Source organism: Chryseobacterium sp. SNU WT5 (assembly GCF_007362475.1).
Taxonomy (GTDB): Bacteria; Bacteroidota; Bacteroidia; order Flavobacteriales; family Weeksellaceae; genus Kaistella.
Genome location: NZ_CP041687.1, coordinates 1,729,265 through 1,786,935 on the forward strand (window position 1 = coordinate 1,729,265; position 57,671 = coordinate 1,786,935).

At 33.5% G+C, this 57,671-nt stretch carries 52 protein-coding genes and 1 other RNA gene (2 of these 53 running past the window's edge); 48 read left to right on the forward strand and 5 right to left on the reverse strand.

Features of this window, described 5'->3' with window-relative positions; translation table 11 throughout:
* A protein-coding gene (locus tag FNJ88_RS08290; RefSeq protein ID WP_143852732.1) for a hypothetical protein crosses the window boundary here: on the reverse strand, positions 1 to 686 show its 5' portion. 10 nt of this gene lie to the left of the window's left edge; only the first 686 of its 696 coding nucleotides appear in the window; it begins with the start codon at positions 684 to 686; its stop codon lies off the left edge, out of view.
* 190 nt (positions 687 to 876) lie between these two features.
* Between FNJ88_RS08290 and FNJ88_RS08295 the strand changes: the two genes are divergently transcribed.
* The 27 genes from FNJ88_RS08295 to FNJ88_RS08415 all read left to right on the forward strand — a co-directional run bounded on the left by FNJ88_RS08295 (position 877) and on the right by FNJ88_RS08415 (position 32,049).
* A complete protein-coding gene (locus FNJ88_RS08295; RefSeq protein ID WP_143852733.1) occupies positions 877 to 2,802 on the forward strand; it encodes a putative porin in 1,926 nt (641 codons plus the stop codon).
* 9 nt (positions 2,803 to 2,811) lie between these two features.
* On the forward strand, positions 2,812 to 4,395 hold the full coding sequence (gene bshC, locus FNJ88_RS08300) for a bacillithiol biosynthesis cysteine-adding enzyme BshC (protein WP_143852734.1): 1,584 nt from the start codon (positions 2,812 to 2,814) through the stop codon (positions 4,393 to 4,395).
* Between the two features lie 38 nt (positions 4,396 to 4,433).
* Positions 4,434 to 6,371 carry a LysM peptidoglycan-binding domain-containing protein gene (locus FNJ88_RS08305; RefSeq protein ID WP_143852735.1) on the forward strand — a complete coding sequence of 646 codons (1,938 nt, stop codon included), beginning with the start codon at positions 4,434 to 4,436 and terminating at the stop codon, positions 6,369 to 6,371.
* Between the two features lie 51 nt (positions 6,372 to 6,422).
* Complete coding sequence (fabD, locus tag FNJ88_RS08310) at positions 6,423 to 7,298, forward strand: ACP S-malonyltransferase (RefSeq protein WP_143852736.1); 876 nt, start codon at positions 6,423 to 6,425, stop codon at positions 7,296 to 7,298.
* 11 nt (positions 7,299 to 7,309) lie between these two features.
* Positions 7,310 to 8,206 carry a GYDIA family GHMP kinase gene (locus FNJ88_RS08315; protein ID WP_143852737.1) on the forward strand — a complete coding sequence of 299 codons (897 nt, stop codon included), beginning with the start codon at positions 7,310 to 7,312 and terminating at the stop codon, positions 8,204 to 8,206.
* Positions 8,207 to 8,334: 128 nt separating this feature from the next.
* Positions 8,335 to 9,939, forward strand: coding sequence for a phosphoenolpyruvate carboxykinase (ATP) (gene pckA, locus FNJ88_RS08320; RefSeq protein ID WP_143852738.1), 1,605 nt, complete (start codon positions 8,335 to 8,337; stop codon positions 9,937 to 9,939).
* Between the two features lie 723 nt (positions 9,940 to 10,662).
* The gene (locus FNJ88_RS08325) at positions 10,663 to 11,052 is read left to right on the forward strand and encodes a hypothetical protein (protein WP_143852739.1); all 390 of its coding nucleotides are present in this window, start codon (positions 10,663 to 10,665) and stop codon (positions 11,050 to 11,052) included.
* A 13-nt stretch (positions 11,053 to 11,065) separates the two neighbouring features.
* Positions 11,066 to 12,457, forward strand: a complete 1,392-nt coding sequence (locus tag FNJ88_RS08330; RefSeq protein ID WP_143852740.1) for an AMP-binding protein — start codon at positions 11,066 to 11,068, stop codon at positions 12,455 to 12,457.
* Complete coding sequence (locus tag FNJ88_RS08335) at positions 12,432 to 13,055, forward strand: 4'-phosphopantetheinyl transferase family protein (protein WP_143852741.1); 624 nt, start codon at positions 12,432 to 12,434, stop codon at positions 13,053 to 13,055. The genes FNJ88_RS08330 and FNJ88_RS08335 overlap by 26 nt, the downstream gene beginning before the upstream one ends.
* Entirely contained in the window at positions 13,052 to 13,189 is a 138-nt protein-coding gene (locus FNJ88_RS14310) for a hypothetical protein (protein WP_185145792.1), read from the forward strand. Before FNJ88_RS08335 ends, FNJ88_RS14310 begins: the two co-directional genes overlap by 4 nt.
* A gap of 22 nt (positions 13,190 to 13,211) precedes the next feature.
* Positions 13,212 to 13,487 carry a hypothetical protein gene (locus FNJ88_RS08340; protein ID WP_143852742.1) on the forward strand — a complete coding sequence of 92 codons (276 nt, stop codon included), beginning with the start codon at positions 13,212 to 13,214 and terminating at the stop codon, positions 13,485 to 13,487.
* A gap of 4 nt (positions 13,488 to 13,491) precedes the next feature.
* Positions 13,492 to 14,625 carry a beta-ketoacyl synthase N-terminal-like domain-containing protein gene (locus FNJ88_RS08345; RefSeq protein ID WP_143852743.1) on the forward strand — a complete coding sequence of 378 codons (1,134 nt, stop codon included), beginning with the start codon at positions 13,492 to 13,494 and terminating at the stop codon, positions 14,623 to 14,625.
* 2 nt (positions 14,626 to 14,627) lie between these two features.
* A complete protein-coding gene (locus FNJ88_RS08350; protein WP_143852744.1) occupies positions 14,628 to 15,380 on the forward strand; it encodes an SDR family NAD(P)-dependent oxidoreductase in 753 nt (250 codons plus the stop codon).
* Between the two features lie 22 nt (positions 15,381 to 15,402).
* A complete protein-coding gene (locus tag FNJ88_RS08355; protein WP_143852745.1) occupies positions 15,403 to 16,614 on the forward strand; it encodes a beta-ketoacyl-[acyl-carrier-protein] synthase family protein in 1,212 nt (403 codons plus the stop codon).
* A 44-nt stretch (positions 16,615 to 16,658) separates the two neighbouring features.
* Entirely contained in the window at positions 16,659 to 16,931 is a 273-nt protein-coding gene (locus tag FNJ88_RS08360; protein ID WP_143852746.1) for a hypothetical protein, read from the forward strand.
* 1,914 nt (positions 16,932 to 18,845) lie between these two features.
* Positions 18,846 to 18,974, forward strand: coding sequence for a hypothetical protein (locus FNJ88_RS14510; RefSeq protein ID WP_262711450.1), 129 nt, complete (start codon positions 18,846 to 18,848; stop codon positions 18,972 to 18,974).
* 58 nt (positions 18,975 to 19,032) lie between these two features.
* Positions 19,033 to 20,205 carry a hypothetical protein gene (locus FNJ88_RS08365; protein WP_143852747.1) on the forward strand — a complete coding sequence of 391 codons (1,173 nt, stop codon included), beginning with the start codon at positions 19,033 to 19,035 and terminating at the stop codon, positions 20,203 to 20,205.
* On the forward strand, positions 20,202 to 20,984 hold the full coding sequence (locus FNJ88_RS08370; protein WP_143852748.1) for an alpha/beta fold hydrolase: 783 nt from the start codon (positions 20,202 to 20,204) through the stop codon (positions 20,982 to 20,984). The genes FNJ88_RS08365 and FNJ88_RS08370 overlap by 4 nt, the downstream gene beginning before the upstream one ends.
* Positions 20,956 to 22,071 carry a hypothetical protein gene (locus tag FNJ88_RS08375; RefSeq protein ID WP_143852749.1) on the forward strand — a complete coding sequence of 372 codons (1,116 nt, stop codon included), beginning with the start codon at positions 20,956 to 20,958 and terminating at the stop codon, positions 22,069 to 22,071. Before FNJ88_RS08370 ends, FNJ88_RS08375 begins: the two co-directional genes overlap by 29 nt.
* A 10-nt stretch (positions 22,072 to 22,081) precedes the next feature.
* Positions 22,082 to 22,807: a type II CAAX prenyl endopeptidase Rce1 family protein gene (locus FNJ88_RS08380; protein ID WP_185145793.1), complete on the forward strand. Its 726-nt coding sequence runs from the start codon at positions 22,082 to 22,084 to the stop codon at positions 22,805 to 22,807.
* Positions 22,808 to 23,256: 449 nt separating this feature from the next.
* Positions 23,257 to 23,646, forward strand: coding sequence for a hypothetical protein (locus tag FNJ88_RS08385; RefSeq protein ID WP_143852751.1), 390 nt, complete (start codon positions 23,257 to 23,259; stop codon positions 23,644 to 23,646).
* Positions 23,647 to 23,682: 36 nt separating this feature from the next.
* Positions 23,683 to 25,845, forward strand: coding sequence for a carboxypeptidase-like regulatory domain-containing protein (locus tag FNJ88_RS08390; protein ID WP_143852752.1), 2,163 nt, complete (start codon positions 23,683 to 23,685; stop codon positions 25,843 to 25,845).
* The gene (locus FNJ88_RS08395) at positions 25,826 to 26,239 is read left to right on the forward strand and encodes a DUF2141 domain-containing protein (RefSeq protein WP_143852753.1); all 414 of its coding nucleotides are present in this window, start codon (positions 25,826 to 25,828) and stop codon (positions 26,237 to 26,239) included. Before FNJ88_RS08390 ends, FNJ88_RS08395 begins: the two co-directional genes overlap by 20 nt.
* 4 nt (positions 26,240 to 26,243) lie before the next feature.
* On the forward strand, positions 26,244 to 26,927 hold the full coding sequence (locus FNJ88_RS08400; RefSeq protein WP_143852754.1) for a hypothetical protein: 684 nt from the start codon (positions 26,244 to 26,246) through the stop codon (positions 26,925 to 26,927).
* Positions 26,928 to 27,169: 242 nt separating this feature from the next.
* Positions 27,170 to 30,157: a lantibiotic dehydratase gene (locus FNJ88_RS08405; protein ID WP_143852755.1), complete on the forward strand. Its 2,988-nt coding sequence runs from the start codon at positions 27,170 to 27,172 to the stop codon at positions 30,155 to 30,157.
* A 1-nt stretch (position 30,158) separates the two neighbouring features.
* Entirely contained in the window at positions 30,159 to 31,325 is a 1,167-nt protein-coding gene (locus FNJ88_RS08410) for a sensor histidine kinase (protein ID WP_143852756.1), read from the forward strand.
* A gap of 1 nt (position 31,326) precedes the next feature.
* Positions 31,327 to 32,049, forward strand: coding sequence for a LytR/AlgR family response regulator transcription factor (locus FNJ88_RS08415; RefSeq protein ID WP_143852757.1), 723 nt, complete (start codon positions 31,327 to 31,329; stop codon positions 32,047 to 32,049).
* Here FNJ88_RS08415 and FNJ88_RS08420 read toward each other — a convergent pair.
* The 3 genes from FNJ88_RS08420 to FNJ88_RS14515 form a co-directional block, all read right to left on the reverse strand.
* Entirely contained in the window at positions 32,046 to 32,384 is a 339-nt protein-coding gene (locus tag FNJ88_RS08420; protein ID WP_143852758.1) for a hypothetical protein, read from the reverse strand. The two genes, FNJ88_RS08415 and FNJ88_RS08420, sit on opposite strands and share 4 nt — an antisense overlap.
* Before the next feature lie 6 nt (positions 32,385 to 32,390).
* A complete protein-coding gene (locus FNJ88_RS14315; protein ID WP_185145794.1) occupies positions 32,391 to 32,528 on the reverse strand; it encodes a hypothetical protein in 138 nt (45 codons plus the stop codon).
* A gap of 99 nt (positions 32,529 to 32,627) precedes the next feature.
* Positions 32,628 to 32,762: a hypothetical protein gene (locus tag FNJ88_RS14515; protein ID WP_262711451.1), complete on the reverse strand. Its 135-nt coding sequence runs from the start codon at positions 32,760 to 32,762 to the stop codon at positions 32,628 to 32,630.
* Between the two features lie 424 nt (positions 32,763 to 33,186).
* Between FNJ88_RS14515 and FNJ88_RS08425 the strand changes: the two genes are divergently transcribed.
* The 21 genes from FNJ88_RS08425 to FNJ88_RS08525 all read left to right on the forward strand — a co-directional run bounded on the left by FNJ88_RS08425 (position 33,187) and on the right by FNJ88_RS08525 (position 57,235).
* Complete coding sequence (locus tag FNJ88_RS08425) at positions 33,187 to 33,996, forward strand: M48 family metallopeptidase (protein WP_143852759.1); 810 nt, start codon at positions 33,187 to 33,189, stop codon at positions 33,994 to 33,996.
* Between the two features lie 810 nt (positions 33,997 to 34,806).
* Entirely contained in the window at positions 34,807 to 35,496 is a 690-nt protein-coding gene (locus tag FNJ88_RS08430; protein WP_143852760.1) for a hypothetical protein, read from the forward strand.
* Between the two features lie 288 nt (positions 35,497 to 35,784).
* Complete coding sequence (locus tag FNJ88_RS08435) at positions 35,785 to 36,105, forward strand: hypothetical protein (RefSeq protein ID WP_143852761.1); 321 nt, start codon at positions 35,785 to 35,787, stop codon at positions 36,103 to 36,105.
* A gap of 499 nt (positions 36,106 to 36,604) precedes the next feature.
* A complete protein-coding gene (locus FNJ88_RS08440; protein WP_143852762.1) occupies positions 36,605 to 37,846 on the forward strand; it encodes a tyrosine-type recombinase/integrase in 1,242 nt (413 codons plus the stop codon).
* A 2-nt stretch (positions 37,847 to 37,848) separates the two neighbouring features.
* On the forward strand, positions 37,849 to 38,583 hold the full coding sequence (locus FNJ88_RS08445; RefSeq protein ID WP_143852763.1) for a hypothetical protein: 735 nt from the start codon (positions 37,849 to 37,851) through the stop codon (positions 38,581 to 38,583).
* A gap of 83 nt (positions 38,584 to 38,666) precedes the next feature.
* Positions 38,667 to 38,942 carry a helix-turn-helix domain-containing protein gene (locus tag FNJ88_RS08450; protein ID WP_076387289.1) on the forward strand — a complete coding sequence of 92 codons (276 nt, stop codon included), beginning with the start codon at positions 38,667 to 38,669 and terminating at the stop codon, positions 38,940 to 38,942.
* 95 nt (positions 38,943 to 39,037) lie between these two features.
* On the forward strand, positions 39,038 to 40,399 hold the full coding sequence (locus FNJ88_RS08455) for a DUF3987 domain-containing protein (RefSeq protein WP_143852764.1): 1,362 nt from the start codon (positions 39,038 to 39,040) through the stop codon (positions 40,397 to 40,399).
* Positions 40,400 to 40,620: 221 nt separating this feature from the next.
* Complete coding sequence (locus tag FNJ88_RS08460; protein WP_143852765.1) at positions 40,621 to 41,526, forward strand: DUF6371 domain-containing protein; 906 nt, start codon at positions 40,621 to 40,623, stop codon at positions 41,524 to 41,526.
* A gap of 144 nt (positions 41,527 to 41,670) precedes the next feature.
* Positions 41,671 to 41,967: a plasmid mobilization protein gene (locus FNJ88_RS08465; RefSeq protein ID WP_143852766.1), complete on the forward strand. Its 297-nt coding sequence runs from the start codon at positions 41,671 to 41,673 to the stop codon at positions 41,965 to 41,967.
* A gap of 1 nt (position 41,968) precedes the next feature.
* Entirely contained in the window at positions 41,969 to 42,916 is a 948-nt protein-coding gene (locus tag FNJ88_RS08470) for a relaxase/mobilization nuclease domain-containing protein (protein WP_143852767.1), read from the forward strand.
* A 1-nt stretch (position 42,917) separates the two neighbouring features.
* Positions 42,918 to 43,403, forward strand: coding sequence for a hypothetical protein (locus FNJ88_RS08475; RefSeq protein ID WP_143852768.1), 486 nt, complete (start codon positions 42,918 to 42,920; stop codon positions 43,401 to 43,403).
* Between the two features lie 166 nt (positions 43,404 to 43,569).
* Positions 43,570 to 43,860, forward strand: a complete 291-nt coding sequence (locus tag FNJ88_RS08480) for a DUF6660 family protein (protein ID WP_143852769.1) — start codon at positions 43,570 to 43,572, stop codon at positions 43,858 to 43,860.
* A gap of 140 nt (positions 43,861 to 44,000) precedes the next feature.
* Positions 44,001 to 48,365 carry a CusA/CzcA family heavy metal efflux RND transporter gene (locus tag FNJ88_RS08485; RefSeq protein WP_143852770.1) on the forward strand — a complete coding sequence of 1,455 codons (4,365 nt, stop codon included), beginning with the start codon at positions 44,001 to 44,003 and terminating at the stop codon, positions 48,363 to 48,365.
* A 6-nt stretch (positions 48,366 to 48,371) separates the two neighbouring features.
* Positions 48,372 to 49,646: an efflux RND transporter periplasmic adaptor subunit gene (locus FNJ88_RS08490; protein ID WP_143852771.1), complete on the forward strand. Its 1,275-nt coding sequence runs from the start codon at positions 48,372 to 48,374 to the stop codon at positions 49,644 to 49,646.
* 21 nt (positions 49,647 to 49,667) lie between these two features.
* The gene (locus FNJ88_RS08495) at positions 49,668 to 51,734 is read left to right on the forward strand and encodes a heavy metal translocating P-type ATPase (protein WP_143852772.1); all 2,067 of its coding nucleotides are present in this window, start codon (positions 49,668 to 49,670) and stop codon (positions 51,732 to 51,734) included.
* 417 nt (positions 51,735 to 52,151) lie between these two features.
* Positions 52,152 to 53,480, forward strand: a complete 1,329-nt coding sequence (locus FNJ88_RS08500) for a tyrosine-type recombinase/integrase (protein WP_143852773.1) — start codon at positions 52,152 to 52,154, stop codon at positions 53,478 to 53,480.
* A gap of 56 nt (positions 53,481 to 53,536) precedes the next feature.
* Positions 53,537 to 54,328 (forward strand): hypothetical protein, encoded by a 792-nt coding sequence (locus tag FNJ88_RS08505; protein ID WP_143852774.1) that lies wholly within the window; start codon positions 53,537 to 53,539, stop codon positions 54,326 to 54,328.
* Positions 54,329 to 54,425: 97 nt separating this feature from the next.
* A complete protein-coding gene (locus FNJ88_RS08510) occupies positions 54,426 to 54,704 on the forward strand; it encodes a helix-turn-helix domain-containing protein (protein ID WP_143852775.1) in 279 nt (92 codons plus the stop codon).
* Between the two features lie 11 nt (positions 54,705 to 54,715).
* Positions 54,716 to 55,120 carry a hypothetical protein gene (locus FNJ88_RS08515; RefSeq protein ID WP_143852776.1) on the forward strand — a complete coding sequence of 135 codons (405 nt, stop codon included), beginning with the start codon at positions 54,716 to 54,718 and terminating at the stop codon, positions 55,118 to 55,120.
* 92 nt (positions 55,121 to 55,212) lie between these two features.
* On the forward strand, positions 55,213 to 56,562 hold the full coding sequence (locus FNJ88_RS08520) for a hypothetical protein (protein WP_143852777.1): 1,350 nt from the start codon (positions 55,213 to 55,215) through the stop codon (positions 56,560 to 56,562).
* Positions 56,563 to 56,647: 85 nt separating this feature from the next.
* Complete coding sequence (locus tag FNJ88_RS08525) at positions 56,648 to 57,235, forward strand: hypothetical protein (protein WP_143852778.1); 588 nt, start codon at positions 56,648 to 56,650, stop codon at positions 57,233 to 57,235.
* A 260-nt stretch (positions 57,236 to 57,495) separates the two neighbouring features.
* Here the strand turns inward: FNJ88_RS08525 and ssrA are convergent.
* Positions 57,496 to 57,671, reverse strand: a transfer-messenger RNA (tmRNA) gene (gene ssrA / locus FNJ88_RS08530); it runs 223 nt beyond the window's last position.

Consider the following 57,671-nt stretch of genomic DNA (forward strand, 5'->3'; position numbering starts at 1 on the left):
TTGATGTAGGTTACTAATTTTATTAAATCAGATTCTTTACTGAAATTAATTTTATTCTTTTTTATAAAAGTTTCGGAATCTTTATAACGGGCAGACGAAGGCTTGCTAGCTAACCAAGCATTAAACTCTTTTGCATTCTTAGGGAATTTGGTATAGGTTTCCCCATCAAAAATCAAAATGGTATCCTTGGCTCTTTCAAAATATGGATTTTTTTGTTTTAAATAGGAATTTGTCGTATTATTATTATACTCTACAATTTGAATATTTTCTTTCTTATAAAGAGAGAATGTCCCGTTTTCTTTAAGCAACTCAACGAGATATCCATTTCTGTTTTTTCCGTCTAAACTATAATTTTTTAAAACATATCTTTTATTACTCTCAACAAAAGTGATATTCATTTCACCTACCTTCTGAATATAATTTAAAGCATTATTGATTTTAAACTCCATCTCGTCCTCATATATATTATATCTTACTAAAGGAGCTGTTTGATTATATCCATCGATTTTCACTGCGGAAAATCGTCGATCACTATACGGCAAACCGTCTATACCATCGTAAGATTTAAACTGTGTGTTTTTTACGTTGAAAATATCCCCATTAGAATTATTGAAAACCTGCACATCTGTCATTACCTGGGAAGAGCAAATCATTGGAAAGAGTAGTATTATTAAAGTCTTTTTCATTTTGATATAATTTATATTGTAACAAATATAACCAATTCCCGATTATGTTACTAGTAGTAGTTGTTTATAAGCTGGAAGGTTAAACCTTTTTCAGAGATTATTCAATAATCATTATTATTCATGTACTTAATCAAGCGATAGATTTTTTATTAATTCCGATTTCTTTACATTTGTACCCCAATACTAAAGAATGAAATATCTTTTTATCTCTATTTTTTTCTGTTTTTCTTTTCATGCTCAAACTCTTAATAAAACAGACTCCAACAGACTGATCTCTCAGGATACTGTGGTGGTAGATTCCGGTAAGCAAGACTCTTTGAAAATTTTCAAACCAACCATTAACGATTATACTTATAGAACTCAATTTTCAGAAAAGAAAGTTTTTGAAAATGAACTTAGTAGTGACAAGACCTACATTTTCTCGCAGTACAACGATCAGGATAATTTTGGAAAGGTTCAGTTTGCTAATATCGGTTCAGGGTTTCAACCTTTAGTTTATAAAGTGAATACCGAACAGAATCTATCGCTTTTACCGAGTAACAAAACTTATTTTATTAAAGAAATTGATCAGATACGTTATTACGACGTAAAAACACCCACGACTACTTTTGTATATCATAATGCTGTTAAAAATGGCGCAGTTCTTCATACGACTTATACCCAAAATATAGGTAAAGATTTTAATTTTGCTGTAGAATATACGGGACTGAGATCACAAGGGAATTATCTTAATTCTTTAGCATCCAATAACAATACGCAGTTTTCCGGACACTATTTGTCAAAAAATGGAAAATACGAAGCTTTCGCTCATTTTACTCATCAGAATGTAAACAATCAAGAGAATGGTGGTATTGCAGATGTTAATTTATTTCTCAATGGAAGCTCTAACTTTAATAATCGTGAGAATTTACAGGTGAACCTAAATAATTCTAATTCTCAATTTAGCTACAGACGCTATTATTTCAGTCAAGAATTTAAACCTTTTGCTTCAGAGCGATTTCCTTTTAAAATTAGACATACTATTTTCCATCAGGGTAATAAATTTTATTATCAACAATCGTCCTTGGAATCCTATTATAATACAAATCCTACCGATTTGATTGACTATTCAAATTCATCAAAAAAATATTCTAAGAACTTAAGTAACACGGTTAGTATTCTATTTGATAAAAAAAACTTTAAACTTGATGCAGGTATTCGTTATCAAAATATAAAATTAGGGATAGGGCAAGAACTCCCTTCTTATTTAAATATTCCACAGGAATTATCAGAGAATCGCCTTGGAGCTGTTGGGAATATCGTAGTGAAGCTCTGGGATAAAGTAGAACTTAATTCAAATCTGGAGCTTTCTAGTGGAAAACAGTTTGGTAGTTATTTGCGGTCACAGAATCTTTTGAAGTTCGAACCTATTCCAGGTTATTTTGTGAATGCTAAAGTTAATTTTCAAACTTCTTCACCAAGTTTTAATTTATTGATCAATCCGTCCGTCTACCGCAGATTTAATTATTATTTAGAGAATCCCAAAAATGAAGCGATTACAGAAATAGGTGGAGATGTTAATTTGAAGTGGTTTAAAAGTAACGTATTCGCTAACTTTTACCGAATCGATAATTTTACATACTTAAATGAAATGTCGCAGCCGCAGCAGAGTTCCACGTCAATGAATATTTCGCAGATTGGGGGTGAAGCTACCTTTTCGTACGGAAAGTTTCATATTAACCCAAAAGTATTGTTTCAAAGTGCATTGGGAAATAATGATTTAATTCCTATGCCTAATTTTGTTGGTAGAGCAAATCTATATTGGCAGTCGAAAGCTTTTAAAGAGGCTGCTGAAATACAAACAGGTATAAAAGTACATTATTTTTCTAAGTTTGCCTCGCGAGAATATTTCCCCGTTGTGAACGAGTTTATATTGCCGAGTCAGAACTCTTATTCTATTGGCGGACAGCCAATTGCTGATGTTTATTTTAATTTGAAAGTAAAAAGAATGACCATCTTTATTGAGGGTCAACATCTTAATACTACCTTTATGAAGAATAATTCATTTACTGCACCTAATTATCCTCTCTACGATTTTAGATTAAATCTTGGGATAGTATGGTATCTTTTTAGCTAAATATTACGCTTGAAAAAACTTACTCACATACCGTTTTTAGAACTTGAAAGCATTCCGCAGCTGATCAAAGATTTCCTCACGCAGAAAATTGTTGGTTTTGAAGATAAAGTTTTTAATTTTGAAAATGTAGAAAGACAGATAATACTAAAAGAACAATCTTTCAGTTCTTCATATAGAAGTGTCCTGCTGCAAGTTTTAAAAGACCAATACGAAGGTTGCCAATTAACTGCTTCCCAAAATCAAAATATACAGTATTTATCTAAAGATGCTTTTACCATAACTACAGGACACCAACTCAATCTTTTTACGGGACCTTCCTTTTTTGTTTATAAAATTTTGCAAACCATTAAATTTGCTGCAGTTTTAAATGAGAAATATTCCACTAAAAAATTTGTACCTATATTTTGGATGGCATCAGAAGATCATGATTTTGAAGAAATCAATCATTTCAAAACAGAGTCCAACTATTACGAAACAAAAGCGAAATCTGGTGGTGCAGTAGGAAGAATAAAGATAGAAGACGATTTCTTTCTTCAACAGTTTGAAGAAGAATTTGAAAACTCTGTTTTCGGGACCGAGTTGATTTTACTTTTAAAAAGAGCATATAGGAAAGGAAACACGCTTGCTCAAGCCACAAGAATTATTGTTCAGGAGCTTTTTTCTGAATATGGACTGTTAGTTATTGATGGTGATGACGACAGATTGAAAGCCGAAATGAAAACCCCTTTCAAAGAAGAACTTTTACAACAGAATTTATACAACACTACCAAGGAAACAGTTTCTTTTCTATCCCATGAATATGGAAAAGTACAGGTGAATCCCCGCGAGATTAATTTATTTTACCTCTCAGAAACCCGGGATAGAATTGCTTTCGAAAATGGTAAATATGTGATTGTTGATAAAGACCTGCATTTTTCTAAAGAGGAAATCTTAGAAGAATTGGAAAGTCATCCGGAAAGATTTAGTCCTAATGCTTTAATGCGACCTGTTTTCCAAGAAACTATCTTACCAAACATCGCTTACATTGGTGGAAATGCAGAAATCATGTATTGGCTGGAATTGAAAGATTATTTCAAACATTTAAACCTTCCATTCCCACTTTTGATTCCTCGTAATTCGATGTTGATGATCCCTCAGAAAACGATTTCAAAAGCCGAGAAATTGGATTTGCGAATTACTGATCTGTTTAAAAACTTCTCCACATTATCAAAGAAAATCTTATTAAAGGATAACAGGATTTTAAATTTATTAGATGAACAGGAAATTATTTTAACCAAGCATTTTGCGCAATTAAAGAATCAGGCGGAATCGACAGACAAAACGTTTGGTAATTTAGTGCAAGCTGAGCAAACTCGTCAGCTGAAATCTTTTGAAAGAATGAAGAAAAGATTATTACGGGCAGAAAAAATTAAACAACACGAAAAGTTAGAGCGGTTAGAAAATATTTTTCTCTCCGTACATCCCGGAAAGATCTGGCAAGAAAGAACATATAACTTCTCTGTGTTCTATTCGGATCTTGGAAAGGAGTGGTTGGATACTTGTTATGAGGGAATGGAAATTGACAATTCAGAATTAATAATTTTTACTGTTTAATTTTAAAGCAGTATTTTTGTAAATATTTACTCTAAAAGATGATCAAAAAGTTTTTTATTATAGCTGGTCTAACAGCATTTGCGGGTTTATCTGCCCAAAAAACCCACACCGTGGTAAAGGGAGATAATCCTTACAATATTGCTAAACGATATGGCATGACCGTGGATGATTTGGTGAAATTAAATCCGAGTACAAAAAGCGGTACGATCAACATTGGTGAAGTATTGATTGTAAATAAATCGGCCAAAACCTCGTCTGCCACTACGTCTAAAGTTGAGTCTTATTCTGGATCAATTTCAAGTAAATTAGGAAAGATCGCACTTAAACCTAAACAAACTATTTACGGAATTACCAAGCAATATCGAATTTCAGAAAGTGATTTGCGCCAGTTAAATCCAGAAATCGATTCCAATATGAAAATTGGTGACCTTGTAGTTTTACCTTTATCCAAAATCGAAAAATATGGAGATGCAGATCAAGGAGCGGTTCAAAATGTTCAACCTGAAACCCAACCGGTAAAAAGTGTAACGGTTACCCCATCATCTTCAACAAAGAAAGCTAATGAGAATTCATATACCATTGAAGCGAAAGATAACTATTATAAACTTTCTAGAAAATTCAATATTAGTCAAAAAGAGCTTTTTGCGTTAAATCGTGGATTAGAAGACAAAGGTTTGCAACCAGGTGACATAATTATTGTTAAAGGCGCGAATGTTTCAGAAAAGAACGCGGCAACAAATGCGGTGGTCTCAACGGAAAAAGCATCAGTTCAAACATATACATCTACTTCTTTTGCAGATGATTATGTTACTTATACCGTTCAGGAAGGTGATACGGTTTTTGGTCTTTTAAATAAATTTGGAATTACACTTGATAATTTATTAACGCTAAATCCTAATCTTTCAGAAGGTTTGAAATCAGGGATGATTTTGAAAATAAAAAAATTAGATGCAGCTTACGTAAAAAAATCGGGTAATGCACTTAATGTTGTATTGATGTTGCCTTTCGGGTTTGATAGTAATGACTCAAAATACCGAAATCTATCACTGGATTTTCTTGCGGGTGCCAAACTGGCAATAGAGCGTAACGTGAAAAGTGGTCAAAGTCTTGATATTAAAGTAATCGATGCTGGAAACGAGAAAAGTTTTAAAAATTCTTTAACGCAAATAAATCAGAATAATACCGATTTAATTATTGGTCCATTCTTCAAATCGAGTGTTTTAGAGGCGTTGGAATATGTAAAAACCAGCAAAATTCCAATTGTAGCACCTTTTGCTAATTCTGATGACTTGTTGGTTCACTCAAATTTAATTATCGTAGAAACGAATGAATTAATTTATGCAGACCGTATCGTAAAAGAAGTCAAAGACGTGTTTTCTGATCAAAAGATTTATATCGTAGCAGATAATGACCAGTCGATGTCGAAATATCTGAAGAGTAATCTTGAGAAAACGTTAAAAAATCCAAACATAATTGTCGTAAAATCAGCTGCTGAGATTCAGTTAGATCAAAATATGATGACCGGGCAGCCAGCTCCTGTAATTGCGATTTTAGCAAATAACAACGATGATATTGGTGAGGCATTCGCCAATAAATTGATTGCAGCATCCAAGGAAGCTTCAGGTATTAAGGCTTTCAGCATGTATTATTCTCCAGTTTTTGATAAAAAAAGTGATGAATTGAGCCAAAGTAATTTGGTTTACATAATGGATAGAAAGATTGATACTGAAGGTGATTTTGAGAGAGAGATTTTGGCTGCATACAAAGCCAAATATTGTAAATCGCCTTCGAAATATGCAGTGATAGGTTTCGATGTCGTAAACGATATGTTGAGCCGTGAAAATAAAAAAGGAGAGATTTTCAAACAAATGAATAAAGTACAGACCCAATTGGGTACTAAATTTGAGTTCGAAAGAACAAAATCTGGTGCTTATGTTAACAAAGGTTACAGAGTGGTGCGTTTGCTTCCCCAATAATTAATACTATTTAAAATAAAATTAGGACTCCTAATTATTCATAAAAAACATATGAAAGCACTTGTATTTCCTGGACAAGGTTCACAATTCGTCGGAATGGGGAAAGAATTATATGATTCCCGAAAAGATGTTAAGGATTTGATGGAATCTGCCAATCACATTCTCGGTTTTGATATTCTGACAACGATGTTCGAAGGGACCGCAGAAGACCTAAAAAAAACAGAAGTAACACAACCCGCAATTTTTATTTGTTCTATGGCGGCTCTGAAGGGAGTCACGGGTATTTCACCTGATATGGTTGCAGGGCATTCACTGGGTGAATTTTCTGCTTTAGTTGCCAACGGCGTCTTAAGCTTTGAAGATGGTTTGCGACTGGTTTCTACCCGCGCAAAAGCGATGCAGGAAGCTTGTGATGCTAATCCAAGTTCTATGGCAGCAATTTTAGGGTTAGCTGATGATGTAGTTGAAAGAATTTGTGAAGAGACGCCTGGAGTAGTAGTTCCAGCAAATTATAACTGCCCAGGGCAATTGGTGATTTCTGGAGAAACCGCTGCAGTAGAAGCCGCCTGTGTGAATTTAAAGGAAGCAGGTGCAAAGAGAGCGTTATTGTTACCCGTGAACGGCGCATTTCATTCACCTTTGATGATGCCTGCACAGGAAAAATTAGCCGAAGCAATTCATAATACCAAGTTTTATAAACCAACCATGCAGGTTTATCAAAATATCAGCACTACATCGGTAGAAGATCCAGAGGAGATTAAATTGAATCTGATCGCGCAGCTTACTGGACCGGTACGATGGACGCAATCCATACAAAATATGATTAAAAAAGGTGCCACTTCTTTCGTAGAGGTCGGTCCTGGAAAAACCTTACAAGGATTAATCAAAAAAATTAATAGTGGAGTAGAAGTTTCATCAGCTTTATAATAACTTAGAGTATGATTTTTTCCCACGGAAAATTATTGCTCACGTCTGAATATGTCGTCCTTGACGGCGCTTTAGCTCTTGCCGTACCTACAAAATGGGGGCAAGAGTTTTTTATTGAAGAAATTTCAGATCACAGGTCTACTGTTTATTGGACTGCTTTACATCAGGGAAAACCATGGTTAAATGCTGAAATTGACTATCATCGACAAATAATTTCAAACACCAATATTCCAGATGCTGCAGAGTTTATTCTCAAAGTTCTTTTAAAAGTACAACAGTTATCCTTTACGCAACTACGGGCAGATTCTTCTTACAAGATCATTACTAATTTACAATTTCCTGCAGATTTCGGTTTAGGAAGCAGTTCAACACTGATGAATAATTTAGCACAATGGGCAGAAATTGATGCTTTTGAACTTAACGAATCTTGTTTGGGAGGCAGCGGTTATGATATTGCTGTTGCCCAGAAAAAGAATGCCATTCTTTATCAATCTCAGCCAAAACGGACCATTACAGAAACTCAGTTTAATCCCTTATTCAAAGATGAATTAATTTTCATTCATTTGAATCAGAAGCAGAATAGCCGTGATGGGATTAATCTATACCGATCTCGCGATAAATCAGATGCGCTCATTGAAGAGTTTTCTATCATTACCAGAAAAGTTTTAGAAGCAAATAGTTTAGAAGAATTTTCGGAATTAATGACTCTTCACGAAAAAAAATTAAGTGACTTCCTAGGTATCGAAACAGTAAAAGAAAAATTTTTCGAAAACTGCCCGGTTTTTGTAAAAAGCTTGGGTGCCTGGGGTGGAGATTTTGTGCTTAGCAGTAGATTTTTAGGTTTTGAAGCCTATTTTCGGGAACGAGGTTTTTCTACTATTTTTAGTTACGATGAGTTAATCTATTGATATCCAATAAATTGTTAATTTAAAGTTTTCTTGCAGATTGTGACGAATATCAGTAATTTTAAATCCTCGTTAGTACATATTAAGCAGTAAATTTGCTTTTTAATTAAAATCAGAAATATAAAGACATTATGAAGAACATTAAAATCATTCAGCAACTCCACGATTTAGGAATAACAGGTTATGAAGAAGTATCGTATAACCCGACCTACGAAGAAATGTATATCGCAGAAATGTCCTCTAAAAATGTAGGTTTTGAAAAAGGGGCGGTAACTGAATCAGGAGCTGTAGCAGTGAAAACCGGAGTCTTTACCGGACGTTCACCAAAAGACCGTTTTATTGTAAAAGATGATGTCAGCAAAGATACGATCCATTGGGATGGGAAGGTTAATGTACCTACAACTCCTGAAGTTTTTGAAAGTTGCAAGAATTTGGTTTTAAAGCAACTATCTTCATCAAAGAAAATATATGTAGTAGATGCATTCTGCGGAACCAATCCTGATACAAGATTAAAAGTCCGATTTATCATGGAAGTCGCCTGGCAGGCGCATTTTGTAACCAACATGTTTATTCGTCCTTCTAACTATGAATTAGAAAATTATGGTGAACCGGATTTCATCGTAATGAATGGTTCAAAAGCTACAAATCCAAACTGGAAGGAACAAGGTCTTAATTCTGATAATTTTGTGATGTTTAATCTGACTGAAAAAATGCAGATTATTGGAGGGACCTGGTATGGTGGAGAAATGAAGAAAGGAATGTTTGCTATGATGAACTATTATCTTCCATTAAAAGGAATGGCTTCTATGCACTGTTCTGCAAATGTTGGAGAGGATGGTGATGTAGCCTTATTCTTTGGATTGTCTGGAACAGGGAAAACCACACTTTCTGCAGATCCGAAAAGATATCTGATAGGAGACGATGAGCATGGCTGGGACGACAATGGAGTATTCAATTTTGAAGGTGGATGTTATGCAAAGGTAATTGACCTTTCCGAAGAGAAAGAACCGGATATTTTTAAAGCGATCAGAAGAGATTCTTTATTAGAGAATGTCGTAGTTAATGAATATGGTGAAGCAGATTATACAGATAAATCAATAACTGAAAATACGAGAGTTTCCTATCCAATTTACCACATTAATAAAATTGTTTTGCCTTCCAAAGCAGGACATGCTAAAAAGATTGTCTATTTGTCAGCAGATGCCTTTGGGGTATTGCCTCCGGTTTCGCTTCTGAACGACGATCAGGCACAATATCATTTCCTTTGTGGTTATACTTCTAAGTTAGCAGGAACAGAAAGAGGAATTACAGAACCTCAACCATCATTCTCTCCAGCATTTGGAGAAGCTTTTCTTACTTTACATCCAACGATGTATTCTAAAACACTGATTGGCAAAATGAAAGAGCATGGTGCTAAGGCTTATTTGGTAAACACAGGATGGAACGGGACCGGAAAAAGAATTTCTTTAAAAGATACCCGTGCGATTATTGATGCTATTATTGATGGATCAATTGATAAGGCAGAAAAAACGACAATTCCGGTAATGAATTTAGAAATTCCAACGGCGTTACCAAATGTTTCCGAAGGACTTCTGGATCCTAGAGCTACTTACGCCAACGCTTCTGAATGGGAAGAAAAAGCAAAAGATCTAGCTGCTCGTTATATCAAAAATTTCGAACAGTATTGTAATACAGAAGAAGGTAAAAGATTAGTTGCGGCAGGTCCACAGATCTAATAATTTTATTATTTATAATAGAGAATCCCTCGGTCACTGACTGAGGGATTTTTTTGTGCTTAAATATGTATCCATAAGCACTTTAATTGAGTAATATCAAATCATTAGTGCGGATTTTTTTCCAGGTAAAGCTAATAACGGCCATCCCTCCACTTTTTAAACCTAATTATAAGTCGGTTCTTCAATCTTTTATGATGCTTTTAATAAAAGCTTGATCCTAATTATTTAATTATTAATGGGAGTGCGTTGTTATTAGATTGTATTTGTCTCGAGAATCAAGTCGAGATAAAATTTCTTCGTTAAAAACTTCGCCTCTAATCTCTTCAAGATTTTAAAATTCAAACACTGCTATTTGCTTTAACAGCCTGTTTGGTGGTTTCGACGGGAATATTCAGTCGACTATCACGATGTGTTTCTCTAACTGTCTCATTTTTTGAACTGATAACTGGTTTGTAAATAGGGAATTACGACGATTTCTAGCATTTGTGTTATCTAAACCGAACTTTTAAGATGTACCTTTTTTAAACGCCCACCGATTAATTGACTGTTTTTAACTTGATTATTTATCATGTCGTCGAAAAAAATTTTATTCGGTGGTTGCACAATGTACTTTTGACATAAGAAATTTAAGAAGAAATAAAAACTACCAATAAATACTATCTATAATATTCTGATTATCAAATATTAAGTAGCGTTTAAAATGATTTTTCAAAAAATAGAACTATGGAATTATCCCAAATATTACTGCATGTAATAGAAGAAAAGGAGAGTGTGAAAAAGCTTGTTGAAAAAACCAAAACTGCAAAAAACACTAAAGATGAAGTCAAATTTTCTTACCAGGCATTTTGCTGCGCGTTGATGGCGAAGGAAACAACAAATAATCTGCAGAAAATAGAATATATCAACGCTTACGCAAAATACTTGAACAGCGCTTTGGAGCTTAATACAGAATGTTATGAAGCAAGACTTTTTAGGGTTTCCGTAGAAAAAAAATTACAGAATGTTGATTTCAAAAATCACATTACTCAAGATACCTATTTTCTTCGAGCTAATGTAGGGATCATAAAAGATGAAAATCTAAAAAAGATTACCAACAAAATATTATCACTATAATAAATTTAAGAAAATGTTTGAACTATTCGAATCTTTTAAAAAGTACCCGGGCGCAACAATCGAAGAATCACCTCTTTTATCGTTCACTTACTCACAGTTTTACGATCAAATCTGCCAAGTTGCTTCTGGAATTAGTGATCTTAATATTCCTAAGAAAAGTGTCATTGTTATTTATGGAATCAAAAGCCAGCTGAGATCAATGATTCTTTTATGTGGTAGTATTAAAGCAGGCCTTATCCCTTTTATTGTGGAAAACGGCGGCATGGAGAAAGTAAAAGATTTGAAATTCTCAACAATTTTAACTGAAAATACAACTACTGACTGTTTCGAAAGTTTCTCAAAGTCAAGTTTTTTAAGTACTTATTTATTACACTACAAGATTTGTAACACCCATTTTATTGGTGATGAGAACAGTTTAGTTATCGTATCCAGTTCTGGAACAACGGCTAAAATTCCCAAAAAAATACTTTTAGGAAAAAGCGAAACGATGAATAATATTCTTTCAAATGTACAAGCATTGAAGCTGACAAGCGCAGAAAAAACTCTCATTGTACTGCCTGTTTCTTATTCCTACGGATTAATAGCTCAGTTCTTCTCACACCTTTATGTAGGTGCAAATATTGTCTTTGCAACGAAAAATATTGGGATTCTTCAAATTCCTTTCTTGCTCAATAAGCATAATATTACCAATATCTATTTGACCCCATTGTTGGCGAGGCTCGTAGTGTACTATAATTTGAAATGCAAACCGAAAGCTAATAATCTTAATTTCATAACAATAGGCGGCGATAAACCTTATACCAGTATAATAAAAAAAATCGTCAACCTGTTCAATTGTAATATTTATACGACGTACGGATTGGCCGAAGCAGGACCGAGAGTTTCTACGAAATCATTTAAAAAAGAGGATGAAAATTATATGATATCGATTGGTACTCCCAACCCAAATGTGGACGTCCAAATTAAAAAGACTGCCAAATATGATAAAATATTTAATAATTCAGCAATCGGAATATTGAATATACAAAGTCCTTCTGTTTTTCTAGGATATATCAAAGGAAATAAAATTCAAAAGCCTGTTTCGGCTAAAATGATTAAAACTAAAGATTTAGGTATGAAAATGGACAATGGCGAAATTGTACTACTGGGAAGATCTGATCAATACTTTGTCTCTAACGGAAAACCAGTTTGGTTTTATGATTTGAACGAAGAAATCTATGAAAGTGACAATGTGATCAAGGTGAAAATACAAAAGAAAACTAAGATGTTGATCGATGTTTTCTACAGAGGGATTCTTGAGGAAAATAATGTGGTGAATTCCCTTCAGCAAAAATATGGGATAGAAAACAACAAGGATTATAACATACAATTTATAAAGTATGATGGAAACCAATATTATAAATAAAGAACAGCCAGTAATCTATTATACCACCTTAAATAACTCCATTACGTCCAAAACAAAGGAAACCGTTAATCGATATTTTTCAGATGAAATCGTAATAAGAATGGACAGATGTACAAATCCAAGGTTGAAGATCAGGCAATATCTATCTAAAGAATTGATTGTCGAAGTATGCAGGTTAACAGGAATACACCACCGGGAACTAAAAGAAATTTATTACGCAGAGAACGGTAAAATGGTGTTCCGAGATAACAAATACTTTATATCAATGTCTTACTCTCAGAACTTCATCGCATGTTATTTAGGGATGGTGAAAGTAGGAGTAGATATGGAAGTGATGGGTGAGTTGCCACTGACAAATAAAATAAGTGTTCTACAGAATCTAACAGATGAGACCGTTAAGGGGAAACTGGATTTTTATACGCTGTGGACAAAAATAGAGAGTATTGTGAAGTTCTATGACAACATTGATATGTACAAAGTACTGCAAGACAAAATGTGGAAATCAACATCACTAGCTATAGGCAGATATATTAATAACAACTTGATTTTTTCTATAGCGACTGAGAAAATTGAAAAAATAAAAATAATAAAATTATGACAGCAACATTACAAATAGAACAACTTCTTCCGCACCGTAAACCAATGCTTTTAATTGACAGTGTCGAGGAGATTGTACCGAACGAATCAATTATAACAAAAGTGTTCTTGGATGAAGATATGATTTTTTTTTAAAGGACATTTTGATGGTTATCCTTTGCTCCCAGGAGTGATTTTAATAGAAATGATGTACCAGTCGTGCGGGATATTAGATCGATTTCAGCCAGATCATACTGAGACAACTAAAAAAGTAGGTATTGGAAAAGCAGTCGGAATTAAAAGCGCTGTATTCATCAAAGAAGCAAAACCGAATGATCTACTCACTATAAAAGTTAAGAAAATAAATACAATACTCAATTTTAAAAGTTTTTACGCAGAAATTTTTATTGATGAAAAACTAATATGTAAAGCAGAACTAACCGTAACAAATTAATAACATGGAAAATACTAAAGTTTTTATAACAGGATTGGGATCTTTATCAGCGCTGGGATATGGCGCAGAAGAAACATGGGAAAATTTAAAAAATCTCAAAAAGATTACTAAAAAGGATAATTGGGATAATGAGAAAATACAGCCGCATTACTTCGGTGAAGCTGTAGATGTAAATTTTGAAGAAGAAGTAAAATGGATGGATCGGTTTTCACCAAAAAAATACTCAAAATTAGGATTGTTAGCCTGTAAAAAAGCAATTGAAGACGCAGGAATACAAAACCTGAATGAAGATAATGATATCGGACTGATCATTGAAACATCACTAGGAGCAACGGAGTCTGTGGAGGATTATCTATATGACCTGTTCCTAAAAGGAGTGGCAAAAGTAAGCCCGATTAAATTTACAAAAACGGTAGCAAATACTGTTCTAGGTGATGTGTCCAGAACATTTGGACTCAAAGGACCCAGCTCCCTTATTTTTAATGAAAGCAGCGTTTCTTATGGTTACGATTTAATTAAGAAAGGTGTAGTAGATATTGTTATTTGCGGTGGAGTAGACCATTATTCTTCGTTCAGAATGTTGAGCGAGCAGGAGGAAGGAAACTTACACAGTGATGACATGGAAATCAATAGAAAAGAATTAAATCGATCCATATTAGGTGAAGGTGCTTCTTTCATAGTACTGGAATCTGAAAAAAGCGTTCAGAACCGTCAGCGGAAACCATACGCAGAGATTATTGATGAGAATTATGTTTTCGACTATAATAATGTAGAAAGCACAACAAGCAGATCAGCTTATGTTTTTGATGATGCCTCTGCTTTGATGAGTGATAAGCTTTATAAAAATCAGTCTATTGTTTTCCTAAGCGGCTTTTCAAACGAAAACCAGCACGTGGCGAGTGAACAGAAATTAGTAGATGAAATGAAAGTAGATAATGAGGTGTACTCATTGATACACAAGAAATATACTGGAGATATGAAATCAGCGAGCGCCGTAATGGGCTTGAGTATCGCCAGCCAGATCTTAGCCAAGAGCTACCTGCCAGAAACTAAAACTACCAAAAAATTAGATCTAGCTTTTGTTAACGCAGTTCATGAAGGCGGTGGGAGTTCACAATTTTTATTAAAAAACGCATAATCATGAAAAATATTTTAATAACAGGAGGCTCCAAAGGAATAGGACGGGACTTGGTAATTAAGTTTCACAACTTAGGACATAACGTAATATTCACGTACCTGAATTCAGAACAAAGTGCTAACGAATTAGTTGATCAGTTAATGCTGTCTAATAGCCGTGGTACGGTGACAGCAATACGTTGTGATACTTCCAGTGTGGATCAGGTTTCCAGCGCAGTCACTTTACACAAAGAGTTTTTTAAAAACCTGGATGTTCTTGTCAATAATGCCGGAGTGAAAGACAGTAAAAACAGTAAAAAAGCAAAACCATTTTTGTTGACCTCCTATGATGAGTGGTGGGAAGTAATGCACAATAATGTGAACTGTGTAATTGTCCCAACAAAAAGATTGTTGCCGTTTATGATAAAGAATAAGAGAGGACGAATTATCAATATTACTTCGGTGTCGGGAATTAAAGGGAATCCTGGACAATCCGCATATGCCGCGTCAAAAGCAGCAATAACCAATTTCTCTAAGTCCATCAACAAAGAATTAAGTGGATTGGGAATTATTGTGAATTGCGTAGCGCCAAGCTTTATAGAAACGGAGATGACAGAAAATATCCCAGATGCATATGTAACGCAACGCCTTCAGAGTACCTTACTTAAGAGAATGGGTCGTGTGGAAGAGATGTCGAACCTTATTTCTTACCTGGCATTTGAAGCACCAGACTTCTTAATCAATCAAGAAATCGTGTTTGACGGTGGAATAGGATAATCATAACATTAAAAAAATACCAATGAAAAATAGAGTTGTAGTTACGGGATTTGGATCCATATCATCATTAGGAAATAATGTAGATGAAACCGAACAGAATTTAAAGAATGGGCGAATAAATTATCAGACGATTCCTATTGAGCGTTTTCCTACGGATAGCAAAACCTTGCAAAATAACCAAGGGTTCATAATGGATCAGAATTTATTTAATAGCTCTCTGGATAAAGACATTTCGCTAATGGTAGAATTAGCAAAGCTGTCAATCAATGAAGCACTGGAAATGGCAAATATCTCTCCTGACGATATTGCAAAAAGAAAATCTGGACTTTGTTTGGGGACTTCTGTAGGAGCAAGTTATGCGATCATTAAAAGAATGAAAAAATCATTAGAAGAAAATGTGGATGATTATAAGTTGGCCCTTTACTCTTCTCCAAAAGTGATTGGGAATATTGCGAAAGAATATAAATTAAAAGGCCCTGTATCCGCTATTTCGACTGCTTGTGCATCTGGAACAAATTCGATAGGAAGAGCTTTCGATCTTATAGAAAATGGGAAAACTGATGTGATGATTTGTGGAGGAATGGACATTTTTACAGAGCTAACCTATACAGGATTTAATTCCTTGATGGCAATCTCTAAAACGAAATGTAATCCATTTAGCAACAAAAAGAATGGGATGTCTTTAGGTGATGCATCGACGGTATTAATTTTAGAAAATTTAGAATCTGCCATTGCACGGGATGCTAAAATCTATGCAGAAATAAAAGGATACTGTATTCTGAATGAAGCCTATCATCCTACAGCACCACATCCAGACGGAATTTATGCGTTGAAGTGTATGCAGAAAACTTTGGATTATGGCGGGGTAGCAATTGAGGAGCTCGATTACATCAATGCACATGGAACTGGAACGGTGAAAAACGATTCTTCGGAGTTGATTGCCTGTGAAACACTTCTTCAAAATAAGAAAAATAAAACTTTTGTAGGGTCCACAAAATCACTGACGGGACATGCCCTAGGTGCTGCCGGAAGCTTGGAAGCTTTAATAAGTATTCTTAGTATAAAAAATAGTGAACTCTATGGTAAATACGATGACGTCGTAATGCCAGATGCTCCAAAGATTGATTTCGTTACGGAGAATGTATATCACACAAGTATTAATAATGTAATATCAAATTCATTTGGGTTTGGTGGCAATATGTCCAGCATCCTTATCTCAAAATATAACAACTAAATATAAATTAAAATAATAATTAATAATAATTAAATAACAATATCATGAACAAAGAAGAAATTTCATTAAAAGTAAAAGAAATCCTAATCGAATCACTGAATTTAAAAATGAGTGTGGAAGAAATTGACGATCAACTTTTGTTATTCGGAACGAGTGATTCGCCGGGACTATTTGATGACTCGCTTGCGGTTTTAGAAGTAACCTCCTCTCTAATTGCAGAATTTGATATTGATGCGTCTATTTTCAACGAAGATAGTTTTGTATCGGTAGCGTCTTTATCGGAATCAATTTATGAAGAATTGCTCCAAACTGCTTAGAAAAAAATTATTGAACGATTAGCCAACAAGTAGATTCCCAGATTGATCACTTTAGATTATAAAATATATAAAAGGAAAAGCTACTTCTTGGTTCTTGTTTACCAGTGTAACTCAATTATTTATTAACCTCTTAAAAGACTGGAATGATCCTTTAAAATTAATTTAACAAAATCGCAAAGATTGAGATGATAGATCTTTTAAAACATTATCGTCAATTGAAGTGCAAATTTAATTCATAAGATCATTACAATCCAGTATTAATTTTTATCTCCTATGATTTACAAAGAGATTTTAATAGAACTACCCCGAAAGGATACGACTATTGAAGAAATGGAACTAACAGAATTTTAACCTTAACAATTAGACTTATGAATTTACAAGAACTAGACTTACAGGAATTAGAGCAAAGATTTGAAATGACAGCTGCTGCTGAAAGCGTATCAATCGAAATCGGAACATTAACAATTAACGTATAAAAACTAATAACATGAATTTACAAGAATTAGACTTACAGGAATTAGAACAAAGATTTGAAATGACGGCTGCTGCTGAAGGCCCATCAATTTCAATCAAAGATTTAACAATTAACCTTTAAAATTTAAAACCATGAATTTACAAGAATTAGACTTACAGGAATTAGAACAAAGATTTGAAATGACAGCTGCTGCTGAAAGCGCATCAATCGAAATCGGAACATTAACAATTAACGTATAAAAACTAATAACATGAATTTACAAGAACTAGACTTACAGGAATTAGAACAAAGATTTGAAATGACGGCTGCTGCTGAAGGCCCATCAATAACAGTTGACGATTTAATCATTAACCTTTAAAATTTAAAACCATGAATTTACAAGAACTAGACTTACAAGAATTAGAACAAAGATTTGAAATGACTGCAGCTACTGAAAGCGCATCAATCGAAATCGGATCACTAACAGTTAAATTATAAAAACTAATAACATGAATTTACAAGAACTAGACTTACAGGAATTAGAGCAAAGGTTTGAAATGACTGCAGCTGCTGAAGGCCCATCAATTTCAATCAAAGATTTAACAATTAACCTTTAAAATTTAAAACCATGAATTTACAAGAACTAGACTTACAGGAATTAGAGCAAAGATTTGAAATGACGGCTGCTGCTGAAAGCGCATCAATCGAAATCGGATCACTAACAGTTAACTTATAAAAACTAACAACATGAATTTACAAGAACTAGACTTACAGGAATTAGAACAAAGATTTGAAATGACTGCAGCTGCTGAAGGCCCATCAATTTCAATCAAAGATTTAACAATTAACCTTTAAAATTTAAAACCATGAATTTACAAGAACTAGACTTACAGGAATTAGAGCAAAGATTTGAAATGACGGCTGCTGCTGAAAGCGCATCAATCGAAATCGGATCACTAACAGTTAACTTATAAAAACTAACAACATGAATTTACAAGAACTAGACTTACAGGAATTAGAACAAAGATTTGAAATGACAGCTGCTGCTGAAAGCGCATCAATCGAAATCGGATCACTAACAGTTAACTTATAAAAACTAACAACATGAATTTACAAGAACTAGACTTACAGGAATTAGAGCAAAGATTTGAAATGACTGCAGCTGCTGAAGGCCCATCAATTTCAATCAAAGATTTAACAATTAACCTTTAAAATTTAAAACCATGAATTTACAAGAATTAGACTTACAGGAATTAGAGCAAAGATTTGAAATGACTGCAGCTGCTGAAAGCGCATCAATCGAAATCGGATCACTAACAGTTAACTTATAAAAACTAACAACATGAATTTACAAGAACTAGACTTACAGGAATTAGAGCAAAGATTTGAAATGACTGCCGCTGCTGAAAGCGCTTCAATTGAAATCGGAACATTAACTGTGAACGTATAAAACTAATACCATGAATTTACAAGAATTAAGCTTGCAAGAATTGGAACAAAGATTTGAAATGACGATGACTGCAGAAGCAGCCTGTGATACAGGAGGTCCGATTCCCGGACCAGGCGCAGGAGAATGGACTTGGGGATAGCATTATTTTAAACAACAGGGATGAGAAATTATTCTCATCCCTTTATTAAACAATTAAAATGGAAAATAAATTATTGAATTTCAACTACGAGTTGTACCAGCCATCCCATAATGAGTATGTATTGAGTCATCGGGATAAATATTTTAAGATCGAAACGCTTTTGTACAAAATTTTACTGATCGGCAAATCTTCTGTTAGTATCAACGAGATCCATAATAAACTCAATCTGCCGGACGTGTCACTACAGGATTTAAGCCTGGTGATTGATAATAATATTATTCCGGTTTTGCAGCAGAAAAATGAAGAAGAAGAAAAAGCGTCAGGATATTGGCTGAAATTTGAATTACTTAATGCAGACTGGACCAAGAAAATAGCCTCACCATTTGCATTTATTTATGGAAAAGCATTTTATTTGGTTTTGGCAGCGATGGTAGTTATCAACGTGGTGGGTCTTTCTCAATTAAGTGTATTTTCTAAAGGAATGTCATTCGTAGATGTGCAGTTCCTGCCATTTTATTATCTGGGACTTTTGATGATTATATTAATGCATGAAGTTGGTCATGCTGCTGCTTCTATAAAGTCTGGAATCTTTCCCAGAGGGATTGGTCTCGGTTTTTATACGGTAATGCCGGTAATGTATGCAGACTTAACCGATGCCTGGAGGGTTAGTAAAAAAAGTAAAATTAAAATAAACCTGGGCGGAATTTATATTCAGTTAATATTCAATTTTGGTTTATTTGCTTTAACCTATTTTACAGATTCCTCATCTTTTCTACATGCAATCACCTATAATTTGATGTTTACGAACACCATTATAATAATCATGAATCTCATTCCATTTCTAAAATTCGATGGATACTGGATTTTAGCAGATTCACTTTCTATACCTGATTTACTGGAGAGATCCAACAAAACACTTCGTGCATTTTTTGTTAAAGCAGATCCGTTCGCAGAGCAGAAAAAAAGAGAGTTCAACTTCAATACCGTTTTTATATTCATATTCAGCTTATTGAGAGTTGCTTACATCGCAATGATGGTAGTTGGTATTTTTAGTTTTATTATATATTCCTTCTCGAGGACCCTCAAATTTATCATGAATATTCCTTACATGGAGTTAACGGAGGTCACCTTTAAAGATGGACTGGTACGATTAATAAGTATTACCATTATTTATTTATTGACCAAGAATTACAGAAAAGTATTTATTAATTATTTTAGAAAAAAAAGATGAAAACAACGGTGCTAAATAGTTATAACGACGAAGCTATTGTCTTTTTAAATCCAATGGGTTCAGACACACGCTTCTGGAAAAAGAATTTTCCTGATGAAATTCTAGAAAATTACGAGGTGATCTTTATCGACTATCCTGGGTATAATTCGAAGTTTTTTAAGTACAAAAATTTTGCCGAGCAGGCGGTTGATTTGTGTGACAATGTATTATGTAAAATAAAAAAGCCACTTCATCTTATAGGATACAGCTACGGCGGGTTCCTAGCACAATATATCGTGAATCAAAACTTAGAGAATATTAAATCTATGATCCTTATTGGATCTTCCTACAAATTGAATCCAATAAATATTGAGATCAACTCGGTATTAAAATCAGTTGCCAAAGAAAATTTATTACTATTCTGCAGATCACTTTCCATAATTTCTCACGAAGCAGATGAGATCAACAGTAATCCGCTGATGGGGCTTCAGAAATTTGCAAATCTTAAATTATCGATCGATAATTCTGATGTAATATGCAACCAGTTAGAACATCTGCTAAAACACAAGAGTATAACATTTACGTGTGATAAAAGTCTGAACACGCTCATCATCTATGGTGAAAATGATAAAATGATGTCAGATGCTGATATTAATTATTACAGAAACTACTTCGAGAATCTTAAAGTCTTTAAATTGAGAAATGAATCACATATGATTCCAACAGAAACGCTATATCCATTGATTATTAACCATTTTAACACCATAGAACATGATAGACTATCGTTTGCAAACGTTTGAGCAAGAAAAAATTAATATCTCCAAATATGTTGATAATAAATGGAAATCTGATGATCTAAAACACTTTCATTTTTTCTCTGCTAATATTTCATTGTTTTTGGGGCAGAATTATGATGAAAGTTCCCATAAGGATTTGTACAAAGAATTATTAAGCTACAGAGTTTTACAGGGAATCGACACTAAGTTTTATAACTTAATAGACAATGTAGAAGATTTTCACAACAGCAACATCGACACCCAGTCCCCATCAATTTTTGTTTCTTTCCATATCGGTTCCTATAGAGCTATACTTGCGCTTCTTATTAAAAAGAATACCGATGTTTTGCTATTAATGGACCCTATCGCTTATGCCTCCCAGAACAAAGCGGTTTTTGAGCAGTATGAGAAAATTAAAAAGCTTTTCCAGTCTACTTCAAAATTGATTATTTTACCTGCTGATAAGAAAGATCTTGCCTTAGATATCTTGATAAGAACAAAACAAAATTATTCAGTACTTGCTTTTGTTGATGGCAATAATGGTTTCGGCGGAGCATTTAAACAGGATCATTCCTTAAAGATTAATTTTTTGGGCAAAGATATTATGGTGAAACAGGGCTTGGCAAAATTGTCACACCGTTTATCAATCAAAATTGTTCCTATTATTTCCCGTTATGAAAACTGTGCTCAGAAATGGGATTTCTTTGATCCTATTGTGCCTAGTCGGGAAAATAAAGCAGAAGAATATTCGTTATCTACCATGCAGAAACTATACGGTATTTTAGAAACCAGTGTGAAGAGATATCCTATGCAGTGGGACGGTTGGTTATATATCCATAAATTTTTGGCAGAAAAAACGTCGTCTCTGAATTCACTCACCACTTTTACGGAGGCTGATCATCAATTTAAAGTGAGTAAATCCCTTGGGTTGTTCTCCCTGAATGAAAAGTATTATATGGTTAATAAAGCAAATTATAAGATATTTGAAATATCAAAAATAATATTTGGTTTGCTAAAAGAGTCATTAAATAAAAAGTATTTAAATAGAAACGATATAGAGATGAACGACTTAAATGCACTTTTTGCAGAGCGTATTTTACTGCCAATTTAAAATAAACACTATGAAATCGAATAAATTTCCCAGAATAGCTATCTACTTCATTATCGCTTTGCTTTTTTCTATTATTTTCAGATTAAAACCTATTCATCTTCCAGATTTCTATCTAAGCGAGTATGTTTATGGTCTCTTGGGAGGAGCCGGACCGTTTATTGGTGCAATTGTAGTTTTATTTCTGTTCAAAGATGAAATTAAAAATAACGTTACCTACAAAGGTGTTTTTTCATGGCTACAGATATTAGTTTTATTTTTAGTTCCTTCCGCTTTACTCTGCTTTTTTGGAACCAGTTCTGGAAGTCATCTTAATGGATTATTATTAGGATTATACATCTCGATCTATTCCGTGTTAGAAGAACGTGGATGGAGAGGTTATCTTCAGTCAGAGTTTAAAAGCAAAAAACCAATTCTTAAATACCTTATCGTTTCTTTATTCTGGTATACGTGGCATTTAACATTCCTGGGACAAACGTCGTTCTTAAACGAACTGGTCATCTTCGGAATTTTATTTCTAAGCAGTATTGGAATCGGAATCATGGCCGACAGAACCAAGTCTATTTTTTTTGCAGCATGTTTTCACCTGATAGGAAACACCTTGGCTTTCTCCTCAGAACTCACTACGTATTTAACTAAAGATACCAGGAATATTACCGTTGCAATATCCATTGTGGTATGGCTCATCGCTTTTTTTATTGCCAAAAGAAAAAAAATATTATCGTACACTGATCAATAGTTTTTTACTTCGGGATTATCCAGTAGTTTTCATGTCATAACAAGACAATAGCATTTTATCAAAAACATTAAAAATTCTTATCGACTACCCAAGAGGAGCGATAAGAATTTTTTGCTTTTATGGTCCTTAAATATTGATTTCGGGATTAAATTTCTGATCAATACTTATATTCTCATTTGTCGGCGAACAACAACTTTTTTTAGTTTTTAATTTGCCACACTGAGTTGATTATTGCTGTGTGCCAGCAGAAAACCCAAATTCTCTTTTCTTCGTCTACCGATTGATTTACTGTTTTGAACTTGGAAAATTGTCATGTCGTCGAAAAAAATTTTATTCCATATACCGGTAATGTACTTTTGAGCTATGAAAAATTAAGAGGAAATAAGACGAATCATCTTTAGAAGGTCAGTTATTAAATTTCTCTTAACAATAGACTCAAAAAATTAATTATGAAATTATCGCAAGTATTATTAAATGTAATAGAAGAACAAGAGAGCGTAAAGGCTCTTGTTGAAAAAACAAAAACAATCAGCGCCGCTCAAAACGATGTCAAGTTTTCCTATCAGGCTTTCTGTTGTGCGTTAATGGCGAAAGATGCAAAAAACAATCTTCAGAAAATTGAGTATATCAATTCTTACGCAAGATATATGAACAGTGCGTTAGAGCTTAATGAAAATTGCTACGAAGCAAGACTTTTTAGAGTCTCGGTAGAAAAAAAATTAAAGAATGTCAATTTTGAAAACCACATCTCTCAAGATTCAGATTTTTTGAAATGCCATGTAGAAAGTTTACAGGATGAACATCTAAAGAAAGTAACCAACAAAGTGTTGTCCTTGTAATATTACAACTGTAGTTAACAAATAAAAAATAAAATCATGATGAAGAAATTTTTATATATCGCGTCACTTTTTATCGTCTCCTTTTTTCATTGTCAGATGGAAATAACAGGCATTGTGACCAATCCAAAAAAAGTACCGGTCGCAGGTGCAAATGTATATTTACAGAATACCATGCTTGGTGATACATCCAGCGAGAGCGGAAAATTCAAAATAATTGTTGAAAAAGATCAGATGCCAGAAAAACTGGTTTTAATCATTACAGCGATAGGACTTGACGACAAATCAATTGAATTAGATCAAAATACTACTGGCGTTATCGATTTAGGAAAAATTAAAATGGATACTAATGCTACCGCAATTGATGAGGTGGTAATATCCGCGAACTCCTTTAGTCTGGGGAAAAGCAGAGGCGTAGAGCAGATGAACTCTTTGGATGTAGTCATGACGGGTAGCTCAAATGGAGATGTAATGGGAGCTTTGCAATCTTTGCCAGGTACCCAAAGAGTTGGTGAAGATGGAAAGTTATATATCCGTGGAGGAGATAGTAATGAACTTGGTACCTACATCGATGGAATGCATGTGTTTTCTCCTTACACCGCAAGTTCTCAAGATACACCGTCACGTGGCAGATATTCGCCATTTATTTTCAAAGGTGTAAATCTTTCTTTAGGTGGATATGAATTGGAGTACGGACAGTCTTTATCTTCCGTATTACCCATGGAAACAAAAGATGTAGCTGGTGAGTCGAAAGTTGGGATTAATTTTTCACCTTTAAGTCTAGGTGGTGGCGGAACTCTGGGAAGTGAAAAAAGATCACTGTCTTTTAATATCAACTATACCAATTTAGGATTATACAATAAGATTTTCCCCGATAAATTTGACTGGAAAAAAGAATACAGAAATTTTGCTGGAGAAGGGCAGTTCAAAAATGTTTTTGAAAACAAATCACAGTTAAAAATGTACTGGGGCTATAACAAAACTGGTTTTATCCGTGAGTTCGAAGATGCTAATACAGCACAGAAAAGAGATGTTGGGCTTGATGAAAACAATTACTATCTAAACACAACTTTCCAGACAAAACCTAAAAACGGATTACAATATTTTGCCGGATTAGCTTTCTCGAGAGTAGATGATCAATATACAAATGCTCAAATTAGTGGAGATGCTTTTAATGAGAACCAACAGGAAATTCACTCTAAGTTTAAAATCAAAAAAACATTCTCTAAAACTTATAAATTATCTGCAGGTTTTGAGAATTTCACTCGAAATTATGACAATGAATATTTCCTGGGTAATAATAGGTTGCAAAACGAGAAATTACGCTATTCAATTTCGGCACTTTTTGCAGACAATCAGTTGAGATTATACAAAGGACTTTATTCTAATATTTCTGCCAGAGTAGAGTATAATAACTATAATAACTCTTCTGTATTCTATCCGAGATTATCATTGGATTATATCCAAAATAAGTTTCAAACCTCTTTGATTTTTGGGCGATACTATCAGTTACCAAGCAATATGGTACTGGCGAAAACAAGCAATTTGTCACAGGAAGTTTCGGATCAGTATATAGCAAGTGCAAGTTATGATAACAAAGGAATAAGCCTTAAGACGGAATTCTACTATAAAAAGTACTCCAATCTTTGGTTGCTGAAAAACAATCAATATACCTCAGATGGATATGGTGACAGTAAGGGTTTTGATGTGTATTTCTCTGATGACAGTTCAATTAAAAATTTGAAATATTCGGTTTCTTATTCATACAATGATTCTAAAAGATTGTATGAGAAATTTCCGGAAGTTGCCACTCCTATTTTTGCCTCAAAGCATAATATCAGACTCAATACTTTATACTATTTCTCTCCGATCAGAACGTATGTAGGAGTTACCAATACCTTTGCCAGCGGCAGACCCTATAATAATCCAAATCTATCAGGATTTAATCAGTCCAAAACGCCGGTTTTCAATAGTTTGGATGTTAATGCGAGCGTCCTGTTAGGTAAAAAGGTCATTTTATATACCTCTTTAACAAATGTCCTGGGTCGGGAAAATGTGTTCTCTTACAGATATACTCCAAACCCTAGCAGTATAGGATCTTATAATAACGAGCCGATCACAGCCTCAAGAAAAAGATTCTTTTATATCGGAATATTCATTTCACTTAAAAATAACTCAGCATATGATGTCTCAAATTTCTAAAAAAGCAGCGCTTCTGATTGTTCTTTCACTGGGCTTTACAGGATTCACACAAAAGAGAGCTAACGTTACGGTTAAAATTGAAAATATATACATCAAGAAAGGGTTTTTCTATGTAGCGATTTTCAATAGTGAGAAATCATTCATGAAATCACCGTACAAAAAAATAAAAGTCTCGTACAAAACGAACCGAATAATTTTCAGCCAAATTCCAGTTGGGACCTATTCTGCAACCGTTTATCAGGATCTGAATAATGACAAAAAACTTAATAAAATATTTTCAGTTCCTACAGAGCCTTATGGTATTTCAAACAATCCCGCAGGTTACCCTTCATTTGATAATTCCTCTTTTAGCGTATCAAATAACAAAAACATTTTAATCAACTTAAAAAATTAGTCTCATGAAATTCAAAACATTAATCCCAACCGCATTAATTTTAATGCAAGTAAATTGTATGGCGCAAAGTAATACGTTATCTGCACCAGCTCCTGTGAAAAATACGGAGAAAACTGACTTCCTAGCAGCAGCTCTAGAAAAAGCTAAAGCGAGTAAGAGCGCTGCAGATATTCAAAGTTCCGTAAATGAAATTAAAAGAATCGAATCTATGGATCCCAACAATTGGCTTCCGAACTATTATATCTCTTATCTAGAAATTGTACAGTCGTTCTTTACGAACCCGGAAAGTAAAGATGCTTTATTGGAAGATGCCAAAAAACGCGCAGACAAGTTATTGGAGAATAATGCTGCCGACAAATCGGAGGTCTACACCTTGTTAGGTTATTACTATTATGGAAAAATTGCTCAGGATTCTCAAAAAAATGGACAACTTTACTTTAAAGAGGTAATCGGAAACTACCAAAAAGCAATTGCACTCAATTCCAAGAATCCAAGACCAAATTATCTTTTGAATCTTTTCGAAGAAAAAATGAATGCTTTTATGGGAAACAAAGATTCTAACATCTGCGAAAAATTAAACCAAAGCAAAGAACTGTTTGCCAACTTTAAACCCGTTAATAAAAATGATCCCAATTGGGGAGAGAAAGATCTCCTAACAAATTTGGAAAGCAAATGCAGTAAAAAGTAATTATTGCTACTGTCTATAAAAATTGACAAGCTATTAAAAAAGTTTATTGAGTTAATTCAATAAACTTTTTTAATTAATGAGAAAATCGGAACTATTACCAGTATTGTATTTGTTTTCCTTTTTTTATTACAACTTATCATATGTTTTGTATAATTTATTTTATCTTCGGCGTTCTATCAGCGATTTATCTATAATTTATGATATTTTTGCTTATTCTAATAAATTATTGAGGCTAATATATCATGAAAAACTATGAAACTTATAATAAATACCTTCTTCGGAAACCCTTATTTTCAAAGGATATTTTATTCGATAACGACGAAACTAAAGACATAGAAGAAGTTGTTCATGAGCTTGTAAAAAATGATTTCTTCGTATCATCAATTTATTGGAGTTCTCCTGATCTGTATAAAACAATTATTAGTTTTAGAAATAACACGCTTAAAGAAGACCGAATCCCTAAATTAATTCATACGCTTAAAAAATATGCGATCCGATCCAGTACAAGATGTACTCCTTACGGAACGATGGCAGGCGTGGCTTTAAAGTCCATAAAAGACGCAACAGAACCAGAATCCAAATCACTCCTTCGTAAAGCTAGAGTTGATATGGATTTTCTCACCGCAATAAAAATCCATATTGAAGGAAATTTAAATATTAAGCGGCATTTAAAATATAAGGTTAATAATACTTTTGCCAAAATCCCTAGACAGTTCAGATATCAGGAACCAGTGGGGAATGAAAGTGAAGGAAAATCTCAATTATCATCAATAGAAATAAATGAATATCTTGAAAAGATATCCGATCTTAAAGATTTTACAAGCTATAGTGAAATTTCGGCCTTATTTTCTTCTGACTTTAATGATGATGAAATTACGCAGTTTATAGATGAACTCATCGATATCAAATTTCTAGTTAGTGAACTTCAATTAACGCTTACCTCTAATAATCTTGATCATTTAAAAAGTGTTTTAGATAAATTGTCAAACCAGGGAATCGCTGAGGTCAGATCTTATATAGAAATTCTTGAAAAAATCGAACATTGTATTTCGAAGATAGAAGAAACCTGTGTATCTTACCTTCCAATTGCTGAAATTGCTGAAATTAAAGATTTAGTTCAGCCGTTGGGAATAGAAAAGATCCATCTATTTCATGTGGACATGTTGCACTCTTCCGAAAGTAATTATGAACTGACGGAGAAAACACTACGTAACATAAGTACCTCTGTTGCAATTTTGCACAAGTTGGCAGGTGACAAAGTAGAAAACTCCGATTTACACTTTTTTAAAAAAATATTTAATACCAGATATGAAAGCCGGGAAGTACCCCTTTCTCAGATCTTGGATACTGAATTTGGTATAGGATTTCCCGCAACCAATCAAATCGGAGAATTGCAAGGAAACGCATTAATAGAGGGATTAGCAAAAGAAAAAAACAGTTCAAAAAAAAACAGTGATCTATCCCATCTGGATTTTCTTCTAAACCTGATCGAGCAGGGGGATAAAGATATTGTTCAGTTAGAAAGTATAGATCTTAAATTTGAACAAAATCCCATTGCAGCACAAAATTTTTGTGTAATAGGATCTACTTATCAGCATGACTTTTTTTTACAGAGTGTAGCAACTTCAGGCGCTAACTCTATCTTAGGGAGGTTTGCTTTATCAGATGATAAAATCAATTCACTTTGTCAGGAAATTCAGACGAAGGAAAAGAATAGTCAGCCTGAAATTATCTTTGCGGAGATTATTTACATTCCAGAGAAACGAACTGCAAACATTGCCAGAAGACCTAAATTCTCAGAATATGAAATTCCCATTTTTGCGAATGGAAATACAGATCAGGAAAAACAGATCTTGTTAAAAGATATTATGGTTTCTGTGGAGAGAGACGAAATAATTCTCAAGTCTATAAAATTTGGTAAAAGAATTATCCCAACACTTTCAAACGCGCATAATTACCATAAAAGTGAAAGCGCAGCGTACAAATTTCTCTGTTCAGTACAGTCTCAAAATCAGAAGAACTTCAACTTGAATATTGATTATGCGAAGACGAAGAAAAGATTTTTTCCAAGAATTGTTTATCGTAATATTATTTTGCATCGAGCGTGTTGGTTAATGTATGAGACTGACATTCAATTAATTAAAAATTCAAAAGATCCGATTTTACAATTGAAGAACTTTCTCCAAAAGTGGAAGGTTTCAAAATATATCGTGTTGGTTCAGGGAGATAATGAACTGTTTTTGGATATTGAAAATGAAAGTTACTTAAGTCTGCTCATTGATGAATTGAAAAGTAATGTAAAAATACAATTGTCCGAATGTTTATCTCAAATCAATGGAGAAAAAGGATATAGTGAACAGATCGTTCTGCCACTTGAAAATCATGAGTTTAAAAAGTTAAGCAGTTTCTCAAAAGATCATTCCCCTTCTATACAAAGAAGTTTTGCACCCGGAAGTGAGTGGCTTTATTTGAAAATATATTGTAATTCTAACTTTTCAGATACCTTATTGTCTACGATAATTAGGCCTATTCTGGATGATTTAATTAAAGAAGACCTTATAAAGTCGGCATTCTTCATTCGCTATACAGATCCTAATTATCATATTCGACTAAGGTTTAATTTAAAGGATAATGCGAAATATGGAGAAGTTCTTCAAAAGATTCATCAGGAATTGGATCCTTATTTTCAGGAAGAAACCATTTGGAATTTGCAGATTGATTCTTATCAAAGAGAATTAGAACGGTATTCTCCAGAATATATGAAGGATACGGAAATCGCATTTTACTACGATAGTGTGATGATTTTAAATTTATTAAGTGATGAAGAATTTGTTGATAGTGAAGAAGTGAGGTTATTCAGTGCTGTAAGAAATGTTGATGCTTGGTTAAATGTATTTGATCTTTCTTTACAGGAAAAATTAGACTTTTGTAAAGCGATAGAAAATGGTTTTTTAGCTGAGTTCTCTACCGATTATAAATCTCATATTTATCAGAAGTACAGACTTTTGAACGGTGCTTTGGGGAACTTTTTCGATGATCAAATTTTCCAAAAGGAATTTGAAGATCGTCATCAACATTTTAAAAATTTGAAACTGTGTAAAACCTATCTTTCCAGTTATATCCACATGAGTATTAATAGATGGTTTTCTGCGGAGCAAAGAGCGCTGGAATTGATGACCTATTCGTTTGCAGTAAAATATTATAGTAGAATTATAAGTCAATCAAAATAAAATGTATAAATCAAATAAAATAATTACTCCTTTTCTTGACCGTATTTCCCATGTAAATTTTGATGTATTCTACACACCTGCCAACAGAGTACTTTCTCATTTATTCATGTGGTTTATTTTTTTTACATTACTTTTTCTGAATTATAGTGTCGAGCTGGAACTTTCCTTGAAGTCCAGCGTTTTATTAACCATAAGAGGAATGATTAATAATATGACGGTATTTTATATATTCTTCTATCTAATCGTTCCGCAAATTTTTAAAAGTAAAGGATGGGGAATTGCCCTTCTTATTGTGAGTGTACCCATCACCGTTTATATTTGGTTATCTACGAACTATTTTCAGTTTAAAATTTTAGACTACCTAGCGGTTGATATTCATCAGGGACCTTTGAAGGATATTGTGAAAAATAATGCGAAACAAAGTTTTTTTGAGGCGGTATCTCTTAAAAATGTTTTCGGCAATGCGATGATTGTTATTTATTCTTTCTCACCGCCATTCTTTGTAAAGATTTTGTTTGATATCGTGCGCTTGTTTAACCGGACAACCTTGTTGCAAAAGCAAAGTTCAGAATTGGAACTTGAAAATATAAATATTGAGAAGGATTTTTTAAAATCTCAACTGAATCCTCATTTTCTCTTTAACACGTTAAATAATCTTTATGGGTTAGTAGTGAAGAAAGATCCTAGCGCTCCGGGAGTGATTATTAATTTTTCAGATTTAATGGCTTACACCTTATATGAGTCTAATACCGAGAAAGTTCCTCTTCAGAAAGAGTTAGATTTTATAACTAATTATTTTTCTTTAGAAAGAATGAGGTATTCAGCAGATAAAGATATTACCTTAAATATCTCTGTTCCAGAGGGTGTTGAAGACGTTTGTATCGCTCCATTATTAACTTTTACTTTTATTGAAAACGCATTTAAATACGGATTGAAAGCAAACGAGAATAATTTTTTAAAAATAAATGTCGATATTGCTGATGATATTTTTTCTTTTTCTATTCAGAACGATAGTGAGAACAAATCCACAGAAATAAAAACTTTAGGTGGAATAGGGATGAAAAATGTAAAGAAAAGATTGAACTTAATTTATCCGGATAAACACAACCTAATGATTGAGAATAAAGAAAATTGTTTCTCTGTTTTTCTGTCAATAAACTTAAAATAATATGGATACAAAACTACGTTGTATAGTTATTGATGATGAGCCCATCGGAAAAGAGTTGGTGGTAGACTTTGTAAAAACAATTCCTTTTCTGGAGCTTTTAGCTTCGTTTGAAGATCCTTTAAATGCGCTTACTTATCTCCAGTCCAACGAGGTTGATATTATTTTCAGTGATATTCAAATGCCAAAAATTAACGGAATCGATTTAATTCGTTCTCTTCCGAAGCAACCTGCGATTATTTTTATCACGGCGCACCGGGATTTTGCACTGGAAGGTTTCGAAAATGGCGTAGTAGATTACCTGGTCAAACCAGTAGCTTATGACCGTTTTTTAAAAGCGGTTAATAGAGCAAAAGATAAAATTCAAGCAAATTCAAAGCCTACTGACGTTTTACCTGGGAAAAGTTCAGAGGTCGATCGCTTCTTTATCAAGGTGAATGGAAAATTGGTCAAAGTGATACTGGATGATATTTTATACGTGGAGGCGTTAGGGGACTACCTAAAGATTGTCACGAATACAGAATCACTAACAACGCTCGCAACATTAAAGTCAATGGAAAGCATGTTGCTGCCTCCTAAATATTTCCGGTTACAAAGATCTTTCATTGTGAAAATAACTGCTATTAAATCCGTTTCCGGCAATGTGGTAGAACTTAATAATGGAAAAACTATTTCAATTGCACTTACTAAAAAAGATGAATTGTTCGGCTTACTGGGGATTAATTAATCCGTTAAGTTACTTATTGCTTCCACAAATTGTTGGTGGGTCATATTCTTGGTTAGTGTTCCAACTTTTGTAATCTCATTTCCACTAAAATTCCGCGATATGATATTGTCGGAAAGGAAAGATGATATTACCAATACTATTCCTCCATTGTCCATACAGCTTGTAAGATATTCTTGATCTTTATTAACAGAATCAATATCCCAAAAGATGATTTGGCCAGTTTCGTTGCTCTTTTCATCTTCAGATAATTTTAAAAAAGGAGTTTTGTTAATAAACTCCTTTAGTTTGTAATGAAGTATGATATTATTTGATAGTATGTTGCAGTTTATCCACATAAATAATTACTGAAAAATGGTTGTGCTGGTACCTAGAGAAGTTGGGTTGGTTGATAAAAGATCTCCGTTTGGTGTTGAGGTAGCATAATTTTTAATTACTTTCCTTTTGATAGTCAGTTTTTGATTTTGTACTTGTGGTTTCATAATATTTGTTTTTGTTTTAATTTAATAAACTCCTTTAGTTTGAAATGAAGAATGATGTTATTTTGATAATATGTTGAAGCTTATCCACCTAAATAATTACTAAAAGAAAGTTGTAGTGGTGCCTAGAGAAGTTGGGTTGGTGGATAAAAGATCTCCGTTTGGTGTTGAGGTAGCGTAATTTTTAATTACTTTTCTTTTGATGGTCAATTTTTGATTTTGTACTTGTGGTTTCATAATGTTTGTTTTTGTTTTTGTTGTTGTTTTAATTTCTGTAGCAAAGATGCGTTGTATGAAGCGCCAAGACAAAGTGTATCGGTAGAAATGGAAAATTGAACGATGAAATAGAACTTTCCTTCGATAAGTTATTTTGAAGCTGCCAATTATCATTTGAATTTACTGATTTCAACAGTTACTTTATGAGAATTGACCGTTATAAGCTTTTTTCGTCCTATTTAAAAACTTAAAGAGTCGAACTTTCTTTGATGTAGGACTTTTGACTCGCTGGAGTTCTTTTATGTTATCAATAGAATAGTTAAGTAATCTCTCTCTCTCTCTCTCTCTCTCTCTCGTATAAAATTCGTGATAAGTTCATTTTTTAAGATTTTTTTTAGGACTAAGTCGGTATTTTTATTTAAATTCGAAGATTAAATACAGTACTATGAAAAAAATGATAACGACGATGCTTTTCGTTGCTATAGGAATGAGTGTAAACGCTCAAATCAATCTTGGAAAAATGACAAAAGCCGCTTCGAAGGGAATTTCAGCACTTTCATTTTCTAATGCAGATGCTCAGAAATTAGCGAAAGAAGGAGTAGCTTGGATGGATAAGAATAATAAAGTGGCAGGTGCGAAAGACCCTTACACCATCCGTTTAAAGAAATTGTTTGCTAAACATCAAAATGAAGATGGACTGCCCTTGAATTATAAGGTGTATTTGGTTTCAGATATCAACGCATTTGCTTGTGCAGATGGTAGCGTGCGTGTCTTTTCATCTTTGATGGATGTCATGAATGATGATGAACTTTTGGCAATTATTGGTCACGAGATTGGTCACGTTAAAAATGAAGATTCTAAAGATGCGGTGAAAAGCGCTTATCTTAGAGCAGCAGCAATGGATGCAGCTTCCGCGTCTTCCTCAACGGTTCAGACCCTTAGTCAAAGCCAGTTAGGGGAATTTGCTAACAGTATCTTGGATGCAAAACACAGCAAGAAACAAGAAAGCCAGGCAGATGATTATTCTTATGACTTCATGAAGAAGCATAATTATAATGTCGTTGGAGCATATACTGCTTTTAAAAAATTGGCGTTGCTTGGTGGTAGTTCAAAATCAACATCATACCAGAAGATGATGAGCTCTCACCCAGATAGTGAGAAAAGAGCGCAAACAATCAAAAAAAGAGCAGAGAAGGATGGCGTTTGGAAAGATCCGGGTGAAGTAAAATTACCTACTGAAAAATTAAAGAAATAAAAGAGTTTTAGAGATTAAATATTGATTGATAATAAGAAGCCAATGCAGAGTTTTTCTGCATTGGCTTTTTTTAGTAATTGATCAACTTGATGGTCTAGCTTGTTTTTATATAAGAAAAGCAATTTTTATGTTTTGTAATGAATTACATTTGTAATAACTATTGTGCGATAAAAAGAATTAAAGCGGGATTTCCTTTAGGATCTCCCGCTTTTTAGTACTTTAGTTTTGCATCCAATGATTACCGTAAATATCATCATAAATAAATGCTAATAACTAGTAAATTTTTTAGCATATAGGTTGTTATTGTGTTATTTAGCTGTAGTTCGCTTCGTGAAGTGTCAAATATTATGCTTGCTTATGAAGGAAATCTTAATCATTTAGGACTAAGATACTTTACCGCGAAATACATTATCGGATACTAATAAGCGAAGATCCTCTGCAATCTTATTCAAATTTTGGAAAAACCCCAACTCAAAATGGGAAGAAATAAAAACAAAAAAGCCATCAGTTAATTCTTTTTGATCCTTAAGGAGGATAATATTTTAAAAAGACAAAGCAGTTCCATTGAATACTAACCTAACCCCGGCTTATTAACTAGTTTAGATAGTAATGATAAGGTACATAGCGCTCATCTTAGTGCTATTAAATATAAGTCTAATAATTTTTATTGTATTTTAAAGAATTAATCACTTTAAGTGAATTGTGATATTCTTAAGAAGGATTAATTGTGTTTTCATTATGAACAATATTTGTAAATACGATTAATTATCTAGATTTAATAAAGTAAATTTGTTTAAAATAAAGCATAAAATGAAAAAATTAGTTTCAATTCTAATACCACTTATTTCTGTTGGTATTTTTGGACAATATGTTGAGGTAGGGCAAGCTAAGACATATTCAGACAAAGTCATGGATTTAAAGTTTAGAGATCTCCAACGGATTACTTATAATCCAGCTGATAAATCGGTAAAAGGAACGCCTTATATTTATCCAGATTATGTTTTGGGAATGGTAGAAGGTTTCCCTGAGACTTATAAGATGCGATATAATGCCCATTTAGATGAGGTTATTTTCAATACAGATGATGGCGATATGGCACTTTTAAAAGAAAGTCTTTATAGCACGGTGCACTTTAAATCAACTAAGGAAACTCTTAAACTAGTAAATTACGTTTATGAAAATAAGGAGGTTCTGGGATATTTATTTGTAGTTGCAGATACAGCAGGATTAACAATTTTTAGAAAGAGTACTATTGCATTTTTACCATTTGTTCCTGCTGCAAATTCATACTATCCCGATTCACCAGCTACTTTCCGAAGATTGGGAAATATCTATTTTATAAAAAATCAAAATTCTCAGATAGAACAACTACCTAGTAATAAAAATAAATTGATAGCGATGTTTCCAGAAAAAAAAGAAGCGATAAAACAATATTTCAAAAAGAACAAAGTCAATTTATCAGAGGAAAAAGATTTGAAAAAATTATCAGAAATTCTGTAATTTTAATTGTTGCCAGTCGCATTTCATCTGGCTGAATAGATGTCTGGAAATATTCTAAGTATTGTCCATTAACACTTCATTAGAAATATTACGATCGGCGACGTACAAACCAGATAAGTTATATTTAAATTATATCAGCAATTTGCTCTTTCAATGGGAGTCCATTTTTCATAAAACAATCCTTTACCACACCATTAAAAGAAGATTTCCACTAACCTTAATTAAATTTTAATCTTAACGAAAAAAGCACCAAAAAAACCTGTAAATTAGTAATTTACAAGGTTTTCTGTGGATTTGTGGGGAAGTGAACCTATTGTATTAAAACGATACCTATATTTAGAAAAAGAATTTTGGAACGAACTACCGGAAGAATTTATGACCATTTATAAAGACCAATTTTCTTTGGTTAAAAAAGAGAAAAATGGTTATCGCATTTATTCAGAGATAGAGCAAAGTATTTCAGAAGAAGAATTATTAAAACATTCTCAAAACTTGGTGATGCTTTTTGAGAACATTGATAACAAGCAACTATCTAAAAAGAGTGCAATAAACAATGATGTTTTTTACTCATTTTATTGGGTATTTATGTTGTTTTTAATTTTTTTCTAAATGATTGGGTAGGTTTTACTTTTAATATCGTTTCTCTTATTAGTATTTATATTGCCTACGAAATCTTTTCAGAAAAATTTGGCAAAACTTCCGTAGCATTAAATACAATTTGTGGCAATACAGAGAAGAATACCAGTTCACAAAAAATAAACTCTTTGAATGATTTTTTAGAGAGTGCTCTTCAATTCTATGGAATACAAATAAAACACTCATCTGTTTAACATATTTGTAAGATACATTCTTTTACTTCCAAACGACATTTATATTCTACGATAAAATTTTAAATTTAATCCAATTAGCATCCAAAAATAAAAAACCCTGTAAATCAACGATTTACAGAGTTTTCTGTGGAGTTGGAGGGAAATGAACCTATTGTATTTTATTATACATCATTTTACATAAACCTACTATATATCAATATTTCACATATATTTGCATAAGTGGATATATGTCATTTTTATGTCTAAATATAGAATAAGTAGCACCTAAAGTAGCACCTATGAATTTTACGTACAAATTAAAGGAACCCAAATCCGAGAAGGAAACTTTGATTTATTTTCGTTCATATTTCTTAAATGAGAATAAAAATTTTATTTATTCCACTGGCGAAAAAATTATTCCTTCAGAATGGGATTTTGATAACAGGCAACCAAATGACCTTAATGGAAGGACTAAAAGAGCAGAAAATCATAGAAGTATAAAAAAGCAATTGGATAGATATAGTTGTTTTTTCACTGAAATAGTAAACAGATATAAAAACATTAATGAAGATCTTACTTTAGATATTCTCCGTCAAAGATTTAACGAAGAATTTAAAAAAATACAATCAAAGGATGATTTTTTTCGAATTTACGATGAATTTATAGAGGAAAAAGAAAATGATTTTTCCGGCAATGCAATTTCCAATTCGACTCTTAAACGTTATAAATGCAATAAAACATTGCTTGAAGATTTTGAAAAGAAGGCGAAGCATAAATTATCTCTTGGTAAATTCGATGAAAAAACGTTCAATAAATTTTTGAAATTTTGTGTGGAAAACCGGGAACATTCAGCAAATACAGTGCACCGAAATATTGGATTATTGAAAACCTTTTTACTTTGGGCATTTAATAAAAAATATAGTTTTAATAACAGTTTTGTAAATTTTAAAAAACCGCCTAAATTTAGAACTGATGAAATTGCACTTAACATAGAGCAAGTTGAAGAAATTTATGCACATGATTTTTCTAAAAATAAAAAGTTTGAAAGAGTTAGGGATTTATTTGTATTTGGATGTGTCACAGGTATGCGATTTGGAAATTACAGTACTATTTCAAAAAACGATGTGCAGGGAGATTTCATAAGAGTAATTGATTTGAAAAGTAAATCAAAGAATCTTTCGATTCCATTAAATAATATCTCAAAATCTATTCTGGAAAAATACGACTATCAACTGCCGAGCATTTCAAATCAGAAAATGAATGAGTATATAAAAGAAGTTTTTGAGGAATTGAAATTTACTGATGAAATTAAGAAAACAATGAAGTATGGTGATCAGTTAATTGAAAAGAATACGGAATTTTATAAAAGAATTTCATCGCATACAGCACGTAGAAGTTTTATTACCATCATGAAAAATAAACGAGTGCCGGACAAAGTTATCATGAGTTACACTGGACACACTAGTTTGGAGGTTTTTAATGGTTACTATAGACCAAGTGAAGATGATAAAGTTAGTTATATGAACGAAGTTTTTAAATAATCATGGACGAAAAAAAATTATATGGTCGTTGGTTTCTTTGGGATGAAATAATTGGGATTCCAATGATGATATATTATTGGATAAAAGGTGAAAAAATTCAAAAAATGTTAGAGAACAGAATACATGTTGCAAAAGAAAAATCCAAAAATATCATCCTAACAGAAAAAACAAAAAATGAATATTTGATTAAATATGAAAAATTAAATAATTTTTTCAGTTTACATTTCAAGGTAATAGAAAACTCATCAAAGCATAATTTTCAAGAGAAAATTGATTATTGTTTACGTGAATACAAAAAAGAATCTTCAAAAATATTAAGTTCAAGCAACTTAATGAAATTACAAGAAAATTTCTTGAACGGTGCAGAATCTACTCTCTTACTTTATTTTGTACTAGATCAAAAAGTAAAGAGAGAAATCAGGCTATCTGATATAATTATAGGAGAAAACAATTCAAAAATTTTCATTGATTTTTTGAAAAAGAAAAAGTTTATTGATGAAAATGGTAATCTTTTAGTAGATCAGAAATCTTCTTTTATAAGAATACACAGATTTTTAAAGGACAACCACATTATTAATCCAGATTTTCAAGACACTACAATCATTGAAGCGATGGAAAATGAATATCATAATAATTTTGATAAAGGCACTTTCTCTAGAGCAATAACCGTTAAACCGACTGATTTTGAAGAAGGTATATATATGGAATTATCAAAAATGTTTGATTTTAAGTATTAAACTTTACGAAATTGAGTAGAATTGCATAATTAATTATCTCAATCACACACTTTTGCTGGTAGAAATTTTAATACAACAAAATTATGCTAGTAAATCCATTCCAAACAATTCTAGATGAATTAGGAGAAGTAAAACAACTCTTACATTCAATTCAAAAAGAACCCGAATTAGAACTTAAGAAAAAATTCTACTCATTCAAAGAGGCGTCAGAAATTCTTAAAGTAGATTATCAAACCGTACGGTCACACGTTCTAAAAGGTAACATCAAAGCAGAACAATTAGGTAGATTTTACAGAATAAATCATCTTGATTTGATGGCAGCTTTAAAAGATGTGAAATCACTTAAATACAAAAGATAAGCACCACACTTAAGACTTGTGGTGCTTTTTGGTTTTTATTTCTAACCTAAAAATATGATTCCGAGTGGTTCATATTTCAGAATACTCAACAATTTATGAATGATAGAGCAGTTAAATTATCTGAAATTTCAGACGATGAATTTCAGTCCGGATCGTCTCATATTCTCAACGGATTACTAGAAGATTTAAAGCTAGTTTCAGGCAAAAACATATTCCCTGGAAGTATTTTTCCACCAATTATGCAGAAACTCATTGCTGAATTAGAAACAACATTAAATTTTTCTCCTGATTATACATCGGCTTCAATTTTATATGCAGTTTCAGTTTCGATAGGGAATAGAATCCAACTGAAAGTAAAAAACAGTTGGTTGGAAAAATCGAATTTATATATGGTTCTCGTCGGCAGAACGGGCGATGTAAAAAGCCATTCTGTTTCATTTTGTCTAAATCCTTTAATGAAATTGGACAAGCATAATTTTGAAGAATACCTTTTAAATAAGAAAGAATATGAACAATTGCCAGTTGAAGAGAAATCTAAAACTACTGTTCCGGTTCTTCGGCAATTATTGTTGAATGATTTTACACCAGAAGCATTTGTAAAAGCACATTATTTTAATCCGAGAGGAATTGGATTATATACTGATGAAATTGCAGGCTTCTTTAATTCTTTCAATCAATACCGGAAAGGCAGTGAAGAAGAATCCTATTTGTCGGCTTGGAGTGGAAAACCAATTATAAAAAATAGAATTTCTGGTGATGAAATGAGAGTTGATAATACAAAAGTGGATATTATCGGAACCATGCAGGAAGGTATTTTGTCAAGTGTTTTTCAGTCGAATAAAATGAAAAATGGGTTTATCGATCGTCTTCTTTTTGTGTTGCCGCATAAATACGTGGACAATAAATGGAATGATCTGGATTTAGATGAGAAATATATTGAATGGTATTCAGAATTTATAAGCAAAATTTATAATCTGGCCGAGAATTCAGAAACTATATTGGAGTTTCAGCCTAATGCAAAAGAATATTTGTACAGATGGCAGAATAGCCAAAAAAACGATTTTGATTTCGAATACCAAAGAGGAATTTCTGTCAAACTGCAACAATACGTTTTGCGATTTTCAATTCTAATCGAAGTAATGTACTCGATTTGTAATAATGAGAAACTTACTACAATTTCTTTGAAAACTTTAAAATTAGCGATTAAATTACGAGATTATTTTTTTGAAAATGCAGTCCGTGTTTTTGAGATTATTGATAACACTTATTATGATTCACTCACCGAAATACAAAAAAATGTGTTCGACAAACTTCCGCAGCAGTTCAAAACCGGAGAAGGAATTGAAATAATTTCAAAAGAAGATCTCATGAAAATTAGAAGTTTTAAAAATTTCTTAAAAGATGAAAAACTCTTTAAAAAAATCGCTCATGGGATTTATGAAAAACAAGTTTTTTAGATAGAGTTATTAATTCACTACTGCACTATTTGCACTATTGCACTTTGACTTTTAAAATACTGAATATCAAATATTTAATCATTTTTCAAAATGCAGGAAAGGGCATAAAATGCAATTTGGTATTTTTTGAAAGTGCAGAAAGTGCAACGAAAGTCCAATGAAAAACACACGTTAATTACCCATGAATAAAGGAAAGTGCATAAAATGTAGAAAGTGCAAGTATGAATAGATACCGTTTTATTTTAGACCCAAGTTCCAAGAAATATAAATGTCCCAATTGTGGAAAATTTTCATTGGTAATTTTCATTGATACGGAAACAGGAGAACTCATGGAAAATTACGGAAGATGCGATAGAGAATCGAAGTGTGGATTCTTTTATCATCCATCAAAAGATGGTTTTAAAAGTTGTAAAAGCTCAACGGTGGTAGATCATTCAACATATGAATTTTTTCCTTCTTTTCATAAAAATGATTTGGTAGAAATATCAATAAGGAATGATAATAATTTCCTGAAATATTTAAGGTTTTTATTAGGGAATTTGAAAGCAAAAGAGGTTCAAGAAAAGTATAAAATCGGAACACTTCCCGAATTCAATAATGGAACAATTTTCTGGCAAATTGATGAACAAAAAAAAGTGAAAGCAGGAAAAGTAATTCAATATTTTGAAACAGGAAAAAGAACAAAAAATATTACATGGATGCATCAATTTTTAAAGATGAAAAAAGAAATTTCAGATTTTAATTTATCACAATGCTTGTTCGGTTTGCATTTAATCAAAGAAGATAAATCAAGCATAATTGCTTTGGTAGAATCCGAAAAAACAGCATGCATTATGAGCGTGATATTTCCAGAATTTTTATGGTTGTCCTGTGGTGCAAAAGGTGAGTTTAAATTGAGAAAATTGGAGCCATTAAAATACCGAAAAATCATCGCATATCCCGATTGTGAAATTCAAAAAAATGGTACAACTACCTATCAAGAATGGAAAAGAAAAGCAGTTGAATTTAACAGATTAGGATTTGAAATTTACGTATCAGATTTGCTTGAAAATGAAGCAAGCCTGCAACAAAAAAAGCAAGGAATCGATATTGCAGATTTTTTTATGAAAAAAGTAAATGGGACATAGGTAAACAGGTTTTATATCGAGATGTGCCGAATGCGCTACAAATCGTTCCGACTTTGCATCTTTTCGGCAACTCGTTTTTCTCCCGATGGTCAAAAAAGAAAAAATTGCTTCACAATTTTAAAATAAAAAACAAACAAATTAAATATGAAAAATAAAGAATTTAGGTTCAGGGTTTCGCCTCTTGAACATCAAATTATCAAAAACAAAATCACAAAAACTGGTCTTTCTATTTCAGAATTTTTGCGCAGACTTTCTTTGGGTTTAGAACTCAAAAATAAATTGACAGATGATGAAATTGAATGCTACAAAAACCTCTCAAAATTTGCCGATAATTTTCGACGAATTTCGAATTTATTTAAGCTTGGAGATGTTACAGGAATGAAAAATGAAACCCTTGAAACTTCCAGATTAATAAGAAAACATATGGAAAAATTGAAGTAAAATGATCGGAAAAGCAAAATCTTGTATCGGTGGTTTTTCACTTTTTAATTATGTTTTTGATGACGAAAAAGGAATGGAATTATTGCGAAATAATCTTTGTGGCGAAACACCAGTTGAACTTTTTCAAGAAATGAAAATCTTACAGAATTTGAATCAAAAAGCAACCAATAAACTCATTTCCTTGGTTCTTTCTCCTCATGTAAATGACGGTAAAAATTTAAGTAAAAAGGATCTTGAAAATATCACAAGTGAATTTTTGAAAGAGTTAGAAATAGATGTCGAAAAATCTCAATTCATCGCATTTTTACATACAGAAAAACTTCATCGACATATTCACATTCTTTTAAATAGAGTAGATGAAAATGGGAAATTATTCCAGGATCATCATATTGGGAAAAAAGCGCAATGGTCTGCTCACAGAATTGCAGAAAAAAATGGATTGATTTCCGCGAAACAAATTAGAATTGATAAAATAAAAGCATCAGAAGACATCAAATCTGATTCTAAAAATTTAAGAAAAGAAATCTATCAAAAACATTTGAAGGTGATGGATTCTAAACCAATGACAATGGAAAAATATTTGGCAGAAATGCTGAAAAAAAATATAAAATTTATTCCAACAATCAACAAACAAGGCGAAATGCAAGGCTTTCGAGTAAGAGATATGGAAAATCAGACCGAAATGAAAGCAAGTGAAATTCACCGAAATATGGGATTGAAAAACCTACTGGATTCGGGATTGTTTTTTAAGGACGGGAATTTCAATATAAATAACACAATGCAAAAATTGAATCAAGATAACTTTCAAAAAATTGAAAAAGATTGGAGTAATGCTGAAAAAAAGAATAACAGTTTTATCTCCCAAAATATTTTTACTCCAAGTCAATATATTGTAGATCACACCGAAGATGAATTAAAGAGAAAACGTAAAAAAACATTTAGAAGATAATATGGCACAAAAATTAAAATCACAAGATTTGATGGAACTATTCAATGCGAAACTTGATATAGCGATTAAGAAATTCGATTTGAATGAAAAAATAATTTCCACACTTGATAAGAAATTGGAACAGATAAAAAATACACATCTTAAAATAGAATATGAACCACTCGGTAAAGTTGTTGTAGAAAATGATAAAATGTTTAAGGATCACAGGAGTGAATTACTAAATATATTTGAAAAACAGATTTCCACTATGAAAAATGTTTCTAAAAAAGAAAACAAATATCAATTTTACTTTTATGGTGCTTTGACTATTCTTTTGTTTTTGTGTGCCTCATTTCTTTCTTATGGAATAAATCAATATCACGAAAAAAAAGATGCTGAAAAGGAAGTGAAATTCTATTCAAAAGAAGCCCTTCGACGTAATGAATATTTAAAAGAAAAGAATTTGACTGAAAAATATGAAAATTGGCTTGAGAGTAAAAGAAAGTAAAACGTCTAGAACACCAATCCAGAAACTTACTATTTTAAAGCAACTCCAATTCTACGTTTAATTATTTGTTGGAATTTTTTGTGTATAAAAAATATCAATCTAAAAAAAATTCTTACTATCTTGCACCCCAATGAAATTTTTCACTCTAATTTTTAGCTTTTATCTCTTGGCGCTTTCAATAGTGCCTTGCAGTGATGCTTTTAATTCTGGAGAGATCAATAAAGAAACGACCACCTTCTCAGCCTCGCACGATCATCCTACGGACACTGCAGATTTCTGCAGTTCGTTCTGTGTCTGTAACTGCTGCACTACGCCGGTGATCTCAAAATCTCACGCCTCTTATCTTACAATTCCTGCAATTAAAATTTTACCTGAACAAAAATTCATTTTACGTAAACTTTCCTTTATTTCTGTTTACTCGGGTAACGTCTGGCATCCGCCCCAAATTACTGCATAATACTTCTCATCTGATCTTCGTCAATTTCGATGCTGCGCGAAGCGTAATGTCTACTTGTTGATGGTTCTATATCAGCCAACCTTTCTGTTTCTTCAGTTAGGTCTCAACTCAATTTTTATTCATCTTTAATTGAATGTAAAGTGTTAAATCGTATTATAAATTTCAGCATACAGAACAAACTTGTTATTGGGGTAATGACTTTGTTTCTTATTATTTGGGGCGTTTGGAGCGCTACCAAACTGCCTATCGATGCCGTCCCCGATATTACCAATAATCAGGTTCAGATTATTACCGTGTCTCCCACCTTAGCCGGACAAGAGGTAGAACAACTCGTCACTTTTCCCATCGAACAGAGTATCGCCAATATTCCGGATGTGGAAGAAATCCGCAGTATTTCGCGCTTCGGCTTGTCGGTTATTACCGTCGTCTTTGATGAAAAGGTTGATGTTTACTTCGCCCGGCAACTCATCAATGAAAAATTAAAAGAAGCAGAACGAAATATTCCCGCAGGAATCGGTACGCCTGAATTAGCGCCCGTAAGCACAGGTCTGGGTGAAGTGTATCAGTACATTTTACACCCGAAAAAAGGCAGCGAAAATAAATACAACGCCAGCGATCTGCGAACCATGCAGGACTGGATTGTTGCCCGACAACTTAATGGCACCAAAGGAATTGCAGAAGTCAACAGTTTTGGGGGTGAACTTAAACAATATGAAGTCGCTGTAAATCCAGACCGTTTGAAAGCAATGGGAGTCAGCATTTCAGATATTTTCACGGCGCTGGAAAAAAACAATGAAAATACGGGTGGCGCTTATATTGACAAAAAACCCAACGCCTATTTTATTAGAGGAATTGGACTAGTCACTTCTTTAGAGGATGTCGAAAACATCAGCGTAAAAAATGCCACTGGAAATGTTCCTATTTTTATTAAAGATGTTGCCGAAGTTCGTTTTGGCAGTGCTTTAAGATATGGAGCAATGACCTACAATGGTGAAGTGGATGCTGTTGGTGGCGTGGTGATGATGTTGAAAGGCGAGAACAGCAATGAAGTCGTAAAACGCATCAAAGAAAAGATCCCGGTGATCCAAAATTCTTTACCGGATGATGTAATTATTGAATCTTATTTGGATCGTACAGAATTGGTAGACCGCGCTATGACTACAGTGGAAACCAATTTAATTGAAGGTGCCCTGATCGTTATTTTCGTTTTGGTTTTATTTCTAGGGAATTTTAGGGCAGGCTTGATCGTGGCTTCGGCGATTCCTTTATCCTTGCTATTTGCCTTGGGAATGATGAATGTCTTTGGGGTCAGCGCGAATTTAATGAGTTTGGGCGCCATTGATTTTGGATTGATCGTCGATGGAGCCGTTATCATCGTGGAGGCAACCGTTCACCATTTGGGTCTACGGAAATCGATGCACACGCTCACCCAGAAAGACATGGATCGAGAAGTTTTTCAGTCTGCATCGAAAATTAGAAACAGTGCAGCGTTTGGAGAAGTTATTATCTTAATCGTTTATATTCCGATCCTTACTTTAGTCGGTGTAGAAGGCAAAATGTTTACGCCGATGGCAAAGACCGTGGGATTTGCCATATTAGGTGCTTTAATTTTATCAATGACTTATATTCCGATGATGTGTGCCTTATTTTTATCGAAGAAAGGTTCACAAAAGAAGAATTTTTCGGATAAAATGATGACTTATTTGCAAGGGGTTTACCAACCGCTTTTGGAGAAAGCCATTAAAATTAAATACTGGCTGGTTGGCGGAACGGTCGCATTATTTGCGGTAAGTTTACTCTTATTTAAAAATATGGGTGGCGAATTTATCCCGCAGTTGCAGGAAGGAGATTTTGCTTTTCACTGTATTTTACCGCAGGGAAGTTCTTTGAGTCAAAGTGTAGAAACCGCCTCACAAGCTTCAAAAATAATTAAAGGTTTTGATGAAGTAAAAATGGTTGTGGCCAAAACAGGGTCTGCTGAAGTTCCTACCGATCCTATGCCGCCGGAAGCCAGTGATCTGATCATCGTTCTTAAACCTCAAAAAGAGTGGAAAACTAAGAAAAGTTATGACGAACTTTCATCAGAAATGTATGAAAAATTAGAAGTCATTCCGGGTATTTTTTTTGAAACCAATCAGCCGATCCAAATGCGTTTTAATGAATTGATGACCGGTATCAGACAGGATGTAGCCGTGAAGATCTTCGGTGAAAATCTGGACAGTCTTTCTATTTATGCCAATAAAGTGAGTCAAGTCTTACAAACAGTTGAAGGCACGAGCCAGCCACAAGTGGAACAGGTTCAGGGTTTACCGGAAATAAATGTGGAGTACGACAGAACGCGCCTTGCCAATTATGGAATCAATGTGGAAGAGGTGAATAGTGTACTGAGTACTGCTTTTGCGGGAAAAGTTGCTGGGCAGGTTTTTGAAAATGAAAGACGGTTTGATCTGGTCGTACGATTGGACAGTCTTCACAGAACAGATATTGACGACGTCAGTAATTTGATGATTCCCACCAATACGGGAAATCAAATTCCATTGTCGCAGGTTGCCACCATAGAATATAAATTAGGACCCACTCAGATCAGTCGCGAAGCCGGCAAGAGAAGAATATATGTAGGTTTTAATGTCACCGATAGAGATGTTCAAAGTGTGGTTAAGGAAATTCAGAAAAAACTGGAGGAGAAAATACAATTGCCCACGGGATATTATTTCACTTATGGCGGACAATTTGAAAATCTCGAAAAAGCGACGCAGCGGCTTTTGATCGCCGTGCCTTTATCGCTTTTACTTATTTTTGCCTTGCTTTATTTCACTTTTAATTCGGTGAAGCAGGCCAGTTTAATTTTCACTGCCATTCCGATGAGTGCCATCGGTGGCGTGTTTGCCTTGCTTTTGCGGGATATGCCTTTCAGCATTAGTGCTGGCGTAGGATTTATCGCTTTATTTGGAGTGGCAGTTTTAAATGGAATCGTCCTCATTGGAACTTTTAATCAATTGGAAAAAGACGGCGTGACCGATCTGTTTCAGCGGGTAATTCAAGGAACAAAAGAAAGATTAAGACCGGTTTTAATGACTGCAACGGTTGCGAGTGTAGGATTTCTACCCATGGCTTTATCACAAGGCGCCGGCGCGGAAGTTCAAAAACCTTTGGCGACCGTGGTGATCGGAGGATTAATCACAGCAACCTTCCTAACTCTTTTCGTGTTGCCTTTGCTTTACATTATCTTCAATTCAAAATTTAATTTTCGAAAAAGACTTAAAATGAAATCTATAACGACAATCATCGTTTTGTTTCTTTCCTCGATTGGCTTTACCCTGAATGCGCAGGAAATCAAAATTCTTGGAATTGACGAAGCGCTGGAAATCGCCGTGCAAAATAACGGAACCATCAAATCGAAGAATTTAGAATTAAAATCTTCGCAAAGCTTAATGAAAACGGCCGGAGAAATTCCGAAGCTGGAGTTCAATGCGCAGGTGGGGCAATACAGCAGTGAAAAATTTGATCAGTCTTTCCAGATTTCACAGACGATTCCCTGGCCTACTTTATTTGGAGCGAGAAAGGAACTTTTAAAATCAGAAGTGAGAGGCAAAGAATTGCAGATTGAACTCTCGGAACTTGAATTAAAAAATCGGGTTCGGACCTACTTTTACCAGATTCAGTATTTGGAAAATAATCAGAAGCAGTTGGCTTACCTCGATAGCTTATATATTGATTTTATACGAATTGCTAAATTAAGGTTTAAAGTCGGCGACATTAAAAAGGTGGAGATCAGCACCGCAGAAGTTAAAAAAGGAGAAATTTATTTGTTGCTGAAACAAAACGAAGTCTATCTCAACAGTGCGTATCAAAGTTTAAAAGCACTTTTAAATACAGAAGATTCTTTTAAAATTAAAGAAGAAGAAAATTTTCAGCCTTTATTAGCAAGTGCTTTAATGGATGAGACTGCCATCGCTAATCATCCTGCGGTGAAGGCTTTATATCAGGAAGCGCTTATCGCCGAACAAAATAAAGAAATTCAGAAAGCGCAAAACTTACCGGATTTAACACTTGGATATACGAATCAATCCCTAATTGGAAATTTTGATGTTGGTGGAAGAGATGTGTTTTACGGTTCAGAAAGAAGGTTCCATTCCGTTTTAATTGGAGTTTCAATTCCCATATTTACCGCTTCAAAAGCAAAAATAAATTCCTTTGACCTCACTAAAAAAGCGCTAGAAGCCAAGGCTGACCAGGAGAAACTGGAACTCAATGCGCAACTTCAAAATGCGTTACAACAGTACGGGCAAGATGTTCAACAATATCGATATTATTTAGATCAGGCTTTACCGAACGCGAAAGACATCGTTTTTGCCGCACAACTGGGTTATCGTACAGGTGAAATTTCGTATGTGGAATATTTATATGCTTTGCAAACCGCCACTGATTTGCAGCTCAACTACCTAAAAAGTATTCAGCAAATTAATCAATCTGTCATAAATATCAATTCAATAATCAATCAATAATTCGATATGGAATTCAATATAAAAAAATCACTATTCTCTTTCCTTTTTCTAAGTTCGTTTCTGTTTGTGACCCAATGCAGTAAGCAGGAAAAAACTAAAGAAAAGGAAACCGTTTCGAAAGAAGCCGAAGTTCACGAGGAAGAAGCAGAAAATATAGTTTCACTCACCGAAGAGCAAATGCAAAGTGTCGGAATTGAAGTAGGCAAAGTGGAACAGAAAGAACTTACCGCCACTATTAAAGCCAATGGAAATTTAAGTGTGCCCAATAACAGCAAAGCAAATGCGACGTCTTTGTACGGCGGAGTAATCAAAACACTCAGAGTACAAATTGGCTCTTATGTGAAAAAAGGGCAGGTTATTGCAACCATCGAAAATCCTCAGTTCATCCAACTGCAGGAGGATTATTTAACCACTCTGGATCGAATTAGATTCGCACAGCAAGAGGAGAGACGACAGCGAGAATTGTACGCCGGAAATGCCGGAGCGCTAAAAAATTTACAAAATGCAACAGCGGAGTTAAGAACGCTTTCCACGCGCAGAGCGTCTTTGCAACAGCAAATTCGATTGATGGGAATTAATGTGAATGCTGTTTCGAACGGAAATCTGAGATCGCAGTTGGTCGTAACCAGTCCGCTAAGTGGCGTAGTCAGCGATGTTTTTGCAAAGATCGGGAGTTACGTTGATGTTTCTTCGCCTATTGCAGAAATTGTTGATAACAGTTCTCTGCATTTGGATCTGCAGGTTTTTGAAAAAGATCTACCTAAATTAAAAGTCGGGCAGATCATCCACTTCACTTTGACAAATAATCCTGCCATAGAATATGATGCGCGCGTTTTTAGCATAGGTTCTTCCTTTGAAAATGACAGTAAAACGATTGCAATTCACTGTAAAGTAACGGGTAATAAAGAAGGGTTAATTGATGGAATGAATATCACCGGGATTGTGAGTCTCAGTGATGTTACCGCGCCAGCAGTACCAAACGGAGCGCTTGTAAGTGCAGATGGTAAAGATTATATTTTTGTGGTGACCAAAAAAGAACCCGCAGGACATGTAGAAGAAGAGGGCGCTGCGCCAAAATCTGCAAGTGAAGAAAAAGCACACGCCGAAGAAGAAAAACATGGTATTAATTTTGAACGGATCGAGGTTGCAAAAGGCGTAAGTAATATGGGCTACACGGCTGTTACTTTCGTAAAAGAAATTCCGGAAGATACCCAAATTGTTACAAAAGGTGCTTTTTTCATCAATGCTAAACTAGTTGGTGGCGGCGGTCACGATCACTAAAACTTACTTTAAAAAAATTATATGAAACATCAACATACTTATGACGCGCAGGGAAAACAAACTTGTTGCAGCGAAGAAGAGAAAATATATACCGAAGCAGGTGCAGAAGAAATTTTAAAGCCAGAGAAAGCTCTCCGAAAAAGTTTCAACGCAACGCCAGCAGATGATTCTCACGCGGGTCACGATCACGGAGCAGACGACGATCACGACCATACCAATATGGAAGGCAGTACTTTTAAACTTTTTCTGCCCAGTATCATCTCTTTATCGTTGCTTCTTATTGCATTGTATTTTGATCATCTTTTAAAACCTGACTGGTTTACAGGTTGGGTGCGAATCGCTTGGTACATTGTCGCCTATCTTCCGGTCGGATTACCAGTATTGAAAGAGGCATTCGGAAGCATCAGGCAAGGCGCTTTCTTCTCGGAGTTTTTCTTAATGGGAATTGCCACGGTCGGAGCTTTTGGAATTGGCGAATATCCAGAAGGTGTAGCCGTAATGTTATTTTATTCTGTCGGTGAAGTTTTTCAAACCTTGGCTGTTTCCAGAGCGAAAGCCAATATTAAAAGTCTGCTGGATCAAAGACCCGATGAAGTCACAGTCCTCAGAAATAATATTCCGGAAATCATCAAGGCTGAAAAAGCAGAGATCAATGATATTATTCAATTAAAACCTGGAGAAAAATTAGGTCTGGATGGCGAATTGCTTTCTGAAAAGTCATCCTTTAACACTGCAGCTCTAACCGGCGAAAGTAAACCAGACACGAAGTCTAAGGGAGAAACTGTTTTGGCTGGAATGATCAATTTGAACACCGTTTCCCAAGTAAAAGTGACCACTGCTTACACGGATAGCAAACTAAGTAAAATATTGGAATTGGTTCAGAATGCCACGGCTCAGAAGGCGCCCACGGAATTATTCATCCGAAAATTTGCAAAGATTTACACTCCTATCGTGGTTTACCTTGCCATTGCGATCACCTTTGTACCTTACTTTTTTGTGGCCAATTATGATTTTGCCGATTGGTTATATCGTGCCTTGGTATTTCTCGTAATTTCCTGTCCGTGCGCTTTGGTGATCAGTATCCCACTGGGTTATTTCGGCGGAATTGGAGCTGCGAGTAAAAATGGAATTTTATTTAAAGGCAGCAATTTTTTAGATGTTATTGCCAATATTCAAAATGTGGTGATGGATAAAACCGGAACCATGACGGAAGGTGTTTTCAAAGTTCAGGAAGTTATTTTTAATAAAGATTTTGATCAGGCAGAAATTTTAGAAATGGTCAATGCGCTAGAAAGCAAAAGTACGCATCCTGTTGCCACGGCGATTCACGAATTTGTGGGAGAGGTTAATACCAATATCCAGTTAGAAAATGTGGAAGAAATTGCAGGTCACGGTTTGAAAGCCACGGTTTCAGGCAAAGAATTACTAGTGGGTAATTTTAAGTTGATGGACAAATTTAATATTTCTTATGATGCTGAGGTGAGCAAAATTGTTTACACGCTCATTGCTATTGCCTACGACAAAAAATTTGTAGGTTATCTCACAGTTGCCGACAGCATCAAACAGGACGCGAAACTGACCATCGAAAAACTGAAATCCCTGGGTATAAAACCGACGATGTTGAGCGGTGATAAAAATGCCGTTGTTCAGTTCGTAGCGAAGGAATTGGGCATTGAAAATGCTTTTGGTGATTTATTACCGGAAGATAAAGTAACTAAACTTCAGGAAATAAAGGCAACGAATCAGAGTGTGGCGTTTGTAGGAGATGGTGTGAATGATGCGCCAGTTGTTGCTCTAAGTGATGTCGGAATTGCCATGGGTGGACTTGGAAGTGATGCCACGGTGGAAACTGCAGATGTGGTGATTCAGGATGATATGCCAAGTAAAATCCCAATGGCCATCAATATCGGGAAGCAAACGAAGAAAATTGTTTGGCAGAATATCACTTTGGCTTTTGTGGTAAAAGGAATTGTTTTAATTTTGGGAGCAGGTGGTTTAGCGACCATGTGGGAAGCCGTTTTTGCGGATGTTGGAGTAGCGCTTTTGGCAATTTTAAATGCGGTTAGAATTCAACGAATGAAGTTTTAAATAAATTATTTCCGCTAAAATTTATTGATAAAACCTAGGTAATATTTGCAAATACTTTGAGATTTTATTCGATAAATCGCGAAGTCGTTTCCAATAACTTTAAAAAAAAATAGTAAAACTAATTATCACAGACTATTCATTAGCACCTAAATTAGCACCCAAAAATAAAAGACCCTGTAAATCAATTGATTACAGGGTATTCTGTGGAGTTGGAGGGACTATAATACCTTATTTCCTTTTAATTCAACCGCTACTATTAATTTACTTAATATTATATAAGTTACTGATTAATAGTATTTATAGTGGTTTTTTTAAATGCTAAAAGTAAGATGAGTTAAGATAGATTAAATATTTATTGACTAAAGATGGACTAAATATGGACTAAGTTGTATATTTGTATAGTTCAAACTTACAATTATGGCAACTATTAAATTTATTCTGCAGTCAGATAAACCAAACGCACCTATTTACGCCCGTTTTAGAGATGGTCAATCTATTGACCTTAAAAGAAAAACAAGGGAATCCATAAACCCCGAATTTTGGGACATCAAAAAGAGTAAACTTAAAAACATTCAGTCCGCAAACGAAACGACGTTAAAACATATTGAAAACGTTAAAACAAAACTGTCTGAAATAGAAACTTTTATTTTTGACCAATACCGTAAAAGGAGCGAAAACGAAATAATTAACGGTATTTGGTTAGACGAGATTTTAACCGCCTTTTATACTGGAGGGCGGAAATTAGAACAATTAGATTTTTTAGATAATTATTTAGAGTATTATAAAACTGATGTTTTGCCATTCCGTAAAAATAGAGGTAAACAAATTGCAGATGCAACCACTAAAAAACAATTGACAATTATTACAAAGATTTTAAATTTCTGCAAAATTCAAAACCGACGTTTAAAAGTTTCCGACTGGGACGTTTCAATTTCTAATAAGTTTGAGCAGTATTTAGAAAAACAAGGTATTGCAAAGGGAACAATCGGGCGTTATATCAAATATCCTAAAACGATTATAAACCACGCTAAAACGCTAAATATTGAAGTCAATAAAAATATTGACCAAATTAAAGGTTATACGACCGAAACCCCTACTATTTTCATTACCGAAAAGGAATTACAAGGCATTCAAAAATTAACTTTTTTAGAACCTCAACTGGAAACCGCTAAAGACTGGTTAATTATTGGTTTTTACACAGGACAAAGGGCGTCCGATTTACTACAAATGACGGCTAAAATGTTTTTTGAAATTGACGGACATACATTTATTAACCTCCACCAACAAAAGACGAAAAACGGGGTTCTAATACCTTTACACGATGAAGTTAAAAAGATAATCGAAAAAAGAAACGGACAATTTCCGCCCTTGTTTTCCGCAAATATTGAAAGTGCAAAAACTATTTTTAATAAACATTTACGAACCATTGCAAAAAAGGCAGAAATTAACCGTTTGGATTATGGTAAAAAATACGATGCAAAACTAAAAAAGAATATTTACGGGCAGTATCCACTTTGTGAAATAATAAGTTCCCACGTTTGCAGACGAAGTTTCGCAACTCACAATTATATTAAAGTTCCCACGCCTATAATAATGGCAGTAACGGGACATAGAACCGAAAAGGAGTTTTTAAATTATATCGGTAAGGATTTTAACGACCAATCAAAAGAAATTCTAAACTACTGGAGAACCGCCCAACAATCTATTGAAACGGAAACCACGCCCGAAACCAAAACTGCAAACTAATCTATTTAGACTGTAGAAATATTTTAAATTTGTCTAAACGTTCAAACCTTACAATTATGCAAAAACCAATTTACGAAATTTTTGATAGTATCCGTTCGGGTGAAATGGGTGATTCTCAAATGCATAAATTCATAATGGATTATTCTAATAATTATGATATTGAAATTTTGAAACTACTTTTGAGAGATTTAGAGTTTTATTTTTTTATGGAAAAAGAAGAAAAAGAATCTGAGTTTTCATGGGATGAAAAGGAAAAGAAAATTAAAGAATTAGAAGAAAAAAATAAAGAAATTCCAGTTTATCCAAGTTTTAAAGGTGCTATCGAACTAACTCAAAAACAATTTGAAGCAAAAGAAAAATTAAAGAAAACAGGGTGGGACTTTGATAAAATGCCTCCAAATATAGATTGGGAAAAAATCTTATATCCTTTTGAATTTTTTTGTTTGTATCAATTTGAGCGGTTATTAAAAAACAAAATAGTTGAAGTAAACGAAAAGAGTTTAAATGAGAATAGAACTGTAGTAACTAATATTTTTGAAATTCCCGAAAATGAATATTCAGGAAAAAATGAGTTAAGTCCAAAAGAAAAATTAATCGTTTTAGATAAATTGGGAATTGTCGAATTGTTACGTCAAAAATTAAATTTTAACGATAACGCCACTCATTTAGCAGAAATACTTGGAGCGATTACGGGAATAGATAACACCAAAGGAACTTTAACAGGATATTGTAATTATCTTACACGTTCCGACCATTCAAACAAAAATAGTCCTTATAGTAGTGAGAACACCGTAAATAAGGCAATGCAAATTTATAATACTTTCAAATTAAAAGATAAAACAAACTAAACAGGTTTGTTTTTTTTTATTTCAGTCAATTAAAAATAAGTATTACTTAGTAATTACTTAGATTCCCTTTGTAGTGTTCAATTTAAAACATTACAAAATGGAAACAATTAATTTCGTCGGCATAACGCCTGACAATTTTCTAAACGAATTAGTAAGTAAAGTTAAAACCGCATTACTAAACGATCTCGAAAAGTCTTTCAAAGACAACGAACCAAACCGATACTATACTGCAGATCAAATTTGCGAACGGTTCAGTATTACCAAACCGACCATACACGAATACAGAAAACGGAAAATCATAAAATCCTATAAATTAGGGTCACGGGTTTATTACCGTTTAGATGAGATCGAAAACGCAATGATTATTAACGATTAATTTTTATTGCTATGACGTTCATTCCTGATAACTACAAATTAACGTACAAACTTAACGACGTTAAAAAGACTTTCAGACAATATCAAATAGAGTCTGCAGAAATACCAAACCTTTTGCCTGAACTGGTACGCACCGAAAAAAACAACGGTTTTAATTCAATTACTGGAGCGGAAAACATTTTAAAGGTTCGCAATGCAACCAACTGGACTAAATGCAGTTTAGCAGGATTAAGACCAACTGGAATACCTAATTTTTACTATTCAGATTTGCCTGTTAATGACGTTAAATCCTTAATAGTAGCATTCATACCCGATGACTGGGAAACGGTCGTTTTAAGGGTCTGCAAACAGTTCTATCCAAAGGGAAACCCTGAATACAGAAACCGTTTAGTAAAACACCTAATCACTAATTTTTAGAGCCAAAAAAAGGGAGTGCAAAAACTGCATTCCCTTTAGGCGTTCAAACCTAACAACTGGATAACCATTTGTTAAAACAAAGATACTTATTTATGATTGATTTTATAAAGATAAACTACAGTAATACAGGTTACATTTTACCGACTTCATTAATAGATTTTAAAAGTGGTTTTAATCTTAATACGGGAGAAATTGAAGAAAATATAACGGGTAATTATTACGACTTTAAAATAAAACGTTTCGGTTCGGGTCGTACAATGATAACTGGAAGTATTCATAAATTCTTTAACCGTCACGATTTTAACGGAAATGATTTGACCGCTATTAATTTCCAAAAATCGGTTTTAGATTTAAGAAACGAAATAAATTTAATCCCTGATGAGTGCATACTGGAAAACGTCGAAATAGGAGTAAACGTTCAGACTGATTTTAACCCTAATTTGTTTTTAGATAACCTTTTATTTCATAGAACAACGGAATTTAATAAACCAATTTCGGGCGTTCACTATATGCAGTCTAAAAAGGACAACTACATTATAAAAATTTACAATAAGACCGCCCAAAACAACCGTGTTTTAAGGGGTTTAGAGCGTGAATTGAAAGGTAATAACATAACGCAAAAGGAACGCACCCAAAAGGAAAGTTTAGCGCAAATAATTAAAGACCAATTAAAAGATAATACGTTGAGGTTTGAAATAAAATTTTTAAAGATGGAAGTATTAAATAAAATGGGAATTAAAACAACTGCAGACCTTTATAAACGTGAAATATTTGAACAGTTTAAACAGTTATTATTGGAGGAATTTAACGAGGTTTATTTTTTTGATTATACAACCCAAATTCATAAAATGAAACCTATAAACCAAATTAGTTTTAAAGATTATCGAAACCCTAACTTTTGGAAATCGTTAAATCGAAAAGATAAATATTATCATAAAAAAAGGTTTAACCAATTAACGTTGGAATATTCCCAAGATTTAAAAGGTAAAATTTCCGAAATAATTTCCAAAAAGATAGACCAACTGACCGCCAAAAGTTTAGACATTTTAACCGACATTTTAGCACCTGAAAAAACGGTAAACTTTAGACAAATTAACCATTCATATATAGGGGTAAAACGTCCCAATATTACTACAGAAAATAACAGGGTTTGTTTAGTAACTGGATTAAATATTTCTATGCAAAAAAAGACTTCAAAATATTTGTGTTCAACTGGTTTGATTTATTATTTAGAAAATGAACCCGATATTTATAAACGGTTAAAAGATAAATATCTGACTGCAGAAAAAAGGGGTTCGGAATTACGAAAACAAATTTATTACATAGCGCACAATATTAGAAACACAAAAACGAACGTGGAACATAATAAACGGAACAACCGCCAACGATTTGAGCAAAGAAATTACCCTAAACACCAATTACAGTTTAGTTTTATTCCTTAATAATTTAGGTTATTAATTTAAAATTGAAACCTTACAAAACCTTACATTTTTTAAAAAAAACCTTACAATAATTTACATTTATATTATGGGTAGATGGTCAACATATCCAACAACGGTAAACGACTTAAGAGAAATTGATATTTCGTTTTTGTCAAAACACGATTATTTAAAACCTGATGACTTTAGATCGGGCGTTATTACGTGGAGTCATTCCAACGGTAATAAAAACAGTATTTCAGTACGTACGGTTACGAACGATACAAACGGGGTCTTAACTTTAGATTATACCTTTAACAATACTGAAAAAATCAATTATCAAATACATTTAATTACACGCCCCTCTAATTTGGGAGTGGGTTTAATATGGTTTTTTGTTTGTCCTTATACTGGTAAGGTTTGCAGAAAATTGCACCTTATACACGGTTATTTTAAACACCGTTCTGCATTATCGGGTATTATGTACCAAAGTCAAATAGAGTCTAAAAAATGGAGGGAATGGAGCAAAGTTTTTAAGGGTGATTTTGACGATAAACTTTATAGTGAAGTGTACAGTAAAGGTTTTAAAAAATTTTATGCTGGTAAAATGACAAAACGTTATTCCCGTATTTGTAAAAAAATAAAAGAATCTGAAAATTTAGATTTTAGAAAGTTTTATAAATCGTTTGGATTATAAACGGTCGATTAACTAAAATCTTATAAACTCTAACAGTTAGTAATTACGAACATTGTATGCAAAGAAATGAGTCTTAAACGGTTCATTTTTTTGTTTCCTGACCGTATCAAATTATTACAATTATACTGCAATATGTTGCAAACTTTTTAAAGGTTATAACTTCAATAAATAGTAGTAAAAAGACGTTAAAAATAAGTTATGGACTAAATATGGACTAAATAAAAAATAACTTACTGAAAATCAATAAGTTATTTTTAAAATAGTGGAGTTGGAGGGATTCGAACCCTCGTCCAAACAAGCAACACATAAGGCTTCTACATGCTTATTCTGCTATTGATTTTCGACCGGAGACAGAGAACAGACACCCAATCACCGACTTAACTTCTTTAGTTTTCGATCTCGAACCGAAGTCTTTCGAGACTTATTTCTGCATTGC

What these genes read in the sequence shown, in the direction of transcription:
- FNJ88_RS08335 (WP_143852741.1), top strand. Translation starts at nt 12,432, where the DNA reads ATGATGGAAACCAATATTATAAATAAAGAACAGCCAGTAATCTATTAT.
- FNJ88_RS08365 (WP_143852747.1), top strand. Translation starts at nt 19,033, where the DNA reads ATGGAAAATAAATTATTGAATTTCAACTACGAGTTGTACCAGCCATCC.
- FNJ88_RS08500 (WP_143852773.1), top strand. Translation starts at nt 52,152, where the DNA reads ATGGCAACTATTAAATTTATTCTGCAGTCAGATAAACCAAACGCACCT.
- FNJ88_RS08445 (WP_143852763.1), top strand. Translation starts at nt 37,849, where the DNA reads ATGGACGAAAAAAAATTATATGGTCGTTGGTTTCTTTGGGATGAAATA.
- FNJ88_RS08475 (WP_143852768.1), top strand. Translation starts at nt 42,918, where the DNA reads ATGGCACAAAAATTAAAATCACAAGATTTGATGGAACTATTCAATGCG.
- FNJ88_RS08390 (WP_143852752.1), top strand. Translation starts at nt 23,683, where the DNA reads ATGATGAAGAAATTTTTATATATCGCGTCACTTTTTATCGTCTCCTTT.
- fabD (WP_143852736.1), top strand. Translation starts at nt 6,423, where the DNA reads ATGAAAGCACTTGTATTTCCTGGACAAGGTTCACAATTCGTCGGAATG.
- FNJ88_RS08355 (WP_143852745.1), top strand. Translation starts at nt 15,403, where the DNA reads ATGAAAAATAGAGTTGTAGTTACGGGATTTGGATCCATATCATCATTA.
- FNJ88_RS08410 (WP_143852756.1), top strand. Translation starts at nt 30,159, where the DNA reads ATGTATAAATCAAATAAAATAATTACTCCTTTTCTTGACCGTATTTCC.
- FNJ88_RS08385 (WP_143852751.1), top strand. Translation starts at nt 23,257, where the DNA reads ATGAAATTATCGCAAGTATTATTAAATGTAATAGAAGAACAAGAGAGC.
- FNJ88_RS08345 (WP_143852743.1), top strand. Translation starts at nt 13,492, where the DNA reads ATGGAAAATACTAAAGTTTTTATAACAGGATTGGGATCTTTATCAGCG.
- FNJ88_RS08525 (WP_143852778.1), top strand. Translation starts at nt 56,648, where the DNA reads ATGGGTAGATGGTCAACATATCCAACAACGGTAAACGACTTAAGAGAA.
- FNJ88_RS08470 (WP_143852767.1), top strand. Translation starts at nt 41,969, where the DNA reads ATGATCGGAAAAGCAAAATCTTGTATCGGTGGTTTTTCACTTTTTAAT.
- FNJ88_RS08405 (WP_143852755.1), top strand. Translation starts at nt 27,170, where the DNA reads ATGAAAAACTATGAAACTTATAATAAATACCTTCTTCGGAAACCCTTA.
- FNJ88_RS08515 (WP_143852776.1), top strand. Translation starts at nt 54,716, where the DNA reads ATGACGTTCATTCCTGATAACTACAAATTAACGTACAAACTTAACGAC.
- FNJ88_RS08360 (WP_143852746.1), top strand. Translation starts at nt 16,659, where the DNA reads ATGAACAAAGAAGAAATTTCATTAAAAGTAAAAGAAATCCTAATCGAA.
- FNJ88_RS08380 (WP_185145793.1), top strand. Translation starts at nt 22,082, where the DNA reads ATGAAATCGAATAAATTTCCCAGAATAGCTATCTACTTCATTATCGCT.
- FNJ88_RS08370 (WP_143852748.1), top strand. Translation starts at nt 20,202, where the DNA reads ATGAAAACAACGGTGCTAAATAGTTATAACGACGAAGCTATTGTCTTT.
- FNJ88_RS08425 (WP_143852759.1), top strand. Translation starts at nt 33,187, where the DNA reads ATGAAAAAAATGATAACGACGATGCTTTTCGTTGCTATAGGAATGAGT.
- FNJ88_RS08295 (WP_143852733.1), top strand. Translation starts at nt 877, where the DNA reads ATGAAATATCTTTTTATCTCTATTTTTTTCTGTTTTTCTTTTCATGCT.
- FNJ88_RS08350 (WP_143852744.1), top strand. Translation starts at nt 14,628, where the DNA reads ATGAAAAATATTTTAATAACAGGAGGCTCCAAAGGAATAGGACGGGAC.
- FNJ88_RS08440 (WP_143852762.1), top strand. Translation starts at nt 36,605, where the DNA reads ATGAATTTTACGTACAAATTAAAGGAACCCAAATCCGAGAAGGAAACT.
- FNJ88_RS08330 (WP_143852740.1), top strand. Translation starts at nt 11,066, where the DNA reads ATGTTTGAACTATTCGAATCTTTTAAAAAGTACCCGGGCGCAACAATC.
- FNJ88_RS14315 (WP_185145794.1), bottom strand. Translation starts at nt 32,528, where the DNA reads ATGAAACCACAAGTACAAAATCAAAAACTGACTATCAAAAGGAAAGTA.
- FNJ88_RS08375 (WP_143852749.1), top strand. Translation starts at nt 20,956, where the DNA reads ATGATAGACTATCGTTTGCAAACGTTTGAGCAAGAAAAAATTAATATC.
- FNJ88_RS08505 (WP_143852774.1), top strand. Translation starts at nt 53,537, where the DNA reads ATGCAAAAACCAATTTACGAAATTTTTGATAGTATCCGTTCGGGTGAA.
- FNJ88_RS08325 (WP_143852739.1), top strand. Translation starts at nt 10,663, where the DNA reads ATGGAATTATCCCAAATATTACTGCATGTAATAGAAGAAAAGGAGAGT.
- FNJ88_RS08315 (WP_143852737.1), top strand. Translation starts at nt 7,310, where the DNA reads ATGATTTTTTCCCACGGAAAATTATTGCTCACGTCTGAATATGTCGTC.
- FNJ88_RS08400 (WP_143852754.1), top strand. Translation starts at nt 26,244, where the DNA reads ATGAAATTCAAAACATTAATCCCAACCGCATTAATTTTAATGCAAGTA.
- pckA (WP_143852738.1), top strand. Translation starts at nt 8,335, where the DNA reads ATGAAGAACATTAAAATCATTCAGCAACTCCACGATTTAGGAATAACA.
- FNJ88_RS08455 (WP_143852764.1), top strand. Translation starts at nt 39,038, where the DNA reads ATGAATGATAGAGCAGTTAAATTATCTGAAATTTCAGACGATGAATTT.
- FNJ88_RS14510 (WP_262711450.1), top strand. Translation starts at nt 18,846, where the DNA reads ATGAATTTACAAGAATTAAGCTTGCAAGAATTGGAACAAAGATTTGAA.
- FNJ88_RS08450 (WP_076387289.1), top strand. Translation starts at nt 38,667, where the DNA reads ATGCTAGTAAATCCATTCCAAACAATTCTAGATGAATTAGGAGAAGTA.
- FNJ88_RS08395 (WP_143852753.1), top strand. Translation starts at nt 25,826, where the DNA reads ATGATGTCTCAAATTTCTAAAAAAGCAGCGCTTCTGATTGTTCTTTCA.
- FNJ88_RS08465 (WP_143852766.1), top strand. Translation starts at nt 41,671, where the DNA reads ATGAAAAATAAAGAATTTAGGTTCAGGGTTTCGCCTCTTGAACATCAA.
- FNJ88_RS08490 (WP_143852771.1), top strand. Translation starts at nt 48,372, where the DNA reads ATGGAATTCAATATAAAAAAATCACTATTCTCTTTCCTTTTTCTAAGT.
- FNJ88_RS08495 (WP_143852772.1), top strand. Translation starts at nt 49,668, where the DNA reads ATGAAACATCAACATACTTATGACGCGCAGGGAAAACAAACTTGTTGC.
- FNJ88_RS08305 (WP_143852735.1), top strand. Translation starts at nt 4,434, where the DNA reads ATGATCAAAAAGTTTTTTATTATAGCTGGTCTAACAGCATTTGCGGGT.
- FNJ88_RS08510 (WP_143852775.1), top strand. Translation starts at nt 54,426, where the DNA reads ATGGAAACAATTAATTTCGTCGGCATAACGCCTGACAATTTTCTAAAC.
- FNJ88_RS08520 (WP_143852777.1), top strand. Translation starts at nt 55,213, where the DNA reads ATGATTGATTTTATAAAGATAAACTACAGTAATACAGGTTACATTTTA.
- FNJ88_RS08460 (WP_143852765.1), top strand. Translation starts at nt 40,621, where the DNA reads ATGAATAGATACCGTTTTATTTTAGACCCAAGTTCCAAGAAATATAAA.
- FNJ88_RS08420 (WP_143852758.1), bottom strand. Translation starts at nt 32,384, where the DNA reads ATGTGGATAAACTGCAACATACTATCAAATAATATCATACTTCATTAC.
- FNJ88_RS08430 (WP_143852760.1), top strand. Translation starts at nt 34,807, where the DNA reads ATGAAAAAATTAGTTTCAATTCTAATACCACTTATTTCTGTTGGTATT.
- FNJ88_RS14310 (WP_185145792.1), top strand. Translation starts at nt 13,052, where the DNA reads ATGACAGCAACATTACAAATAGAACAACTTCTTCCGCACCGTAAACCA.
- FNJ88_RS08415 (WP_143852757.1), top strand. Translation starts at nt 31,327, where the DNA reads ATGGATACAAAACTACGTTGTATAGTTATTGATGATGAGCCCATCGGA.
- FNJ88_RS14515 (WP_262711451.1), bottom strand. Translation starts at nt 32,762, where the DNA reads ATGAAACCACAAGTACAAAATCAAAAATTGACCATCAAAAGAAAAGTA.